Origin of the sequence: Lewinella sp. W8 (genome assembly GCF_004375085.3) — a bacterium.
Classification (GTDB): domain Bacteria; phylum Bacteroidota; class Bacteroidia; order Chitinophagales; family Saprospiraceae; genus Neolewinella.
The window spans coordinates 57672-115342 of the sequence record NZ_SNAQ03000018.1 but is presented as its reverse complement, the minus strand read 5'-3'; the positions used below and the strand labels follow the sequence as shown (position 1 = coordinate 115342).

Annotated in this window: 39 protein-coding genes (1 of these 39 only partly in view); 16 read left to right on the top strand and 23 right to left on the bottom strand. The window is 55.4% G+C overall.

Features of this window, described 5'->3' with window-relative positions:
* Positions 1 to 79: 79 nt before the first annotated feature.
* Together E1J53_RS18480 and E1J53_RS18475 are read right to left on the bottom strand one after the other, a co-directional pair.
* Positions 80 to 967, bottom strand: coding sequence for a hypothetical protein (locus E1J53_RS18480; RefSeq protein ID WP_134270706.1), 888 nt, complete (start codon positions 965 to 967; stop codon positions 80 to 82).
* A gap of 50 nt (positions 968 to 1017) precedes the next feature.
* The gene (locus E1J53_RS18475) at positions 1018 to 2697 is read right to left on the bottom strand and encodes a DUF2207 domain-containing protein (protein ID WP_134270705.1); all 1680 of its coding nucleotides are present in this window, start codon (positions 2695 to 2697) and stop codon (positions 1018 to 1020) included.
* A 389-nt stretch (positions 2698 to 3086) separates the two neighbouring features.
* Here E1J53_RS18475 and E1J53_RS18470 point away from each other — a divergent pair, with 389 nt between their 5' ends.
* From E1J53_RS18470 to E1J53_RS18460, 3 genes are read left to right on the top strand one after another with little or no spacing between them, the layout of a single operon-like run.
* Entirely contained in the window at positions 3087 to 3797 is a 711-nt protein-coding gene (locus E1J53_RS18470) for a GldM family protein (protein ID WP_134270704.1), read from the top strand.
* Positions 3798 to 3821: 24 nt separating this feature from the next.
* The gene (locus E1J53_RS18465) at positions 3822 to 4700 is read left to right on the top strand and encodes an alpha/beta hydrolase (protein WP_134270703.1); all 879 of its coding nucleotides are present in this window, start codon (positions 3822 to 3824) and stop codon (positions 4698 to 4700) included.
* A 47-nt stretch (positions 4701 to 4747) separates the two neighbouring features.
* Positions 4748 to 7282 carry a M14 family zinc carboxypeptidase gene (locus E1J53_RS18460; RefSeq protein ID WP_134270702.1) on the top strand — a complete coding sequence of 845 codons (2535 nt, stop codon included), beginning with the start codon at positions 4748 to 4750 and terminating at the stop codon, positions 7280 to 7282.
* A gap of 239 nt (positions 7283 to 7521) precedes the next feature.
* Here E1J53_RS18460 and E1J53_RS18455 read toward each other — a convergent pair whose 3' ends face one another.
* A complete protein-coding gene (locus E1J53_RS18455; RefSeq protein ID WP_134270701.1) occupies positions 7522 to 9072 on the bottom strand; it encodes an SLC5 family protein in 1551 nt (516 codons plus the stop codon).
* Between the two features lie 289 nt (positions 9073 to 9361).
* Between E1J53_RS18455 and E1J53_RS18450 the strand changes: the two genes are divergently transcribed.
* The gene (locus E1J53_RS18450; RefSeq protein WP_134270700.1) at positions 9362 to 10414 is read left to right on the top strand and encodes a proline iminopeptidase-family hydrolase; all 1053 of its coding nucleotides are present in this window, start codon (positions 9362 to 9364) and stop codon (positions 10412 to 10414) included.
* 88 nt (positions 10415 to 10502) lie between these two features.
* Here E1J53_RS18450 and E1J53_RS18445 read toward each other — a convergent pair whose 3' ends face one another.
* From E1J53_RS18445 to E1J53_RS18435, 3 genes are all read right to left on the bottom strand, one after another.
* Positions 10503 to 11291 (bottom strand): hypothetical protein, encoded by a 789-nt coding sequence (locus E1J53_RS18445; protein WP_134270699.1) that lies wholly within the window; start codon positions 11289 to 11291, stop codon positions 10503 to 10505.
* A 212-nt stretch (positions 11292 to 11503) separates the two neighbouring features.
* The gene (locus E1J53_RS18440; RefSeq protein WP_134270698.1) at positions 11504 to 13294 is read right to left on the bottom strand and encodes a glycosyl hydrolase family 18 protein; all 1791 of its coding nucleotides are present in this window, start codon (positions 13292 to 13294) and stop codon (positions 11504 to 11506) included.
* A 36-nt stretch (positions 13295 to 13330) separates the two neighbouring features.
* The gene (locus E1J53_RS18435; protein WP_134270697.1) at positions 13331 to 15247 is read right to left on the bottom strand and encodes a hypothetical protein; all 1917 of its coding nucleotides are present in this window, start codon (positions 15245 to 15247) and stop codon (positions 13331 to 13333) included.
* A 369-nt stretch (positions 15248 to 15616) separates the two neighbouring features.
* Here E1J53_RS18435 and E1J53_RS18430 point away from each other — a divergent pair, with 369 nt between their 5' ends.
* Genes E1J53_RS18430 through E1J53_RS18420 form a run of 3 tightly spaced genes read left to right on the top strand, consistent with a single transcriptional unit; the run spans position 15617 to position 21822 of the window.
* A complete protein-coding gene (locus tag E1J53_RS18430) occupies positions 15617 to 19420 on the top strand; it encodes a hypothetical protein (RefSeq protein WP_134270696.1) in 3804 nt (1267 codons plus the stop codon).
* A 12-nt stretch (positions 19421 to 19432) separates the two neighbouring features.
* Positions 19433 to 20656 (top strand): hypothetical protein, encoded by a 1224-nt coding sequence (locus E1J53_RS18425; RefSeq protein WP_134270695.1) that lies wholly within the window; start codon positions 19433 to 19435, stop codon positions 20654 to 20656.
* Positions 20653 to 21822: a DUF4407 domain-containing protein gene (locus E1J53_RS18420; RefSeq protein WP_173021557.1), complete on the top strand. Its 1170-nt coding sequence runs from the start codon at positions 20653 to 20655 to the stop codon at positions 21820 to 21822. The genes E1J53_RS18425 and E1J53_RS18420 overlap by 4 nt, the downstream gene beginning before the upstream one ends.
* Positions 21823 to 21833: 11 nt before the next feature.
* Here the strand turns inward: E1J53_RS18420 and E1J53_RS18415 are convergent, their stop codons facing one another.
* From E1J53_RS18415 to E1J53_RS18335, 17 genes are all read right to left on the bottom strand, one after another.
* Positions 21834 to 23279: an ATP-binding protein gene (locus E1J53_RS18415; RefSeq protein ID WP_134270693.1), complete on the bottom strand. Its 1446-nt coding sequence runs from the start codon at positions 23277 to 23279 to the stop codon at positions 21834 to 21836.
* 10 nt (positions 23280 to 23289) lie between these two features.
* Positions 23290 to 28857, bottom strand: coding sequence for a contractile injection system tape measure protein (locus E1J53_RS18410; RefSeq protein ID WP_134270692.1), 5568 nt, complete (start codon positions 28855 to 28857; stop codon positions 23290 to 23292).
* Positions 28854 to 32999, bottom strand: coding sequence for a hypothetical protein (locus E1J53_RS18405; protein ID WP_134270691.1), 4146 nt, complete (start codon positions 32997 to 32999; stop codon positions 28854 to 28856). Before E1J53_RS18405 ends, E1J53_RS18410 begins: the two co-directional genes overlap by 4 nt.
* A gap of 3 nt (positions 33000 to 33002) precedes the next feature.
* Positions 33003 to 33821 (bottom strand): hypothetical protein, encoded by an 819-nt coding sequence (locus E1J53_RS18400; RefSeq protein WP_134270690.1) that lies wholly within the window; start codon positions 33819 to 33821, stop codon positions 33003 to 33005.
* A gap of 9 nt (positions 33822 to 33830) precedes the next feature.
* Entirely contained in the window at positions 33831 to 37628 is a 3798-nt protein-coding gene (locus E1J53_RS24715) for a baseplate J/gp47 family protein (protein ID WP_134270689.1), read from the bottom strand.
* Between the two features lie 97 nt (positions 37629 to 37725).
* Positions 37726 to 38151 carry a GPW/gp25 family protein gene (locus E1J53_RS18390; protein WP_134270688.1) on the bottom strand — a complete coding sequence of 142 codons (426 nt, stop codon included), beginning with the start codon at positions 38149 to 38151 and terminating at the stop codon, positions 37726 to 37728.
* A 10-nt stretch (positions 38152 to 38161) separates the two neighbouring features.
* A complete protein-coding gene (locus tag E1J53_RS18385; RefSeq protein ID WP_134270687.1) occupies positions 38162 to 38461 on the bottom strand; it encodes a PAAR domain-containing protein in 300 nt (99 codons plus the stop codon).
* A gap of 134 nt (positions 38462 to 38595) precedes the next feature.
* On the bottom strand, positions 38596 to 40377 hold the full coding sequence (vgrG, locus tag E1J53_RS18380; RefSeq protein WP_134270686.1) for a type VI secretion system tip protein VgrG: 1782 nt from the start codon (positions 40375 to 40377) through the stop codon (positions 38596 to 38598).
* A gap of 5 nt (positions 40378 to 40382) precedes the next feature.
* On the bottom strand, positions 40383 to 41069 hold the full coding sequence (locus E1J53_RS18375) for a LysM peptidoglycan-binding domain-containing protein (protein WP_134270685.1): 687 nt from the start codon (positions 41067 to 41069) through the stop codon (positions 40383 to 40385).
* A 66-nt stretch (positions 41070 to 41135) separates the two neighbouring features.
* Positions 41136 to 41372 carry a DUF5908 family protein gene (locus E1J53_RS18370; protein ID WP_134270684.1) on the bottom strand — a complete coding sequence of 79 codons (237 nt, stop codon included), beginning with the start codon at positions 41370 to 41372 and terminating at the stop codon, positions 41136 to 41138.
* A 5-nt stretch (positions 41373 to 41377) separates the two neighbouring features.
* Positions 41378 to 41944, bottom strand: coding sequence for a phage tail protein (locus E1J53_RS18365; protein ID WP_134270683.1), 567 nt, complete (start codon positions 41942 to 41944; stop codon positions 41378 to 41380).
* Between the two features lie 11 nt (positions 41945 to 41955).
* On the bottom strand, positions 41956 to 42408 hold the full coding sequence (locus tag E1J53_RS18360; protein WP_134270682.1) for a phage tail protein: 453 nt from the start codon (positions 42406 to 42408) through the stop codon (positions 41956 to 41958).
* Between the two features lie 41 nt (positions 42409 to 42449).
* Positions 42450 to 44123, bottom strand: coding sequence for a phage tail sheath C-terminal domain-containing protein (locus tag E1J53_RS18355; RefSeq protein ID WP_134270681.1), 1674 nt, complete (start codon positions 44121 to 44123; stop codon positions 42450 to 42452).
* Between the two features lie 34 nt (positions 44124 to 44157).
* Positions 44158 to 45303, bottom strand: a complete 1146-nt coding sequence (locus tag E1J53_RS18350) for a hypothetical protein (protein ID WP_134270680.1) — start codon at positions 45301 to 45303, stop codon at positions 44158 to 44160.
* A 6-nt stretch (positions 45304 to 45309) separates the two neighbouring features.
* On the bottom strand, positions 45310 to 45882 hold the full coding sequence (locus E1J53_RS18345) for a DUF4255 domain-containing protein (RefSeq protein ID WP_134270679.1): 573 nt from the start codon (positions 45880 to 45882) through the stop codon (positions 45310 to 45312).
* A 250-nt stretch (positions 45883 to 46132) separates the two neighbouring features.
* The gene (locus tag E1J53_RS18340; protein ID WP_134270678.1) at positions 46133 to 46348 is read right to left on the bottom strand and encodes a hypothetical protein; all 216 of its coding nucleotides are present in this window, start codon (positions 46346 to 46348) and stop codon (positions 46133 to 46135) included.
* A gap of 375 nt (positions 46349 to 46723) precedes the next feature.
* On the bottom strand, positions 46724 to 47413 hold the full coding sequence (locus E1J53_RS18335; protein WP_134270677.1) for a hypothetical protein: 690 nt from the start codon (positions 47411 to 47413) through the stop codon (positions 46724 to 46726).
* A gap of 59 nt (positions 47414 to 47472) precedes the next feature.
* Here E1J53_RS18335 and alr point away from each other — a divergent pair, with 59 nt between their 5' ends.
* From alr to E1J53_RS18290, 9 genes are all read left to right on the top strand, one after another.
* Positions 47473 to 49890, top strand: a complete 2418-nt coding sequence (gene alr, locus E1J53_RS18330) for an alanine racemase (RefSeq protein WP_173021556.1) — start codon at positions 47473 to 47475, stop codon at positions 49888 to 49890.
* Positions 49891 to 49919: 29 nt separating this feature from the next.
* Positions 49920 to 50630 carry a hypothetical protein gene (locus E1J53_RS18325; protein ID WP_134270675.1) on the top strand — a complete coding sequence of 237 codons (711 nt, stop codon included), beginning with the start codon at positions 49920 to 49922 and terminating at the stop codon, positions 50628 to 50630.
* A 99-nt stretch (positions 50631 to 50729) separates the two neighbouring features.
* The gene (locus tag E1J53_RS18320) at positions 50730 to 51713 is read left to right on the top strand and encodes an NYN domain-containing protein (RefSeq protein ID WP_134270674.1); all 984 of its coding nucleotides are present in this window, start codon (positions 50730 to 50732) and stop codon (positions 51711 to 51713) included.
* A 636-nt stretch (positions 51714 to 52349) separates the two neighbouring features.
* Complete coding sequence (locus tag E1J53_RS18315) at positions 52350 to 53000, top strand: uroporphyrinogen-III synthase (protein ID WP_173021555.1); 651 nt, start codon at positions 52350 to 52352, stop codon at positions 52998 to 53000.
* Positions 53001 to 53127: 127 nt separating this feature from the next.
* Complete coding sequence (locus E1J53_RS18310) at positions 53128 to 54339, top strand: ThiF family adenylyltransferase (protein WP_134270672.1); 1212 nt, start codon at positions 53128 to 53130, stop codon at positions 54337 to 54339.
* Between the two features lie 9 nt (positions 54340 to 54348).
* Positions 54349 to 54615, top strand: a complete 267-nt coding sequence (locus tag E1J53_RS18305) for an EsaB/YukD family protein (protein WP_134270671.1) — start codon at positions 54349 to 54351, stop codon at positions 54613 to 54615.
* A 9-nt stretch (positions 54616 to 54624) separates the two neighbouring features.
* Positions 54625 to 55323 carry a hypothetical protein gene (locus tag E1J53_RS18300; RefSeq protein ID WP_134270670.1) on the top strand — a complete coding sequence of 233 codons (699 nt, stop codon included), beginning with the start codon at positions 54625 to 54627 and terminating at the stop codon, positions 55321 to 55323.
* Positions 55324 to 55338: 15 nt separating this feature from the next.
* Positions 55339 to 56781, top strand: coding sequence for a hypothetical protein (locus tag E1J53_RS18295; RefSeq protein ID WP_134270669.1), 1443 nt, complete (start codon positions 55339 to 55341; stop codon positions 56779 to 56781).
* Between the two features lie 100 nt (positions 56782 to 56881).
* A protein-coding gene (locus tag E1J53_RS18290) for a hypothetical protein (RefSeq protein ID WP_134270668.1) crosses the window boundary here: on the top strand, positions 56882 to 57671 show its 5' portion. Its footprint extends 485 nt past the window's final position; the window shows 790 of its 1275 coding nt (coding positions 1-790); it begins with the start codon at positions 56882 to 56884; its stop codon lies off the right edge, out of view.

Sequence of the window (57671 nt, the reverse complement as noted above, 5' to 3'; positions counted from 1 at the left end):
GGCAAAGATAGCACCCCGCGAACGCAAAATATTCATGAACACCCGTTGGGAAAGCGGCCCAGGAGAGTGATACTCCCAACTATTTACTCAACCAGAATAGCAGGTTGCGCAGCAGCTTAATGTTGTTTGCCGCGGCGGGGTTGTTTAATCCCATGGGATAGGCGTTGGGGCCCGCCAGCTGAGCCGAAAACATGGCGGCTTCACCGCTGGCTACGACTCTCCCATGACCGATGCTGCGATATCCCAACTGATGGAGCCCCCGGGCGGAAGTGCGCGGAACGTCCGCAGAAAAAACGGCGGGACGATTCGTGAAGTATACCTGAAAGTCATCATTGAAGGAAAGCAAGGGAGTCCCGTCGGGAGGCAGCGCAAAGGCGCTGCCCGTGAAGCTTACGATGGAATCAAGGCCTTCCGTGATGGGGTCAGAATGAAGGGTTTTCTCGGCCCTGGTGAAGAAATCAAAATTACGGTTGCCGTCGTTGGCGTACACGTTCAGCCAGGCGAAGCCCAGCGCCTGCCCCAGCTCCTGGGCTGCTCCCCCGAAGGGCATATGGTCCGCAATGAGGAAAAGCCCGCCGCCGCCGTCAATCCATTCCCTCGTCGCCGCAATCTCCTCCCGGGAAAAGGCCGAGGGATTGGGAGTGGGCCAGGAGTTGGCGTTGCTTTCGTGGAGGGCGTTGGAAATCACGTAAACGTCGCATCCGGCGAAGGTGGCGGGAGACAGGGCTCCCGTTCGGGAGACGACCCCGTAACCATCGGCTTCGAGGATGTTGGCAAAGGCTCGGTAGCGACCGTTCAGGGTGTGAAAGTTGTTGTGTCCCGCGTCAATGCAAACCGTCGGGCCTTCCCCTTCCGCGAACCGGGGGACTTCAATGGTGAAAAAATCGGTAGTGTCCGGCAACTGTTGGGCGGATGACCGTTCGGTACTGATCGTTAGCAGCACGACCAGTAGAATTAGCGGGCGCATGGCAGTGGTTTCTTTCTAAGATGAGACTTTTGCCGGGAATGGCGTAAAGCCTACCACCCCCCAACGCCGCCACCGCCGCCGCCACTGCCGACCGAACCGCCACCACCGGAGGATGACCCTCCGGAACTGGCCTGGGTAGCGGTGCTGGAATACTGGGCGCGAAACTGTTTGTGGAAGGTCGGGGCGTAATATAGTTGATGTTCCATGGTGGAGAGCAAATCACTGGCCAGGTCCGCTGACCAGTTGTTGGATACTCCGAGTGCCATGGCGTAGGGCAGCATGCTCAGGTAGTGCTCTTCGGTCATTTCCGGAGCGTTCAGCGTACGCCGGTGTTCCTCTTTGGATAGGGAGAAATACTCTTTGAGACCCTTGATCTCCGCCCGGAGCTGCAGTTTCTCCGGGGTAGGCTTGCGGATCAACCAGGCGAAAACCGGCAGTCCCACCACCAACCCGGCGCCCAGGGTGATGATGGCCGGAAACGCGTAGCCCGTAGTATCCCACTTCGCGAGCAGCGCCGTCAGGCCGATGGCGGGCAGGAGAATGCCCACCAGGGGAAGAATCTTTTTGGCGTTATTGCCCTCATTCAGGAATTTACGGTGCTGCCGACGCAGGCTCTGCTGGTGCTCACTGAAGGCCTTGGCCAGCTTTGAATTATAGGAGCCGTTCAATTCGATCACGTCCTGGTCGTCCAACAGATGATCGTATACGGCTTGCTCTTCCGGCGTCAGCTCGTCGGGGGAGGGAATCTTTCCGCAGGGATGCAGGACGAACATCTCGGAATTGGTAAAAATCCCCTTCTTTTCCTCTTCCGTGATTTCCATAAAGCCCTTTTGGGTCAGAGAAACCAGGGTGGCGATCATCTGGTTCTCGCTGGGGAAGCCCGTGGCGATGTAGCCCACGCTGGCCGGAGAGAGACCTTCCGGCGGGGCGAATTGTATCCGCACGGGGGGACTCGGGGGATCCTGGCCGTACCGCTGCCAACTGTTGAAGCCGTAGAATAGTGCGCCCAGAATTCCCAGCAGACCAACCAGCCAGCCGCCGTTGGTTTTTCCCCAGGAGGGAGGCGGTGGCCGATTGACCACCCCGGAGGGCCACCCAACCGCTACGGTCATGCCGTGGCCGGGAATCAGTTGCTGAGTAGCGTTAAAGCGCACCACGTCGCCGGTTTGCTCGGCCGAGCAGTTACTTTCCCGGGCGTTGACTGGCCCGGTGTAGCAGGACCACTGCGTCGGGGTTACTCCGGCGGGCGTCCGGACCTCCACCGAGGCCCGAATCACGGGAATGCTGTTTTCGGTGCCAATGGCCGTCCAGCTGATCTCGTCAACCTCCGGCGTGAAGTACACCTGGTTCGGGCTGCGGTAGGTGATCTCGTAGGTGTAGGTGCCGGGATTCAGGAAAACGTCGGCCCGACCGGCATAAAGCGTCAGGTTGCCGCCGCCCTTACTGGTGTGGTAATCCTCTTCCATGCCGTCCCGTCTGACGGAAATGATGTCGTAGGATTGGTTGCGCGCCCGCTGGTCCTCCACTTTGCTGCGCAGGGGGAAGGCCCGGGTAATGCCCCGCTTGATTTGATCTCCGGTGACGGACACCCGAATGGTTTCGGTGACCTCCAGTGAACCGTCGGTCTGAATGCGGAGGACCACATCGTAGTCCTGAATGGCCTCCCGTTGGGCCTGGACCAGGATCGAGGTAGAGCAAAAAAGCGTAATCGCCAGCAATAAGGTGCGCATAATGAAGGTGGTGTTGGACAAATATAAACGTTGAAATTCTTTGCTGATACCGGGGCGAGGGACCGCAGGTGCAAAGAAGTCCGGTATGGCCGAAAACCTGGCTTCAACCGATATACTTAGAACCTGTACCGGCAAAGCCGAGTATTCCGCTTCGCTCCACACTCCGTTGCATTCGCTTCTCTACCCAACCCGAGGAAGTGCAGGCCACCGAAGAGAATCTCCAGCATCTTTGATGGGGGATAATGCTTTGGATCATCGGCAATCTAGTCGCCGCGGTCAGGCAAGGCAACTCCGTCGGGGGCTGATTCGACTAATTTCGGGGAAAAGACGATTAACGATGACGGATTGCACACGCCCGGATCGTTATCTTGGCAACCACCGTTTGAAATATGACCTACTCCCTTCGCCCCCTTCTCTTACTGGTGCTCGGGCTTTCCCTTTGCGGCTGCCAGGAGCTCACCCTCACAGATGATCGCGCCCGTCCCGAGCCGCCGGCCCTGCCGGCACCCGCCATGGAATGCCCGCCCGTGGTGAGCGTCAAGGCAGATAAAATGAATGTCCTCTGGGTCGGCCTCGAGAACCCCATCACGCTGGAGGCAGAGTACGCCAGTCTAAACTCATTCAAGATTCTCGTCTCTGGGGGTAAGTCTGTTTTTCATGGGGCCGGAGGGGAATACATCATTCGGCCCTACGAAGCCGGAGAAGTTCGCCTCCTCGTACTGAATGAAGTGGGCCTGCAGGTTGCCAAGAAAGTATTCCGGGCTAAACGTGTTCCCGCTCCAATGGTGCGCCTTGGGAATAGCCTGGGGGGTAATATCTCGGCGGGACAATTCAAAGCTCAAGCGGGGATTAATGCCCTGTTAGACAATTTTGATTTTGACCTGATGTGCCAAATCTCGGGTTTCGTATTGACCCGAGTGAAATCTAACGGTGAAGTAGAAAAAGTCAGTAACCGGGGAGGCAAGTTTGATGGACCAACATTGGCCTTGACCACCCGGGGAGAACCCGGCGATCACTTCCTGTTTACGGAAGTTAAGGTGCGATGCCCCGGCGATTCAAGTTTTCAATCCGTGAATTCGCTCGCCTTTAGCCTCCAATGATGCGTACCTTCGCCAGCCGTTATCATGGTCGTTGCCCTTCTCTTATTGCTGACGCTGCTGGCCGGTGCCTTTTTCTTCCTCACCGCCCGACTGCTGCCCTTTGCCGTACTGCAACCGGGGCGACGCATCTCGCATCGTACGCCGGAGGAATTCGGGGTTCCCTACGAACACTTGCGGTTCGAAGGTGCGGATGGGGTTGAACTTGATACATTCTACGTGCCGGCCACGGTTACGCCGAGGGCAAATTTCATCATGCTGCACGGCGTGGGGAGTTGTAAGGAAGTCTACCTTCCCTATGTGGCGGCGCTGGCCAGGCGCGGGTTCAACGTGATGATCTGGGACCAGCGTGCCCACGGCAAAAGTGGGGGCGCTTACCTGACCTACGGCTACCGGGAGTGGCAGGACGTGGCCCGGGCGGTGGACTGGCTGGAAGCGAGAAACCCCGGCCTGCCAACGGGCATTTACGGCAACTCCATGGGCGGGGCCGTTGCCCTCCAGAGCCTGGCCCGGGAGCCGAGACTGAAATTTGGTCTCATCGAGAGCACCTTCACCGACTTGCGGGAGGTCACCAACGCCTACGGGCGTCGGATGAGTGGTTTCCCCCTGCCGTACTGGGTGACGGACCTGGTACTCTTCTTCGCCGGCAGGATCGCAAATTTCCGCCCCGGCCAGGTACGGCCCATTGACGCGGCCCGGTCCATCCGACAACCCGTTCAGCTGATTCACGGGGATGCCGACGCCAACATCAACGTCGCCCACGCCCACCGCTTGCTGGCGGCCATCGGGTCGGCGGATAAAAACCTTTACCTCGTGGCGGGCGGAGACCACGCTGACCTCTGGGAAGTGGGAGGGAAAGCTTACGCAGCGGTTTGGTTTGGTTTTTTGGAGCGGATGGTCCGGTAGTCCCTGCCCCAAAATTCCTATATTTCGCGCCAACCAAATTCAACCCCGTGCATAAACTCCTGCTCAGTGGTCTGCTGTTACTGGCTGGCCTAAGCCTTTCGGCCCAAACCAGTAACTCCGAAGAAGACCGCCCCCTTACGTATTATCTGCCCGATCTCGACTACGATCAAAGCATCACCACGCCCGAAGAATTCCTCGGCTGGCAAATTGGCGACTGGCACATCAGCCACGACCTCCAGCAAGCCTACATGCGGCTACTGGCCAGCCAGAGTGACCGCATTAAGCTGGAGGAGATTGGCCGGACCTACGAGGACCGCCCGCTGCTGAACCTCATCTTCACCAGTCCGGATAACCAAGCCCGGTTGGAAGATCTCCGGGTGAAACACGAATTCTGGAACGTGCGCAACAGCAACGTCCGGGAGGGCGACCTCGCCGACGTACCGGCGGTACTGTACCAGGGATTCAGCATCCACGGTAACGAGCCGAGCGGTGGCAACGCAGCTCCGTTGGTGGCCTATTACCTGGCGGCAGCACCCTATGACGTGGTGGCCGAGGTACTGGACAACAACATCATCCTCTTCGATCCCTGCTACAATCCGGATGGCTTCAACCGTTTTGCCAGCTGGGCCAACGTGCACAAGAATAAAGTGATGACCGCCGACGGGCAGGACCGCGAATACAACGAGGCCTACCCCCGCGGCCGGACGAACCACTACTGGTTCGACCTGAACCGCGACTGGCTTCCCGTCCAGCACCCCGAAAGCCGGGCCCGCATCAAGCAGTTTCACGAATGGAAGCCCAACGTACTGACCGACCACCACGAGATGGGCACGAACGCTACGTTCTTTTTCATGCCGGGCGAGCCCACGCGGATTCACCCCATGACACCCCAGGTGAACCAGGACCTGACGGCCAGGATCGGGGAGTACCACGCCGAAGCACTGGATGAAATCGGGTCCCTTTACTACAGTGGCGAGGGCTACGATGATTTCTACTACGGAAAGGGCTCCACTTATCCCGACATCAACGGTTGCGTGGGGATTCTCTTCGAGCAGGCAAGTTCCCGCGGTCATCTTCAGGAGTCCGAGAATGGCTTGCTGTCTTTTCCCTTCACCATCCGCAATCAGGTGGCCACGGCCATGAGCACCATCAAGGCCTTCGGGGAGTTGCGGGATGACCTGTTGCGCTACCAGCGAAACTTCAACCTCAACAACGTGGCGGAAGACGGCTACGTAGTGGACACCGATAATGACCCGGGCCGTGCCCGGGAGCTGGCGGAAATCATGCGTCGCCACGACGTGCCCGTCAAGCAGGACGGTGACGGAAACCCCGACCGCTACTGGTTTGGGGCGACGCCCTTCACCAAGGCCGTTTTTGAGCCGATCACGGAATTCGAGGATAGTCTGTTTTACGATGTATCCACCTTCGTCATGCCCTACGCCTTCAACCTTCCCTACGAGAAGGTGACGGGTGGATTACCCGCCGGAGGTGACTGGATGCCGCTGGGCGGCACCGGAATGGAAGAGCCTACGGCGGATCGGGCGGACTACGCCTACCTGCTCCCCTGGAACGATTACTACAGCGCCAAGGCCGCCTACATGTTCCTGGATGCCGGGGTCATTGCCAAGGTCTCCAGCAAGCCCTTTACCACCAGGGATGGTGTGGAAATGGGCCGGGGCACCATAATGATTCCCGTGGGTAACAATCAGACGATGGACGAGGATGAGCTCTTCGAACTGGTGCGTGAGGTGGAGTCTGCCACCGGCATTGACGTGCTGGCCGTGAATACGGGTACCGTCGATCAGGGACTCATGTTGGGGAGCCGTTCGGCCTACGAATCCCTGCGGAAGCCGGAAATTGCCGTGCTCGTGGAGGGGGGAACCCGGAGCTACGACGTAGGTGAAGTCTGGCACCTGCTGGATCAGCGGTTCAACATTCCAATCACCAAACTGTCCGTTGACCGGGTGGCCCGGGCCGACCTGGATCGCTACAACACCATCATCATGGTGGACGGTTACTACGGCGGACTGGGGGACGCCGGTACGGAGGCCATTAAAGAATGGATGGGGCCCGGTCGGGTGCTCATCACCCAGAAGGGAGCAGCCTCCTGGGCTGCCCGCAATGACCTGGCGAATATTACGATGCGGTCCCGGAAAGACCCCGATGCCGGAGACACGGACCGCCGGCCCTACGGGATGGCGGGCCGCGACGGTGGCGGTAAGGTGCTTGGTGGCGCGATCTATGAAGCTACCGGCGACCTGACCCATCCGCTCCTCTTTGGTTTAGAACGCGAATCGTTGCCCATGTTTAAGCGGGGGACGATGATGTTTGAACCTTCACGCAATGTTTACGCCAGCCCGTTGATGTACGGTGAAAATGCACTGATGAGTGGCTATTCCCCCCGCGGATTTGAGGACCAACTGGCGAACTCCGCGGCGGTGATTGTTTCCGGTCGGAATGGCGGCCGGTCCATCAATTTTGCCGACAACCCCAATTTCCGCGCCTTCTGGTACGGCTCAAACCGCCCCTTCCTCAACGCCATTTTCTTTGGCAGTACGATCAGCGGTTCGACGATTGAATAGCCGGTTGCGTTTGGAAACCGATGAGGCGTGACCGCAGGTAGAGCACGAGGGCGCTAACGCGCAGGTGCCGTGCGGTGGACCTGAAGCAATGAATGGATGAGGGATTGAATGACGGAAGCAAAATAATCTGCATCTTCCGCTATTCAATCCCTCTTTTTTTTGCCATAAACACGGCACCCCGGTTGAGCACGGGGGTTCCGTTATCACTGCACCTGCGGTGACGCCAAATTATTGGCTTGCTAGTGGAACACGAGGTGCAGCGCCAGCAGCGAAAGCGCCAGGCCAAGGCCCAGCCAGGCGGTATCTCTACCGTCGGCTTCCAGTAGTTTCCGGAGTGGTCGGATTCGGTTTTTGCCCGGTAACAACTGGAAAATCACGAACAGACCCACAATTACGATGCCCGCCCGGACGAAGTAATTCATGTCCGGAAATTGCCATTTGATGAGTAGGTTGAGGGGAGCGGAGGCCACGAAGGCCCACAGCGTGATGCGGGGCACCGGAGCGATGAGTAGGACCGCCGAGAGAATCACGACCACGATGCCACAATTGACGAAATAGCGGAGTTCGTTGAGGGTGTGGGTGAAGGCCGCTTCGGGGTTGTTGAATTTTACGAGCATCAGGGTCAGGCCCATACCGATGCCCGTTAACAGCGTAACCAATATGGTTTTTCTTCCGGCCGCCACCATTTCGGCGTCCGTAGCCTGGGGGCGTAGGTAGCGCTTATACACGTCCACGCTCCACAGCGTAGCCAGACTGTTGAAGGTGGAATCAACGGTAGACATCAGGCTGGCGAAGAGGGCACAAAGGATGATGCCCTTAAGTCCGACGGGCAGGTAAGTATCCACGAGGTAGGGGAAGGTGCTGTCGGGGTCGGCCAGGCCATTTTCGCCGAGAATACCGAACAGGGCAATGCCCGGAACGATGATGATGACGGCCATCAGGTATTTGGTGAGTCCGCCAACCATCAGGCCTACCTGGGCTTCCCGGAGACTGCGGGCCGCCAGGCTCCGCTGCACTACGGCCTGGTTGGCACACCAGTAATTGATGTTCAGGAAGAACAGTCCGAAGAGCATGGTCCAGGGCAGGGTAGGGTGATCTGCCGGTAGGTGCAGGTGCATCAACTGCGGAGTCTTTTCGTAGAGTTGCGACCAGCCCCCCAGATGGTGAACGGCAATGAGCGTGACGGCAATTCCGCCGAAGAGCAGGATGCTGAATTGGATGATGTCCGTTTTGACGACTGCGGCCAATCCACCCAGGTAAGTATAAACGGCCGAAAAGACGCCGAGTACCAGGATCAGGGCGCCTACCCTCAGCGCACGGTGGTCGCTGATGAAGGTGAAGTAGTCGCCAAAGACCAGTTCTGCCGCGTAGGCTCCCCAGAACAGGGCCCCGCCGAGCGTGACGGTGGCGAACAGGGCCAGATTCGCCAGGCTGTAGGCCAGCGCCACCCTGGGGCCTACTTTCCGTTCAATGAATTGCGTAATGGTGATGATGCGCTCCCGTAGGTACATGGGGACGAACAGGAAGGCCGCCAGCAGGATGCCCTGAACGGCATTAATCTCGAGGTTGGCCTGGGCCAGGCCATACAGGTAGGCGGAGCCCATCATGCCCAGGAACTGATAGCCCTGAATGTTCGTAGCGATGGTGGACATGGCCACCGAAGGCCACCGGAGATTACGATTGGAGAGGAAATAGGCTTCCGCACTGGTGTCCTCGTCCCGGTTACGGCCGCCGAGGGCGGCCAGCATGATGACGGTAAAGTAGACGAGGACGATCAGCAAATCAATCATGCACGCAAGTTATCATTCTTCGGGAAGCTTGTCCAAGTCGGTGCATTTCTTGGGGCGTGGGGGAAAAGGAGACTACTCAATATTGGGGCATGGGGGGCAAATTTCGTCGACAGAGTCTACTAGTAGACGCTGTCGACCGAGGCAAAAAAAATCCGAAAAACCTTCCTCGGCATTGCTTGTCTCCGGGAGCTCTTCGCGATTGTGTAATCAATCCCTCCACGCTAAGGCGGAGCATCGCTGGGAAAATAGTGGGATTTGCCCCTAAATTGTCCTGACCAAATTGACCGCTATGAAATACCTCCCGTTTATTGCCCTGTTGGCTATCCTTTCGTCCTGTGAATCTCCCACATCCCCGCCAGCCGAACCGGCGGCGGATAGCAACCTGGCGACCTATCACGATCTGGGTGATGCGCCACAAGCCCAGCTTTCGGGCGGAGCCCGGATGATTCCCATCACTACTCCCGCCGGAGACTTCAACGTCTGGACCAAAAGAGTGGGAAATAATCCAGACGTCAAGGTCCTGCTACTGCATGGTGGTCCCGGCGCCAATCACGCCTACTTCGAGTGTTTCGACAGTTACTTTCCTGGAGCAGGAATCGAATATTATTACTACGATCAACTGGGGTCCAGGTTAAGCGACGTACCCACCGACGCCAGCCTTTGGACCATCGATCGATTTGTGGACGAAGTGGAGCAGGTCCGCCAGGCCCTGGGCCTGGATAAAGACAATTTCTACATCCTCGGGCACAGTTGGGGGGGGATTCTCGGCATCGAGTACGCCCTGAAGCATCAGGACAAAATGAATGGGTTGGTGGTTAGCAACATGATGGCCTCCATTTCCGATTACAATGCCTACGCCCAGGATGTCCTCGGTCCCGCCCTGGACCCCGATACCCTGGCAAGGATTCTGGCTTACGAGGAGGCGGAGGACTTTGGAAATCCGAATTACCTCAATACCATCTACAACAATTATTATCCTCGACATGTCCTGCGTATGCCACTGGAAGATTGGCCGGAACCCGTCAATCGGGGATTTGATGGGCTAAACGAGCAGATTTACGTTGGCATGCAGGGGCCCAGCGAATTTGGCATTAAGGGAGACGCCTCGCTAAAGGATTGGGACCGAATGGAGGACCTGAAAAATATCACCATTCCGGTGCTCACCATCGGCGGGCAGTATGACACGATGGATCCGGAGCACATGCGGGCAATGGCCGACGAATTCCCCAACGGTAGTCACGTGCACTGTCCGGAGGGAAGTCACTTCAGCTTTTATGACGATCAGAACACTTACTTCACGGGATTGATTGAATGGATCCGGAAGACTGAAGCCGGGGAGTAGGGGGGTGGTCTGTTGGTTTGTTAGTCTTTTAGTCTGTTGGTCTTTTAGTCTGTTAGACCGTTAGACTGTGGGGGCTGACTCTAAAGTTTTAGGCGGCTACCCGTTGCATTTGCCGGAGTACGTCGGCGTCGGCTGCGGGGGCAAAGAGCAGATCTCCGTTGCGGTCGTCGACGACCTCAAGATGCATTTCCTGAGCCAGTTTACGGGCCAGTTTGCCAAGTTCCTGAGCGTAGGGTAGGGGATTCCCCTGGGCAGCATAGTGATCCGTGATCCCGATGCGAATGAGTTCGTAAGGGTCCTGGCGTAGTAGTAAGTCCCGAAGGTTGTGCTTGCCACTTACCTTGACTTTTCGATGGGTAAGGGCACTCCGCAGTTCTTCCATCGTGGTGAAGACAACTTGCTCGTGGCGAAAGTGGTTCCAGTATTCCCCGTTCCCGCGTCGTTGTACGTAGTGCTTGTAGTGACGACTTTCGGCGGCGCGCTGGCAACTGATGCGCGTCATGGCCTTGGTTTGCTCGAGAAGATTCAGCAGGGCCGCACCGTCCAGTTGAACGTGTTCCGGGAAGACCTCGGCCTCCTTACTCAACTTAATGGCCACGGCCTGCTTGACCTTAGAGCGGCTCGATAGCGCAATGAGCTTGGCCAGCTCAACGGAGAGATAGTATTCCTGAACCAGTGCGTTCCCGGCTTTTCGGGCTCTGGCGTAGTCCTTCATCCCCTCTGCGCGACGGATGCCATCGGGAAATTGATAGACATCCTTGAGCCAATGACGGACGTTGGTCTGGTAATGGTGATCGGTAAGCCCAAGTGCACGATGAAGCTCACTGGCCTTAACAACTCGGGTACCTTTCTTACTGGTTAATATTTGCAATTCCATGTTGGAAACCTGCTGTTTATGAAACAAATCTAGGGCTTGTTTTAAAACAAATCAAGTTTTAAACAAAAAATTTGCACTAATTGGCTAAGATTTGTACGCTTTAATGGGCGTTTAATCCGTTTTTGTATCTTTTTTGATGATACTTTTTTGTTTTAAGGATATTTTGAGCGTGAGAATTAGCCTTCCTGTGAATTTTTGTTGGACCCTCAACGCTATGGCATGCCCTCTCGTAGGTTGGCAAACCAGCGGTTGATTAACCTGACGATGAACGTTCCACTTACCAATCCAACCACCAAAGCAAGTAAAATCAACCATCCGGTATGGATATTTTCCAGGATTCCGGGATTGAGAAAAAGAAAAAATGCACAGGTAGCGGTCACCAGGGCGAAGGTGGCAACGATGTAAAGGATGCGAAGGGTTTTGTTGGTGAAGAATACGTCCCGGACCCGCCAGTCGAACAAGGCCCAGATAAAGCCGATCGCCAGGAAAAGGAAAACAAAAAGCCCGGAAATCGCAATAACGTCACGGTAGCGCAGCAGGGCACTAGGCAGGTAAAAGTAGGACGCTGCGGGATTATAGTACACCAGGGTATCGTTGACGGGAACGAACTTTTCGTCCAGTAACCCCCATAAGGTAGTATCGGGAGCATCGTAGCCCAGGGCCCAGATGCCCACCCCGCCCAGTTCCTGTTCCAGTACCCAATCGTACTTTCTGCTGAGGGTCTGACGATCGTCAAACCACGTGATTTCCGTTGCCTCATCGTAACCCGGAAGGGGAGGAATGACTGATTCGCGGTAGTACGACGCCCAGGCATCGTAGTCCCGCTTTGGGGCTCCCCGCTGCTGCTGCATCCGGGATACTTCCCGAAAGGTCAGGTGCTCAAACAGGGTCGTGTCTTTTCCGTCACTGCGGTTGTACAACCTCGTCCATTTGCCTCCGTAGTACGGAAGTCCTACTAACAATTTCTCCCGGGGCATTCCCGCTTCGAGATAATTGTACACCACGTCTTCAATACTACCGTAAGGAAGTCGTACCCGGTCCGGATTGAACAGTGGAGCAATGGCTCCCGGGGCGTAGTCCCCGGTGGTGAAATCATAGGCGGTCAGCGTGAAAAAATCAACGTATTTCTGCAGGGTGTCAATGTTGTAGGTGTTCTGATTGTTGTTAAGGCCCGGTCCACGGTTGACCTTGGGCAGCACTACGCTCAATTCGAACTGACCCGCTCCTTTAGCCAGGCGCGCACTCAGCCGCCTGATGAAGTCGGCGAGCTGCTTGTCGTAATTCGGGGGAATCAACTCGAAGTCCAGATCAATACCGTCCGCCTCCAGCCGGACCAGACGGCTGACCACGTCATCGATCAGTCGGTTTTGCCGGAGAGTATCCCGTAGGAAAATCCGGTTCTCTCGCTCGCCAAAGTTGGTGATGGTGAGCATAACCTTGCACCCCGCTTCGTGGGCTAGGTCAATCAGTTTGAAGTCGGGGTCCGTCTCCCAGGCCTCTACCACTTCCGGGTTGTCGTAAGGCTTCCCGGACTCAACGTTTACGTTATAGGAAAATAAGCCCACGTGGCTGAGTAGGTGAAAGTTGTAGCTTTCGTAGCTACCGCCCATCCAGTGGGGGTGCCAACCAAATACCTTGACGTTCGTAGCCCGAAGTATGGTGTCTCCCTTTGGACTCACGTATTTCGCCTGATCGAGGCCGGCACTTTCGGCCAGAACGGCCTTGGTGGAATCATTAATGTCCCGATAGTAGGCCTGTTGCTCCCGGTGAATGAGGTTGTAAATCAAATCGTAGCGCTCCGAGACGCTCTGCTCCCGGTAGGCATTTCTGGCCTGAAGGCTGTCGAGTAGCTCGGACTTGACGGTGTCCGGTCGCTGGAATATCGCCAGAAACCGATCCAGCAAACCCGGAGCTTCCTCCTGACCACTTTGATCCTGTGCCGCAAGTGGAGCACCTATCCCTAACAGCAAACAGCAGAGTACAATGCGAATATTTGGGTACATGGGTTAATCAGGTTTTTCTCGGGTTCACGATGGCCATCAGGGGCGCTGGACTTCCCATTTTGTTACGGGGGTCTCCACCCGATACCAGGCGATGAGGTAGAGTTTTATCCGATAGGTATTGATTTGGTGCTGATTGATGAAGCTCAGGTTGAGCGATAATTGATCCTGCTTGCCTCCGGGGTTCAGCCTCCCGATCAGCTGGTCGAGCTCCGGACCAGTCACTACCCCGAAATTGGGGCGGTTCGGATTAATTGCCACCAGTACGGGAATGCCCTGATCTTTCGAAAAATTCCTTCGTCCCCTCTCATCGGTGAAGGCATAGCGGACAAACTGCTCCCGAAACAATTTGTATTCCGGGCTAAGCTTCGGTAGCACCACCGGAAATCCCTGCGCGAAAGCCGCCAGGGGAGCCGTCACCCCCGGTTGGGCCCATTCGGGAGGGACTTCCTCCCCCAAAGCGGCATAGGCCGTGATCGACGGGGTACCTACCCCGATCCAGTACGCAATTCCCATCAGACGGTCCCTTGCCGGTGGGTCCGCCGTGTTGAGTCGCATGGGAATGCTGAGGTCAATGGAACCCATTCGCTTCCCGAGAGGATTCCGTAGTCCCACGACGGTTCCACTGGTGTCCGATACCTGAAAGAACAGGGTGTCAATGGGATCCCATCCGGTGGTCGCAACTGCCTGAGCGGTAGACGTAACGGAAAATTGGCCCAGGCAGGTATCTCGTCCCAGGGAATCTATGGGGCCATGGCTTATCCAGTTACTATCCAGGCTTAATTGATGCGCGTCTAAGGTGTCAAACCTTGGTCGTTCGCTGATGGCAATCCGATGAAAAATTGATGCTTCTGGCCCCGTAGTGACCACGGTACTTTTCCATATTCTGAGCGTATCGGTGACGAGCCCAAGTGACCGGAACAGCGTCACGGTATCCGGAGCCACGGCTACCGGAGCATTACCACGAAAGACTTCCATTTTGGTCGATTTCCGTAAGACCTCAAGGAAGGCATATTTCTTCTCCGGAAAGAAGATATACTTTCGTTTGGCCTGCAGGTACAGATGCAGAGAAAAGGTGTCGGATTCCAGAACGGTTTCAAAAATCAGGGCGCCGGACTCGTAGCTGGCCTCGAGGATTTCTCCGGCCCCGTCGGTCAGGACAATCCTTCGGAGGGGCGCCTGATCAATCGTCCTGATGGTCACCTGAATGGTATCTCCTTTTTTACTGCCACTGATGAGTTCCCGGCACCCCTTGAGCGGTTTTTTTCCGGGGTCATACCGCGCGGGAAGATTATTCGCCTCCGGCCCGGCAAAGGTGAACTTCAGACAACTACACTTATCCTTTTTCTTGCCCTTGAGCCCATCCAGCGGGGAGGCGTTTAATTTGAAAACCGAGCAGTTTTTTGCGCTGATCCTGACCGGACCGGTGGGGGAAAGGTCAATCGGGGCCGGCAGCTCCGCCAGTATTCTCTTTCGGGTCGAGACCAACGTTTGGGCAAAATTGAGGCTGGTGTCCGCTAGGGTTAAACAGGTGTCCTGGGTTTCGGACAACTTACGTGCCGTAAGCAGGTAAAGATGAGCGGTATGCCCATTACCGGTCACCGTGGCACTGGCGCTGAAGGGGAGTTGGGGCGAAGTAACCGTGGCGTCAATTTGGAGGGGAATGCTGATGGTAAAGGCGGTCGCATCGCTCAGGATGGCTACCGTAGTCAGGCTATCTCCCTCCGGCGTCCAGTCATTGCCCCCGTACGTAACTCCCGGAGGTAATTTCAGACCGAACTTCACCGTGCTGGGGAGGGGGCCGGTAGGTTGGTACCCCAAATTCAGTAGGATCTCCTCTCCGGGGAAAGTAAGGTTCCCCCGTAGGGCGTCGGCACTAAGCTGTAAGCCCGGAATGCTGTCGGAAATTTGCGCCGCCAGGAAAGACCCGCTACCGTGAATGACCAGGCAAAGCACCCAGAAAACTCGGGGGAATTCCCGGAGGAAAGGATATGTGGTTTTGGTATAGATAGCAACAGGAATTTTCGAATGACCGGGGCGCGAGCGCAGGTGCAAACTTTAATACCGAAAGCAGAGAAAAACCCAAGAATTTCACTTCGGAGGGCCAGCGGGGAAACCTAGTTGCATGATAGGGGAAACTTACTAAAAAATAGTAGGTGTATTTACCTGTTTATAAACGCAGAAGTGCGGTATTTCGCTTTTTTTTGTTTTTTCCCGTACCTTAAAATTGCTGCTTTGAAGGGCCTCGCTGGCGTTGTCGTTCGTTGTGAGAAATCTCCTCCCCGACACCACCCCAGACGGTGGCCATACCACTAATTTTTCTCCATGTCCTCCGTCGAAACCCAAGTTCGTTCTCTATTCTTCGACGACCTGAAGTCTGAAGTAACCATTGACCGGGAAGAGGCCCTACTCGATGTATACAATCAGCTCACCGCCGGCACGCGATTCGTCGCTCTCCGGGGAGATAGTGGAAGCGGGAAAAGTTTTTTTCTGAAGCGACAACTCATTCCCCACTTTGAACGTAAAACAGCAACGGAAAAAGAGGGCTCCGGAGAATGGAAAGTGGTGCACTTTACCCCCCAGATCAATCCCATCGGCCGCCTGGCCTCCGCCCTGGCCAAACCAGGAATACTTCAGGCGGAAAAAATCGTCCAACCTTTTTTCCACGAACGCATTAGCGCCGCGCTGCGGGCAGACAATGAAGGTCTGATCAGGGTCATTCGCGAAGCCCGTGAGGCCGCCACCAAACCCTTCAGATTATTGATCATCGTCGATCAGGTGGAGGAAATGTTCCGCATCGGTGACGCAAGACGGGAGCAACTCCAGCCCGGACAGGAAATTGATCCCCTGGCCTACCAGCCCGGAGACCGGGTCTTGTTCTTCAACCTTTTTCTCGAAGCCCTGCAGGAGGATGTGCCGGTAAATCTGGTCTTCTCCATCAGCACCGAATACCTTGATCGCCTGAATACCTACCAGGGTTGGCCGGAATTGGTGAGCATGCACCGATATTCATTACCAACAATTTCCACCAGAGGAATGGCCAATTCCCTGTATCATTCCCCCGACCCGGGGAGGATTCACCCCGGGTGTGAGCGGATTTATCAGGGCCTGATCACCGAATACCGGGACCTCATTGGCAAGAAGCGGGAACTTGCCACGAGGGTCAATATGATGCTCTGTTTGTTGGCGGGGAAGTCCGATGAGTTACTGGTGACATTCTTCCAGAACCTGGAGCATCATTTTGATTTCATCACCCAACATCTGCGGACCCTCGAGGAAATGGGTGTGCGCCAAACCGTGCAATCCATCCGGGAGGAATTTAGGGACCGGAAAAACCTGATGGAGTGGCAACAGTGGCTGACGGAACTGGAAGGGCCATCCAGAGAAAGATATGAGGAGCAGGTTAATGTCTACTTCAATCAATTGCTCAAGGCACAGCGTGCCTACGGAGGACTTGCTGAAGTCCCGAACCATTTCTGTAACCACCTACTGGATACCTTCAGAAAATCCCTCGATGCCAAAGGGGGCAAAATTGGTACTACGCTGATAGACCGATTGTTTCGAGCCGTTACGCTGAAGGACGCTTCACCAGACAGGGTGGCGCAGAATTACTCCATTGATTTTGCTACCCTTCGGGAAGTCTGTTTCCGGGGAGATTTACTGGTAGACCAATCCGGGGACACTCCCCAAAAAGAAGAGGCGGGCACCGAAAAGCAATCTAAGGAAGCGGCTAAGCGGCAAAAGGATGATTTGCTAAGGGCAGCCATCGCTACCTTCTCCTCTGACGATCACCATTTACCTAACCTGATCAACTGGGCAACGCCGTTCGGCAAAGACGTTACCTCCGCGAGTGAAATAAGTGATGACATCGTAATAAATCTCGGCGCCACTGGCCTCATCCAGGAATGGAAGTTTTTTGTCAAGGCGGTGGACAGAGAATGGGGATCCTCCAATTTTTATAAGGACCTCGTCTTTTCCGCCAAGCGATACTTTATTGACGAAGGAGCTAAGCCTCCGACGGAAAACCTTGCCGATGCCGATCGTCCCGATATTCCCAACATTAGTCTGTTCCAGCAACTTTGGTCCTGGATCAGAGGGCTGTTTAAAAAGGAAAAAACCAAAAGTTACCGGGTCGAAATTCCGGAAACCGCCCTCTCGCTGGCGGAAGTAGATTTTTATCGCGATTGGAAGAAAAGGGATCACCCCAACGAAGCGTGGGCCAATAAGTATCATCCGCCAGAGATATTTCAGCCCGGAGAGTTTGATGAAAATCCCGCCATCCCCGAATTTATCAAGGAAGAAAAGCACACCGCCTTCACCCTGGTGGAGAAGTATTTCGAGAAAAGTGCTGCGCTCCATCAAAAGAACCTTGATGCCGAGAAACGGGAACGGAAAGAAGAACTGGAAGAGCAGCAAAAGCGGGCCAGCCGGGCCATCATGGTGACCATCGGGATGATTGGCCTGAGTATTCTTGCCATATTGTTCGCCGTAGATGCCGATCGCACGAAGAAGAATTTGGTCTTACTGGATTTTGTGGATTCCATGGCAAAGGCCAATCTGCTGTCCAGCAACATCTATCGCACCAGGGAATTCAGGGAGCTGAAGCATACCGTTGAAACCAGCAGCGATATCGAAGATCCCGCAGCCTTGATTCACTTCCTCGCCCGGAAAAACATCATTGACCTTCATCCAAATCCCGATAACTTCCACTACCAGATTACCCACGAGACCCTGCTCGACCTCGATCACCTCATTGACAATTACCACCAACAGGAAGAGCAAAAAAGTCTTGCGTCAAGAATCCTGGCCTGGTCTAAATCCTGGTTTAAGGGCAACATTGCCAACCAGCCCACCAACCTGGAGGAAACGACCCATTCCGTATTGGGCAACGTCCGAAAGGCCCTCTACGAAAACACGGCGAATACTTCGGAAATAAATTTTCAGTATCCCTATATGTATCACGTACTGTGGGAAAACGCCGGAGCACTGAACAACCACCTGGACCAGGAGGCTAACCGGAACGGTCGTGGATTTCTCGGAAATCGCCATTCCCGAATCACTGCCGTAGCCAGCAATTCCACAAAGTTTGAACAGATCGCGATTGGTGACGCCACCGGAGAAATTACCGTATTCTTTCTGGAAGACGAGTCAGTCGTGAGCATGACGCTACCCTCCATTAATAAAAGTATTTCTTCGATGGCCTATTCCCGGGACGGGAAGTCACTTTACGTCACCAGCTATTCGGGTACCATCCATTACTTTACGGGCCTGGATTGTCCGGAGGCCCACCCCAAAGAAAATTGTGTGGTGGCCCCCGGAGAATTGAACCTGACCAACAACTATGGGAAGGCCCTGCTGTCCATTCGCATGACGAGCGACGATGATGTCTTTGTGGTCCTGCGGGATAATGACGTGGCCCTGCTGGTCCCGAAGCGGAACGGCTACGCGTTAGAGCAGATTACCCCCCTGGTCAATTCCCTGAAGGCCGTCACCTTACTGGAAGGAAACGTTTCCGGCACCCACTTCTTAGCCGGCGGCTCAGCCGGATCGGCCCTTTACGAATACGTCCCAAGGATTGGAAATACTGGGCCACGGTTAGTGGGTAGCCAGGTGAGCCATCCAGGATTTTCCATCTCGGCCATTGCTTTTCAGGAAGACCCGGACAACAACTGGATTGCCATGGGTGGAGAAGACGGAAGAGTCTGGATTGGAGATATTGCGGGATATCCGAATGGGCTGAAAGCGCAGACGGATACTTCGGGGATAAGTCGGCGCTTCCATCGCTCGGGCGTCAGCGGACTCATCTTCAACGACCGCAGGGGAAGTGAAGGAACGGGCAACCGCCAGCTGATTTCCTCGAGCCTGGATGGGACCATTTGGCTCTACAACCTGGATCAGCCGCAGGCACGTCCCGTTCCGGGTGCCTTCTACAGAAGGGAGCATACCTGGGACCACCTTAAACTCCCCGCCAACACCCGCAGTAAGGACGCCATCTGCCTGGCTAATGAAGATTTTCTGATATCTGTGGAAAACAATACGCTGAGACGTTGGCCAACCAATCTTGAGGTGCTCGAAAAACGGGTATGTCGCATGCTGGAGCGGGTGGATACGGAACATGAATGCGAATAAGGCGTGAAGGTCTTGGCACCATATTCTGATGCCGGAGGGGCATCCTTACCCACGGATATTCTGAATGCCTCGGTTTCCGTAGAGGTCTGGCTGGGCACCACCTCCCCGCGCAGTTTTCTGCAGTCGCTGCTGACCGCCATCCGGTCCGGGCGATCCGGAACCCTGTGGCTTCCGCTTCCGGCCCTGGGTAAAGTGGCCATTACCCAACGCTACCTGGAAAATTATGTCGAGGCGGGGGGGCAACTGTATTTACTGCCGGGTCCTTTATACACTCACCCATTACCCGCCAGAACGCTAACGATCCTGGACGGGAAACGGGGCTGGCTGACGGATCGGGATGCGCCCGCAGGACGACACCTAACCCACCAGCGTGCCTTGCAACAACTCCTGAACCAACGCAGCAGCTGGCGGCAGGATGCGCAAGCGGTGTCCCCTGAACTATTGGGAGAAGGACTCCGGCGCTTGTCGGCGATGGCGTCCTGGCAGCGCCTCCGCTTACCGCTGGAGATGCATTTTCACGCCCCTTCACAACGTATTCCCCTCGGGGAAACGGTAAGACTCAACTGGTCGGTAACGGGGGCCGATAGCGTTACCTTATCGCCCGGTCCGGAAACGGTAGCGTCGGTAGCCAGTAAGTTGGTGCGCCCGGTCCGTGATCAGGAGTATTGTCTGGTGGCCCGAAAGGGAGACTGGCGACTCACAAAAAAAATCATCATCTCCGTCACCCACTCCCCCCAGCTGCGCTACTGGTTGACGGCAACGGTGGGGGAGGGCGAAGAACGCCCCCTACGATCCGGGGTTGATCTGCCCCACCATTACGCACTGGTTGCCGGTGAGACCCTAATCCTGCATTGGCACGCAAGGGATGTGGAGGGCGTTAGCCTGAACGGGGAACCACTTCCCGGACTGGTGGGCAGCAAAGCGATTGCGGTTGAAAATATCGCGGTCCTGAACCTCCGGGCGGCTTCGGGAGTGGACGTTCAGTCGGAGCGCATCACCGTAAAGGTGTTCTCTCCCCCCGCCACGCCCACGGTACCCGAAAACGGATGGGAACCGACGCCGGGAGCGTTACCCGAAGCCCTCCCGGTAGCTCCCGTACTGCCAAAGGTCGGGGAGTTACTGGAAACCCTCGACGCGGAAACCCGGAATAGGCTGCGGGAGGAATGGCGGGCCAGTACCCGGAGAAAATCCTGGTGGAAAAACCTGATTACCTTGCTCCAAAAGCGGGAACCATGAACCTGCGCTCGCGCCCATCCGTCCCTAAACCGCCCGCCATCATGCGGTTCCTGTGGTTTTGCTCCGGCGCCCATCCGGAAGTTCTGGCCGCCTGCCCGCGGTCTGAGCACGCCAAGTTTACCGGAATTGGGGGAACGGTCTTTTTCACGGGCCTTTTGGCGACGCTGTCGGGCGGGTACGCTTTCTTCACCGTTTTTGAACACCTGGGAGCAGCGGTGGCTTTTGGCGCACTGTGGGGGCTGATCATCTTTAACCTGGATCGTTACATCGTCTCGACCCTGAAGAAGGAAGGTCCCTTTTCCCGGCAGCTTACGCTGGCTATTCCCCGCTTTCTGCTGGCCATTTCCCTGGCCATCGTCATCGCCAAGCCGCTGGAATTACGCATCTTTCAGGAGGAGATCAACGAAGTATTGACGGAACGGCAAAGGACGAAGGGCGAGGCCGCAGGTGCCGCGATCCTGGACCGGCGCCAGGTACTGGAAGAACGAATCGGCCAGCTTGAGCGTCAAACCGAAGCGGCCCTCCAGCGCCGGGAGCAGGACTACCAGGATTACAAGTGTGAATGTGACGGAACCTGTGGTACCGGAAAGCGGGGCCGGGGTAGTGAGTGCGCCCGCAAGGAGCAGAAATACCTGGCGACGGACCGGGAATACCGGGAAATGAAGCTGCAGAACGATGGGGCCAGGGAGGCCATTCGGGCACAAATCGAGGAGTTGGAAGCTACGGCCCGACTGGCTACCGAGGAGGCCGAAGCCGCCGTGTCCCGGGGTTTACTGGCCAGATTGTCGGCTTCCGGAGAATTACCCGCCGGGCCGGGACTGTTCATCATCCTGCTGTTTATCCTCATTGAGGTTTCCCCACTCCTGACCAAGCTCCTGGCCCCACGGGGCCCCTACGACGAACTGCTGGCGCGGATCGAGCACGAATTTTATCTGGAACAACTGCGGCGCATTGAGGTCGAAAAGCTGGCGATGAACAAGGAAATCGCCAAGCACCACGAACTCCATAACGTAGAGATTGCCGAGGAGGTCCGGCAGAAACAGGAAGCGATGCGGGCCATGGCGGATGCCCGCATGGAAATTGTCCAGGATCAAATCGACGCCTGGCTGGCCGAGGAGCGGATGCGTAAGCTCCGGGAAGGTTCGGCCAGCGAGCATCCGTCCTGAAAGCAACCGTACTACACCGTCTTGCCCTGCTTGCGGAGTTCACGGCGAATGCCCTCGAGGATATCCCGTTTCCGGATTTTGCGTATGGCTTCGATCACCTTCGGGGGCGGTTCTTCCGCCCGCTTTTCGTGTTCTTCCCGCACCCGTTGGGCGGCCTTCAGGGCGCAGTAACGCACCACGTTTACGATGTCGCCTCCCGAAATTTCGTACTCTCGGGCCAGTTGCTTCAGGTCCACTTCCGCTTCGAGGGGCAAGTTTTCTCCGAAGGCATTTTCCCATAACTCCAGCCGCTGGAGTGGACCGGGAACGGGAAAGTACAGGATGGACTGAAAGCGGCGGGCGAAGGCGTCGTCGATGTTGGCCTTCAGGTTGGTGGCCAGGATAACCAGGCTGGGGAAATCCTCGATGCGTTGCAGTAGATAGGATACTTCCTGATTGGCGTAGCGGTCGTGGGCGTCCTTGGTGGCCGTACGCTTGCCAAAGAGTGCGTCCGCTTCGTCGAAGAAAAGTATCCAGTTTTTGTGCTCCGCGATGTTGAACAGGTTGGCGAGGTTTTTCTCCGTTTCGCCGATGTATTTCGATACGACCTGAGAAAGATCAATTCGGTACACGGGTAGCCCCAGTTTCTTGCCGATCAGGGTAGCACAAAGTGTTTTTCCCGTTCCCGGAGGGCCGTGGAAAAGCGCCCGGTAGCCGGGCTTAAACAGGCGCGTCATTTGCCATTTCCCCAGGATGATCGCCTCGCTGCTCATCCAGGAAGCTAGCTCCAGCACCTGGGCTTCCAGCGGTGCCTCGAGCACCAGGTCGTCCCACTCCAGCGGCGTTTGTAAGTGTTTGGCGGGGAAGTTGGAGGAATAGCGGGGGCGGAATTCATCGCCGGTGGTGAACCTGGTCAGGTATTCATTACTGATGGTCAACTGTCCGCTCAGGAAGGGTTCGTCGGCCTTTTGTCCGGAGAGTTGAAGGACGTTCTCGGTGTAGAGAAAATGGGATTCCTCAAAGAGGCCGGTAAAAAACATTCGTCGGCGGAGGTCGCCTCCAGCCAGTAAAAAGAGCGCCGTTTCTCCCGTGGGGAGGAAGCCACCGTGTTGTTTTCCGGTTAGTCCGCCAAACTCGGTAAATCCCCGGTCGAAATTGGTGTTTTTGGTGAAAAAAACGTCCAGGGTAGCGGGCTGTAGGTGAGGAGCCAGGGCCAGCAGCAGGAGCAGACGGTGGGCGGTAACCTGCTCGGTGTGGGAAACCGGACCTTCGTCAGATTGGGGAATTTTATCCGCTAACCCCTTTAGGTAATCTACGTAGGGGCCGGCCCCTTCCGCGTGATCGGGAGGAACCAAATCCTGTACGTCCGGAGCGTCCGCTGCGGGTTGGAAATATCGCGTGAAACGAGCCTCAATGACTTCATTGAACCACTGGTATTCCTTTCCCAGGGCGACGGCATTAGCTTCCAGATTGCTCATCTCAATTTGTTTAGGTTTTCCAATCTACCGTAATAAATTTCTCCATCCAGGGCAATCGCACGACGGAGATGGTCCAGGGAAGAAATTTAAGGAGTACGTCGTATCCCGCAGATTCTACCGCCAGGGACCATTGATCCTCGCGTTCCATGAGCATCCCCGGGCGTAGTACAAAAGATCCCCGAAAATTTTCGACGGTGGAGTTCTTCATCTTGTCCCAGTTTTGCATGACGGCCTGGAGTAGCTGACTGGATACCTGTTCTTCTTTTTCCGTAAGGTCGATGGACCCCGGAACGGGAACCGAAGGATGGAGGCCGCATAGAATCTTATTGAATACCAGCAAATGCTCCGGAGATTCCGTCAGCCCCGTGGCCACGTACTGTAGCAGTTGGGCTCCCCGTATGGCCTGCTCTTCGCTGGCGAAGACTTTTCCGTCCAGCATGTTCAGGGTCGAAAAATACCGGGCGAGGAAGGGGCCGAGAATAACCAGTCCTGCGTTTTCAATAAAAATAGCTTCCTCAATCAGGTGTCCGTCACCTTCCATATTTTCAGTTTGTTGTTCAATTCTTCGCTTCTGGATAGCGCCCAGTACTTCATCCCATTCCTTGCCGTCAATACTTTCCGGAGCAGACGAAAGTCCTTCGCGCAGGGTATTGAGCAAGGTTTCCACAGGACTGGATACTTTGATCGCCAGATCTTTCAGCAACTGCTCCGTAAAATCAGGAACATTAACCTTCTGGTCTTGCTCTCCAAGGTATCGCAAAAGATGGTGCCAGACCTGGTGGCGGAAGGCATCTTCGGATAGACTGAGAGGAGTCTTGGCGAGTAAGGTCCTAATGTCTCGCCAGCGGCGTTGCACGCTGCTTAGTTCCCGGCCCATCATGCGCTGGGCAATCTGGAGCCACAAGCTTTCCGGAAAAAAGTGCAGCAATCGGTTTCTTCCACCGACCTCCCGAAATGCCGACCGGTATACGGGGAGCACCAACTCGGGATGCAAATTGAGCAAGCGCTCCTGAAGCAATAGCAACCGTTCCCGGGGCACCGAAATGTTTTCTGGGGGAGGTGCGCCGTACCGCAGAAAATGACCGACCAGATACAGTTCCTCACCGAGCGTTTCTGCGTAGCTCTTGGGCGGAACCCCCGAACCGGAAGGAGCTGAATCGCCAGTGGCCCCCTCTTCTAGTCTTTCTCCCAAGGGGGCAGCGGTATCTCCCGGAAGGAGAGACTCCCCGTCCGTCGCGACGTTCTGATCCTCCTGCCCGGCACCCGTGAGAGTAGCCGATCCTTCCTCCCCGGCTCCTTTGGTGTCGGATTGCGTCGACTTAGGAGACGAGCCTTCCCGGTCGGTGGGCGCCGCGGAAGTGGGAACTTCCCCTTCGCCCGACGGGAGGTCTTTAGGGCCATCTTGCGGGGAGCTGCCGGCCGCCTTTTGCACAACGTCTTCCTCCCTTGCTCCTTTGGTGTCGGATTGCGTCGACTCGGGTGGCGAGCCCTCCCCGTCGGCGGCCGCTGCGGAAGTGGGGGCTTCCCCTACGCCCGAGGGGAGGTCTTCAGGGCCATCTTGTGGGGAGCTTCCTACCGCCTTTTGCACAGCGACTTCCTCCCCGGCTCCTTTGGTGTCGGATGGCGTCGACTCGGGTGGCGAGCCCTCCCCGTCGGCGGCCGCTGCGGAAGTAGGGGCTTCCCCTACGCCCGCCGGGAGGTCTTCAGGGCCATCTTGCGGGGAGCTGCCGGCCTCCCGCCGAGCATCCACCTTCTCTCGGGCATCGGGGGCTTCGGGCAGGGGTGAAGCCAGTGCTCCGCGTTCGATGAGGTCCTCCAACACTCTGGAGAGTGCGTAAAATGATAGCTGACCGAGAACTACGGAGGCGTTTACTTCCGCACGGAAAATATCCAGGTATTGGTCGACCGGAAGTCCGAAGGCCGCAGCGGACTCCGGAATTGCCCGGAGCAAAAAGCCCTCACTACTGAATTCCTCGGCCTCCACGGCAAAATTCCATCCCGAAAGCCACTCCTTCTGCAAGCCCGAAAGTTCCCCGTACCCGCCGGAATTAATGAGGACTTCGTTTGCGGCAGCAAAGGCTTCCAAAAAGTCGACGTAGGCAGGAAACCTTGCTTTCAGAAAACTGCGCCAATTTTTCCGCGTCAGGAAGGGGAGTAACGCTCCGGCGTGATTTGGTCTATCCCTCAGGAATACCCTCAAACCATCCATGTCGGCCTGAATGGCCCTTTCCCAGAGCATGTTCAGGTCAGAGATTTCCGGAGCTGCCCACCAGGGAATACCGCCATGGTCAAGAAAATACTGCAGGGCGGCCACGAAGAAAGTACCCTCTCGGGCCCCGGCCTCGATCTGGCGGAATTGTTCCCGATGACGGGCTTCCTCTCTTTCAATTTGCGCCTTCTCCTTTTCGGATATCTGAGCGATGATCCTTGCCAGTATTTCCAGTAATCCGGGGTGTCCTTCGTCCGGATCAAGGTGCCGTTGAAGCTGCTGGGCCACCCCGGTAGTCGTCAATCGCTTTTCCCGGGCAATCAGGGACACGAGCTTTAAGGTAAACGAATACCCCGTGAAGGGCAGTGGCCCTTTGCCCCAGAGAACCTCCAGGGTATACCGCTTATATTGCTGGTTGGTCGTTTTCTCATTCGGGTAAAGCTTACTACCGTGAATGGCCTCACGCAGCGCCTCCAGGACTCCTCGGTGCCCGGGCAGGTAATGGTTAATGAGCCGCCGGTGAAGGGCCTGCCACAACTCGTCGGAAAGCAGTTGCAGGAACCGATCCAGCCGAAGTTGTTTTCCCTGGATGCTCCCGAGGAAGTGTCTCCACGCCTGATCCGGAAGTTTGATGATTGTTCGCAGGTCGCTGAGCGAGGGGCGTTTCCCATCAGAAGTCCTCCCTCCCCGAATCCAGGTAACCCATTCTTCCACCATTTCGTCACGTTGGGTGCTTTTATCGGGGGGGAGTTGATCGGCCGTTTCCGGTGCTCGGCTGACCACTTCCGCCGTGGTTTTTTCCTCCATATCCTGCATTACCCTGACCGCATTCCGCAGGGGCGTTGGAAGGGAATCCTGCCCGACCAGGAAATGGAGGTAGGCAGAAAATTCTGGAGCTGTGGGCCGGTAATTATCCTTCAAGACTCTGGCCCACCGTAACAGAATACTACCCATGGAAGGCTGCTTCATGCCGGGGTCTGCCAGCGCCCCGAGCATCATTAATTTCATGTCCCTCAGATAGCTCTCCCGGGTGGGTTTCCAGCGGGTTCCTTCCGGGTACAAATTGGGTAGGCTACGGTAAAAAATTCCCCAGGTGGAATTTGGGGGCGGAGTAGCCGGGGCATTCCGGGGGGCGGAGACCGGGACGTCACCAGTGCTACCTCCTTCTGAGGAACCGGCCAATGGAGAATCTTTTGAAGGTTGGAGAGGATCACGACCGGCCGTTGCCGTTAGGTCAGCAGTGGTTTGGCGGGTGGGCGAGGTAGGGGAGTCGCTATTTTTATCGGCAATCGGCAAGGCCCGGTCGGGTGGGGAAGTTGGGGCGTTTCTCGCTTCCTGCCGCTGCTCTGCGGATGGCGAGGTGCCGGAATCGTCCCTGTTCGCATGGGAAGATCCTTTTCCTTCAAGGTCAGAATTTGGCGGAAGGTCGCTTTCGGAAACTTTTGCGGGCGGAGTACTCGCGTCCCGCGCTATTTTGGACGCCCCCGTTGATGCTGAAGAAGTTCTGGTTTCCTGATCGGTCTCTTCTTTCTCCGGAGAAGGCCCCGGCTCCTGGTCAGTGGAGATGGGCCCGGAGGGCAGGTGCCGTGAATCTTCCGGAGGAGCAGCGTCATGGTCACGGGCTGCGGGGCCAACCGATCCTGATTGCCCGAGCACCTCCCCCGCGGAGCTTTCTCCGGAGGCCAGTTGCATCAAGCCTACCAGGACGGTTTCGAGGAAATCCGCCGAAAAGCCGTTAGCCAATCGGGATCGTGCTTTCCTTTCGACCAGTCGATCAAGGAGTAATAAAAAAAGTTCTGGGTTGAGCTGATGAAGCAGGGGAAGTATTTGCTCCTCCAACCGAAGGAGGCCATGCTGCGCGTCGGTGGCGGGCAAAAAGCCATTGTCGAGATAATGCCGCAACAGAAACAGTACCCGGTTTGGAAGGCTGTCGGTAAAGGTTGTGGACGCTGCTGCGTTCTCCAGCGTATCCACGAGGGTAGGGAGCGAGCTCTCCCAGGCCCTGGCCTCCTGAATGGCGGCCCTTGCTCGCATCATCACTTCCGGTACCGGGATGCCACAGTCCTGGCCCCAATCCGTCAGCAAGTTGCCGATCGCCCGTTGATCGGGCAGTACCGGGCGTTGCCAGTTTCCCGCTCCCGATAACTTAGCCTGTACCCAGTTACGGAGATCCGTTTTCGTTTTGGTAGCGGAATCAATGGTGAAGAGCAGATAGGTCACGTCTTCCCGATATTTTTGGAAAATTTCCCAATTGTCCCTCCACCACCACCGGTAAAGAAAAGTGACCATTGATCCGGAAAACCGCCGCGGTAATTGCTGCCTGAAGGAAAGGTCACGAAAAATTTTCTCCAGGGCCTTCACCACCACTTCGTCACCCTTCTCCATCCGTTTTTTCAGCAGGCCTTCCATGCCGGATGCCGACAAGTTGAATGGTGCTGGTACCCTTCCGGAGCGGAGAAATTGAAGGACGGCCCTCGTCTCTTCCCGTCCCGTATGCGCAGGTGGGGTAACGGGGGCAGGCGAAGAAGAAATGCTGCGAATTGCCCGAGCGGTAGTTTTGGAAATTAAAATGTCATCCTCCCGGGCACCATCCAACAGGAGCTGACTTAGCAGCCTGGGGGGAATACCCAGAATGTCTCCCACCTCATTAATCAGTCTGGCTGCCCACCTGATGGACGATGCTTGTGCGGATTCCCGGGGTGTGGAACCGGCGGCAGCTACCAGAAAGCCCGCCTCCATGTTTCGGGGGGGCACCGCCCCCAGGCCTCCCGCTCTACCGGCCAGGATTAATTCGTGCAAGATGAGCTGTTCCCTGGTTTTTCCCGCTCCCCAGCTTATTTCTTTAAGCTTACGCAGGCTTTCCAGCGAGAAGTGCTGGGCCAGCCGTTTCCTTATGCTGGACACGCCCAACATCTTTTTCAGCTTCCTCCTCAGGGAGTTTGGTGCTTTTTCCAGCACGTCGATCAGCATGTCCGATACCCCACGAGCATCGGCACTGGTGTATCTCCACGGGAAATAGCCGTGACGTAAATAATGAATTACCAGGTCCTCTTCGCTCTGTCGGATGGGTTGAATCCTTGATGGTTGGGGCGCACCATTGTTTTGAAGTGCTTCGTCGAGGGCCGTCGATAAACGCTTCAAGAGTTCTTGCTCAAACCCCTGTTTGGGGAGTTCGCCCAGGTTGAGATTAAGCCGGTCAATTTTAATTACCTGATTCCGGACGTCATGCCTGGATAAAGTCCGTTCCAATGCCTCCGGAAGTTTTCGTTTCGACAGGTCGCTGATGGTTTCAAAGATGAAATCTGCTTCCCGCGGGGAAGTTACCGTGATGCGAAACCGGTGCCGCCCAATGATGTTTGTGCGGCTCATTTTCTGGTTGATCTGGCGGAGTGTGAGCTGGCGTTTGCGTCCAGCCAGGCTTGAATGCGCCTCCTTAGGGGTGTCTCAATCCGGGCCGATTGCAGCAGGTCCGTTTCACCGTGTTTCTGCAGGTCGATCAGCGACTGCCACTGGTGGTCCGTAGCGAGCTGGGCCTGGTCGATCCAGAAGGTAAGCTGTGGAACGTTAACGCTCAGGTTTTTGTCCCGCAGCTGATTGTAGAGTGAAGCGGGCCGCTGGGCCCCGAGGGATTCAAGGTCTTCGATCCCTGACGAACACAATACGTCGGCATATTTTTCACCGATTCCCTCAACTACGGTCAGGTCATCGACGGGGAACACAATGGTGTCGGTACCCTCCGATAGCAGTATCTCAAGCAGCTTCGGGGTAATGTGCCAGGAGCTTTCCGTCGCCCGCCAATCCCTGAGTCGGGTGAGGATCGTTTTCTCCAGGGTTACTTCCGACGTGCCCTTTCGCAGACGCTCAAGGTGATAGGATAGTCTGTCCTGCAGGGGTGAGTGAGTCCGGTCCGGATGATTTTCCCGCTGGACCCGGAGAAGTTGTTCCCAGTCTTCCCGGCGCCCGTTGGCCGCCAGGGTGCTGTATGCGTGAATTTCTTCGAAGGAGGGAGCGCCTTCCGTAATTTGAAACTGATTGAGAATGCTCTGCCATCTGGATTCGTCCATCTCACTTAGCAGTAGGCGGGTAGTAATGCCCTGGCCCTGAAGGCCCGCCCGGAGTTGTTCCGTTAGGCCGGGGAGAATCTGGAGGTCATTTTCGGGGATGATGAATCCGTATCCCGCCGCTCCACAAAGGAAATCAAGCAGGTTGATGGGTAAACTTCTGGAAGAGGGATACCGGGCGATCCACGATTCGATTCGGTCCAGCAATACGTCGGGGGATTTAGCCAATTCCCTTAGCTTTCGCTCCACCTTAGCCGTCGGGCGACGAGGGGAAGGACCGTACTCGGCGGAGGCCATAAACTGCTCCTGATACTCCTGCAGGTCTGACCATTGTCCATCCAGGGCCAGGGCCGCCTGCCGTCTCCACCCCGCAATTTCTTTCGGATCAATTTTCTCACCTTTTCGGATCAGCAATTTCTCCAGCTCCGACGTGGACGTTCTGCGGAGTTTTTGCCAGGTATCAATACCTTCTTCCTTGAGCAGGTAGACGACCTGCGGGCGGTTGCAGATGAACAGGCCGAGGTCATCCTCCGAGAGCAGAAATCCGTACCCAAACCGCTGCGTCAGGCGCTCCAGAAGCGACCGTGGAAAACCCTGATATTTTTCTCCCTCGGATTGGTCGGACTGCTGGCCACGAAGGATTCGGATAAGTTGCAGGGAGGCAGCTTGGTGTTGCCGGTCGTCTTCGTTTTTCAACGCCTCCAACCAGGTCTTGAAGTGACCCTCGAATTCCCGCATGTCCGTTACGGATAACCAGTAGTAGTCGACGCTGAGGTGGGCGGGAATATTCCGGGCAACCACCTGCTGGAAGAGCTGTTGAAAGTCGCGCTCATGAAATTTCACGGGCCAGTTCGGGGCCACCATACTCAGACGGAGGGAATAGAAATCGGAGTTAACGGAGTGTCCGGGAAGGCGCTCCCCCTCAAACCTCAGGTATTCCTGCAGGGCCGGTGGATTGTGGTCCCGCAAATTCGTTACGGTTTGGTGAAGAAAGTCCAGGATTTTTTGTGCCTGCTCCGGACTTTCGGACCCTTCCCGCTGAGTACTGCCAACGCGAATCGGAGCACTGAGTAGGCGTGGAGACTGATGTTTTGACAGGACGATGGACCATCCTTCATCCGTTTCCAGCAAGGACCAGTTCTTTACCTGAGCGCCCAGTAACAACAGTTCATTGCTAAGGTCCTGGAGTTCTTTCTCCGTGGTAAAGTGCGGAGTACGCAACTCAATGCTTTCCAGGCCCAACTCAATGGGTAGGGGCATTTCGAAGACCAACATGCTTCCGGGCCGGGCCCGGGGGCGGAGGAGGATGTTTTCCAGCAGGAAGAAGCCTTCTCCCTGGAGGTTAATGTCATTGAATCGCCGCAGAAGCTTATCCCGGACCTTCTCCAGGTTGTCTTTGCTGCCCCGGGTGATCGTGGCACCTGCGTCCGCGCCCGAAGATTGGGATTTGCCCGCTTTGTCGGCGTTCGCACCATCCGTACCGAAAGGGGACTTGCCCCCACCGGGAAGCTTTTGTTCCTTCAGGGTGAGTCGCATATTTTTTCCCCTGCCGGAAATGTCGTAATTGCTGGCCTGGCACCCCTTGCGGATGATTTTACCGAAGGACAGCCTGGAGCGGCTTTGCTTACCATCGGCCTTTTCCTCCCGGAAACCCAGGAGATCGTCAATGTATCGGTTCTTGCCCAGAAAACGGTTTTGGTATTTCGGGGTCTGACTACCGGGCAGGGAGTCGTGCAGGTTTAGCTGAAGGGCAAGTCGCTTCTTGAGTCCGGATACGTTTTCGTTTTCCCAGGCCTCCTTCAGATAATTGAATCCCCGGCTTCGGTACCGGCTGATTTCGCAATAGTGGCGGAGATATGCGGCTTTCCCCCTGAGCAACTGGTGGGTGATCTCTTCGCGGGATTCGTGGTTGAGCAATTTCAGGTAGTCTCCGGCGTAGGTTTCCCCAAAGCGGGCCAACAGGTGGTCCAGAAAACGTCCTCGTCGCTCGTCGGCGGGGTCAAAGGCTCCGAAAACTTCCTGGATCAACTCCTCAATTACTTCCGGCGACGGATTCTCTTCGGTCGTATTGACCAGGTTAATCCCTTCGGGAATATCATGCGGAAATTGATAGAAATAGCTGGGTTCATGCGTTTTTCCGGCGGGGTCCTTCTCTTCCGCGATGGAGAACAGGTGACGAACGTTGGCCAGTTGGGCCAGGTAGTTGGCCATTAGTTGTTCAAAAAAAATCAGGTACCCCTTAAGCTGGGAAATGTACGCCCGATGACTGCGGTTGGCGGTGGCGGGTGGTCCGTAAGCTCCCAGTCCGTAGACGGCGGGCAGGAGGCGTTGCAGCGAGTAGTATGACCGCAGATCCCGGACTTTTTTGTGGGATACTGCCGGGGGCTCACCGAGCTTCAGTTTCAGTTGAAATCCCTTTTTCCCTTTGGCCGAAAGGTTATTGTAAAATTGCCGGGTTTGGCGGGGATTGATGGATACGGAAACCCCGTTGCGCAGCAACTTAAGCTCGCCAAGCTGCCCAGTACCTTCAATCATCGACGGGTCCAGACTAAGGGCTGCGTCCTGGCCGGGGACAATCTCATCCCCCGTAATCCTTTGCCCTTCCTTCCATACCTTCAGATCGTTGATCAATTTGACGCCCTCTACGGCGGAAATTTCTTCGCGGAGTTCAGAAATGTTGGTGTTGTCCGGGAATTTCTTCAGGCTCTCGGGCTTTATGAAACCGTGCACGGGTTCGGGACCATCAAAGATTTCGCTGATGGACAGACCTTCCGCCAGCAACTCTTCCTTGGTGTAGTAGCGGATACCTGGATTCAGTTTTTGTTCCACCGTATGAAGAATCCGGGCAATGACCATTTCCCCAAAAGCATCGGGTTGGATCTCGATTACGGCAGAAAAATGGATGTGCTCGGTTTTAAGAATGACAATGTCGTCCAGGTCCTCGCACAGATTGCGGTGGGCCATGAGCAGTTCCCTGACGGAAGCCAGTACTTTCTCCCTGGGAAGGGTGCGGTCAATGTCTTCGGCTAACTGAATCCGGACTTTAAACAGTCCCCGGTATTCTCGTTGGTGGTTTAAAATGGGGTCGAACCAGGCGTTGCGAATATCCTTGACCTGATCGATGAGCAAACGCCGGTAATCGTGGGGCGTCAGGGGAGTAGTGGGTAGAATCTCGTGGGCCGGAAAGAAGGCGTTATTGATGTCGGGTTTACCCTGGTCATCGTTCGCGTACAGGATGTCCCGAATGTCAAAATTCGCCCGGTAGCTGAGGTCCGTTAACGCAAAGCAGAGATATTCCAGCAGGGTGACGCCGGGATCATGGACGTTGTAGTCCGTCCACGTGGCCCCGGACAGTTGCTGGGCGTGAGCAATGCCCCGTAGCCGCAGGTCATCATAATTGAGCCCACGGGAAAGTTCCTCCTTGCGAATTACCGACTGGTGCTCTTCCATGGTTTAGGCATTTTCTTTTTCCCCGGTTGGTGCCGTGGGGGTGAAATGCTGGGAAGAAAACAAACGGTCGTCCCAGAGGGAAGAAAGATGGAAGCGAATCTTGCTGTAGCTGCCGTCTTCTCCTTTGCCGTAATTTTGTCTGGTTCTCACCTTGAGGGCGTACGCAAAGGTGTCGCCGTCCCATTTGAAATCAATTCGGTTCCAAAACCAACCGTAGTAGGCCCTGGTCTGCTTGATTTTCCACCGTGATCGTCTTCCGCCATAAGTGCTAAGGGCAATCGCGTGCGTAAAGGCATATTTGGCCTTTCCCGTCGGGCCGTCAATGCGGGCCACCGCTTCAAACGCCTGGGGCCCGGAAAGGCCGCCAATGACGGTGTGCCACTTTCCGTCACCTTCCACCTCCCCCATTACCAGCGTGCCAATCCGCGCATTATGGCCCAGGGTACCGTTTACGTGAAGGTCACTAAGGGGCTGGGTGGTATTTACGCCAATATTCCCTTCGTTACTGAGAAACAAACGGCTCGCAGAGGTTTCCTGATTAAACTCATCCTTCCCCAGTTTTTCAAAGCTCAGTCCCCGGGCATCGTTGTCCCGGAGTAATTTGAGTTGCCAGGAAGGCCGCTCGACGTCCATGCGCTCGTAAATGCTCAGCACCGGGTCCGCTTCTCCTTGCGGCGACAATTGTAGGCCTTCCTCCGCTGACTTTCCGATGCCATCCTCCATTTTATTGACGGTTGAGTCAATTAGGTGGGCAAAGTGATTTTCGGAAGGAAATTTTCCTTTGCTGAATAGACTTTTCAGGGAGGCTCGGTTCATTAACATGGGTAAAGATTATGGGGTTAACCAGGAGGGGGGAAGGTCAAAGTCGGCGGCTCCGTCTTGGCCGCTACCGGAGGGAGATGGAAGGTCCATATCCTCGCCGCCTTCTTCCAGGATGATGAAGTCGGCCTCTAGCCGCATCCGGTCGATGGCCGTGATGGACTCAAACTGGTGGTCATCGGTTTCGAGAATTTCGATCTGATGCTCTTCGAGTGGAATCAAGACACTCCACGGCCGGCTGGCCGTAAGGATTTCTGCATTGGTATCCTCCACCGCCGTGTCTTCCAGGGAGTAGAAGTCATCTTGTTTTTCGTAGATGAGCACCATGGAAAAGCCAGTAGTATACTGGATGTGTCGGCATTCATTGATGATGGCAAGGATCTCGGTCTTACTTACCGACCCGCCAAGGTTGACGGAACCTCCGCCTAACCACGGGCAGACGTAGTTTTTTATCGCATCCTCCACCTCCTTCAGCGCCCGTCCTCGGTGAAGGGTACTCTCTTTGGTCAGTTTTACGTGGCAACTCACCTTGAGCCGTTCGTAAACCGGATTGATGACGCGGATGTCGGCAAAAACCGAGGACAGCGACTTCAGGTACTCCTGAATTTCCTGAAGAATATGGTATCCCACCCTTGGCGTGGGGTTGGGGCCGGATATCCGGGGAATGACCACCACCAGCACCTCTCCGACCCCGAGGATATCCTCGTGCATGTGCTTGCCGATGCATTTTACCTGCTGGATGTCGGGAAAGGATTCCAGCACGAGGCGTTCGATATCCCAGACGTTCACCCCCCGGTTTTTGTGCCTCAGCCGCTCGCTGTTACGGACGTAGTAGGCAGATTTTTGCTCGGCCGGCATGCCTTTTGAGAAGGCCGCTGGCTGGGTTACCTTACTGATGCCCGCAAGGGTCACGACCGGCTCGGTGATGGGCGGCCGGTCTGCGGGTGGAGTTTTCAAATGGTGGTCATCTCCGTTGTCAATCCACGAGGCGTCCACGGCGTTGGAGAGAATGGCCCGGCACCGCCCCGCAGTAGAAAGATTGCCCGCTGACGACGCTCGGATCCAGTGGACGTCCGGGCCCAGCAGGTGGGTGCCCCTGGTCATTTCTTCGGAACAATAGAGGTGAAGAATGCCACTCGTGGACAGCTTGACCGTGGTGTCAGAAAGTATATGTTGTACGGGGAAGGGCCGCCATTCTTCCCCGTGGAGGTAATGCCACTTCACGTCCGGTGCTCCCCGACTGAATTTTTTCTCACTTTCCTCCAGATCAAAGAAAAGCGACAGCTGCTGCGGGGGGTGTAGATCCCGGATGCCGATATATAAATAGCCATCTTCATCAAACCGCGGACACAGATGGGGAGTAGTCAGTAGCCCCTTCTGGTAGACCGTCTCCTGCCCGAAAGGATGAAGACGAAACAGTGCGTTGTCCTCCGTGGGGTTATTTTCTCGTTGGTCAAGGCGACCCAGTTTCAGGGTGGTGGAAGCGGTATAATCCAGGCTTATCTGGTTAATGACCGGCGTGTAGGGTTCGTTAGGAATCACCAGCGGTTCTTCCTCCGCTTCACCGAAGAGTCGAAAGGGGCGCGGACGGGCATTTTCGGCCATTACCCGGGCAAACAGCCGGGGGTACAGCGCGTGCCCGAAGGCCATGGAGGGCGCCGCCAGGTTGAACTTGAAATAACCCGTACGGCAGCCGTTATCGTAGGGTGGAAGCTCCGTCAGGTGGAATAAGGGCCGAAACTGCATTCGCCTCAGGCTGGCTTCATCGATCTCAATCGTCGTATGTGGAGAAAGTGCTGGCTGTTGGACGTAATGGCTGGAGAAGAGTGGGAATTCCTCCTGTTGTTCACGGCTTCCGGGCTGGAAGGCATAATCCGTCAAACCGCTTACCCTTACGGTAAAGCTCTCGTTGGTGATGTCCTGATCGTAGGCAGCATAATGGTCCGCAAAGCCATTATCCGTTTCGGGCGTTTCTCCCCATTCAATGTGTACATTCAGGGAGTCGAGTGGTTTGTTGAACAATTCCTGGTGACCGAAGAGGAAGTAGCTGTTTTTCCGGGGAAAGGGGCCAAAAGGAAGAAAAGGACCAGAGGCATCGAGCAGCCCCTGGTCATTATTGGCGGTAATATTTTTTAGGCCCTTTACGGAGACATCCAGGGATATTTCTTCAAGTTCCAGGTCCCGGAGGAAAGAGTATCCATAAATCGCCTCCTGGTCACTCAGCAGTACCTTAAGTACGGGCCAGGAAGTCGTGAAGGCTTCCTGATGGAGGGAAGGGTCGTAAGGCGTGATGGCGGGGGCCGACTGATCCAATTGGAATTCCAGCGTGAGTACCGGAGTGTTCCAACTTTCTTCGGGCGGGGGAAGAATGCGGTATTTTTCGATTTCCACCCAACCTTCAGGGCCCGTATGAGAAAGTAGGAAGGGGTGCGTAAATACGGAAGAGAAAATATCTCCTCTACTGGATTTCCCCTCCGAGTTATTGGCAATGTCGTCGAGCAGATCCCGCAGCGTCAGGAAGGAAGCGGGGGTGAAGCGTAAGGTCATTTTTACTTCCCGGCTACCTTCCCCGACGAGCAGGGTGCTGGAGCAAAACGCGAAGCCCAGCGTTGAGGTGACCATCTGGCGATCCTTCTTACCAAAATCAAACTGATCCTCCCCCAGTACGGGCCAGCTGGTGTCCGTACCCGTAAAGGCTCCTCCCCGCCCATCGGCGGAGTTGGCTACCGGGGCGGCGTAGATCGCCGAAACCAGTCGGTAAGAACTTCCGGTTTGCACGATGGGGTTCTTGCTGACAAAAACGGTCTTCAGCACCGCCACGCTCGCCGGGGTGGCGATCAGCTCCCGGAGGATTTTATAGTGAGAGGGAACACCCTCTGCGTTGACGCCCGCCAGAAACAGCGTGCCCGACGGGATGACGACCTCCCGAACCCCGGGAACCGTCTCCAGGCAAATCGTAGTGGAATCCGGTACGCCCCCCCGAGGACGTAGCCCGAGTACTTCCTCGTAGTAGTAGTCAAGATGACGCCCGGTAATTGAATTCAGCTCCCGCTGGGCTTCTCCAAATAGCTTCAGGAAACTGATGAAAAGCCCAATTTGGGGGTTATGGTCATTACGGTTGGTAATGGATTCCGTAAACAGGGACTCACTCAATTCCATCAGGTAAGCCATCGTGAAGTACAACCGACGGTAGTATTCCTGAAGCCGCGCACCGGCAAACTTGAGCTTATCCCCCAGATCCCGCGAAGAACTCTCTTCTCCCTGGATGAAGGAGCGCTGTTCCTCCCGGTCCCAGGTGTCGGGGAAGGAAGCCAATTGCTGGTTCCAGCTACTTTGTACCTTTTTGTCCAGCCCGAAGGTCTGGGGGGCTGCACGGACAATGATTTTAAACGCGCGGAACTGTATTCCCAGGTCCCCCAGCATGGCCCGGTCTATTTCCTGCTCGATTCGGTGCTCTTCGTTCCAGGAGCGTAAGTCCCTGGCTTGCTGGTGCCAACTGAAGAGGAGGCCGGTCAGATCCAGCAGGCTATCGATGAGCTGTTCCAGGGTTGACCGTTGCTTCTCCGGGCTCTGGTCGTGGTGAATGTTGAGAAAGGACTCCTGAATCAGGTCGTCAAACGGGGAGAGATCGGCACTCAGGAGTGTGGCCAGGAAAACACTTTCGTCCTTGAGGAAAAAGGGAGACCAGTTGTACTTTTCGTCCGTGTTGGGGGCCTGGTCCTGGCCCTCACGATTGTAGTATTTTATGTGCTTGGCGTAGGAGGCGGCGGCGGCCAGCAGATCGTGAAGCTGGTGTTCGTCTATCCCCACAAATGAGGGGTCTAGTGCCGCGAGTTGACGTTGGTGCCTTGCGGTGCCCTGATAGTTAGTAAACGAACTTGTGCCCTTTTCTTTCAACCAGTCGGCTTTACATATTGAATACGTTTGTCCCTTCCTTGAAATAGAAGGGATAGACGATGTTATCTCTTGAATTAGTAATCCGGACGGTGTACCGTACCCCGATGTCAATGCGCCCCTGATAGGCGTCAACCATGTCCACCACGACGTCCTCCAGAATGATCCGGGGTTCAAAGCGAATGATCGACGTGCGGATCATGTCCACCATCTGATTCTCGGTGGAGGGCGTGAGCCGTTCAAAAACCAGACTGTGCAGATCGCAGCCGTATTCCGGTTTCATGACACGTTCTCCGGGAGTAGTAGAAAACAGGAGGAATAGGCTTTGGCGAATATCTTCTTCTTCGCTCACCATGGAAATACTTCCCGTGTCCAGCAGAAATTGAGGGGGGAAGCTCCAGCCTGTACCAAGAAAAGATTTGATTTTACGGTTTTCCATGATGCATTAGTTATCCACCGATCATTACGGTAGGTGCGCCAATGACAATGCTTCCTCCGTGGGCCGTGGTATCTCCCATCCGGGCAGCGGGTTTGCCGCCAATCATTACGGTGGCGGACCCCTTGACGATGCTGTCGGGAGGCCCCACGCAGGTACACATGTCACCCATCACTGCCGCCGGCATTTTGGCAATCAAAACGTTGGGTACTCCCGGACCGACGATGGGCCCGCCGACGTGGGGAATCGGCGGGGTGCCCGGCGTTTGCATCGGACAGGTATGCATATCGGTTAATCTGGCGGCTGGTGGCATATTGTTCTTTGATTTTTCTTGGCAATGTGGTTGGAAATTGTAACCTGAGCGGAGGCCGGGGGGCGACGGAGCGCAGGTGCCGTGTATTGCAGTCTGGCTTCTATAGTGCTGGGCTGACCGGTGGGAAGTCTGGCTTAATTGATCATCACCATGGCACCCTTAACGGTGGTGTTGCCTCCCGCGCTGAGTTCGGCGGTGGCACCGCCCTTCAGCGTGACGCCCACGTTACCGTTGGCCGTCACGTTGAGCCCCTTCAGGGCTACGTCCCCGCCGCTGGCCTGGGCGGATATCGCCTGATTGGCCTTGACGTTCACGTTTCCGGTGGCCTGGAGGGTGATGTCTTTACCACTCTTCAGGGTGATGCCATTGCTGTCCATCGTGATGGTGTTACTGTTCTGATCGGCGATCACGATCGAGGAATCCTTATCCGAGTAGGTGCATTTGTTACCCGCCGGAGTTTCAATGGTCAGGATTTTGTCTTTGTCATTCAGTTCAATTTTAAGTTGGGCCTTGGTGGTGAAGGCCTTGATGGAATTGTCCGCATCGGCCGTGTAGGCCGGAGCGTTTTTGCTGCTGTACAGGCTCCCCAGGATGACGGCAAAACGAGGGTCATCGTTGATGAAGCCCACAATTACCTCATCACCCACTTCGGGCATGAAAAAGGTCCCCTGCCCGTTGGTGGCGTAGAAGGTGCCCAGGCGGGCCCAGATACTGCAATCCAGTACGGGCACCTTAACCTTGATCCGGTGCTCACTTCCCTCGTCGGCATCGATCTTCTCCACCGTGGCGTTCTGAAGTCCCTGGATGGCGGGGAGCAGAGTCTTGGCGGTGTGTGGCGTGCTGCGTTGAAAGTACCATTCGGGATCAATTCCGAAGCCAACTTCCGTACGCCAAAGCCCCTCGCGGACCACGTGGCGTACCCGGGAAACAATCACCTTGCCGTTGAAGCGGGCACCGAATCCCTTCAGGGTGATGAGTTTATTGAGCTCCGGCGTGGCGTTGCCGAAAAACACCACTCTTCCCCGCACGCTGGCGAGGCGGGAGCGGAGCAACACCCCGTCGGCCAGCCCCTTCAGTTCGCCGGATTCCAGTGGCGTGCTCATTTGGTAGACCACGTCCGCCGAACCCATCGTCTCCGATAACTTCTTGCCGGTAATGTTTCCAATGGTGCTGACCGTTGGCTCGGCGGATTTTCCCTCTACGAAATCCCCACTGGCAAAGTCCCAGCCCTTGGCGGAGGTGGCGGGAAGCTGCTGACTGGCGTCCAGCTCTCCGTCAAATTCAAGCACGGAAGTGTCGTAATCCACCTCAAAGGAAAGGTCATCGCTACTGGTGGGCTTTTTGACCATGAGTTTTCCGTCGTTGGTGTACACGATCATCCCGTTGGCTTCGGCGCGGGTGAGGATGAAGTCCCAGTCGTTGAGCTGGGGCTGGACGAACAGCTTGTGTTGGTAGGTGGTGGCCTCTACCTCTTTCTCCAGGCCGGTTTCCCCGATGACCGCACTCAGGATGTCGCTGTCCTTCTTGTCGGCAAAATTTCGGATTTTTTGTCCGAGGGTAAGTTTCACGGCCTTGTCCTGACAAACCACCTCCAGCACGGTTCTCCGGCCACCCCGCGCCTTCAGCCGCTGGCGGAGAATGAGTCCCTTAAAGACCGTTTTATTCTTTGATTCGTAACCCAGTTTGATTTCCAGCTCTCCACCGGGGGCCAGGTTGTCCTGTTCGGAGATGGCAAAGTCCTTGTCGTTGCTGTCACCCCTCGGTAGTAGAATGGCGATTACTGCCCGGGAAACCTTATTGATCTCCCGCTCGACCTCCACGGAGAGTACGTCCACGGCGTCGCTGATGTCCTTGCCGTCGATCAGGAGGTCGAAGGAGACGTAATCCATTTCCGGATTGATGGGAGTAGTGGGCATGAAGGTTATTTTTTAATGGGCGGAAAAACAATTTTCTGGCCGGGTTCCAGCACCATGACGTTGTCGAGGTGATTGGCCTCGGCTACCTGTACGTAGTAAGCCGAATCGCCGTAAATCCGGTAACACATCAACGGAAGGTTGTCGCCGGCTTTGGCGGTGCGTACGTGCGTGAGGTCGGGAGAGTTTTTCTGCTTCAGGCTTTCGCGCATCTCGGAATTGATGTACTGTGAAAAGGCAACCTTCACCTTGGCCCGCAGGGGTTTGCCGTTGGGGTCAAACAGCGTGTAGTCAACGGACATACTCTTCAGCTGCCCCTTAAAGATCAAATCAGAAGACCCTCCCCATTCAATTTTGACGTAATTCGTTGAGTGGATTTTACCGTTGTAGAGCAGGACATACTTTTTCAGCAGCTCAATTTCATCGGTGACGTCCCCCGTTCCGGGGATCGCGCCCGTACCGTCAAAAATCAGCTCAAGATCGAGGGTTTCGGGTGGTGGGTCGATAATTTTTACGTCCACGATTTCTCCGCGGGCCAGCTTCTCCACGTCGTTTTTATCCGCCTTCAGGGGAATGAAGGAGCGCTTGTACCCCTCGGGGTTTATTTTCACCTCCAGGGGCTGGGACATTCCCGAGGCGGCCTGGGTAAAGTTGTCGTCCTCGTAGGCGTAGATTTTTAGTTTGTTCTCTGGCATCTCCCCTTGGCTAAAATTATTCGACGGTTTTTTGGCGGGTGTTACCCCTGGTGCTCACGCCCGAGACTACCTCCTTCGCTCTTCCTCCAGCATCTTTTTTACTTCCCGTAAAATCTCCTCCACCAACTTTTGCCGGTAGGAGGTTGTAAGCGAATTACTGGCCCCCTGTCCACCCCCGGAGCCGAGTGTTTCCCGAAGTTCCTCCAGGTCTTTTTCGGTAAGCAACCGGGCAGACTCTTCCCCCCGGTCTTCGGAGCGGGCCAAACTGGCCTCAATAATCAGCTCACGAATTTCAATTGGCATGGTGATTATCGTTTAGGTTTGGGTTGGGCTTTTTTCTTCGGCGCCGGTTTGGGGCGCGGAGTCTTCGGGTAAGCTGCCGCCGCCCGCTCGGTTTCCCGGTCAAAGTAGCTGTAGGTGAAGGTGATGCTTTCGATGACGAACTCACTCTTCTGCGCATCCAATGAGCTGAGTTCCCACTTGATGGGATAAGCATTGACGAATTTCCAACTCATCAAGCCGCCGGGGTTTTCGTCCATGGCTTCCAGCAGAATTACCTTGATGGTCTTCGGTTCGATTTTCTGCGACAGATCGCCCTCCAAGGTTTTTTTGCACCAGTCGGCCAGGCCGGAAGACTTGACCATCAGGCCCCGTTTCAGGACTAGGTCCCCGTAGCTGGTCCTGCCCGGAACCTTGTGGGCAAAGCGATTCTGGCCGCCTTCCTTGATGGATTCCGTCTCCATATTGACGCTGATCCCGGAAACTTCCTGAAAGGCACCGTCCATGGGAGGGGAGGGCGGTGCGCCCTCCCCCAAAATCTGTACCGAGTAGAAGAAACCAACGGGCGGTACGTACTGCGGTAAATTGATTTTCATGGATATCCTACTTAAGCGGCTTCAAAGGTCAGTCCCTCGTGCGCCAGGACGATCTCCTCGACGGCAACTTCACTGTTCTGGGCGTTCATGTCCGTACCCGACACCTTCATGGGGAAGGCATTCTTCAGGGTCCAGGTGAACATCGGACTGTGCTCCTCGTCCAGCAGCTGAATGGTGACGGTCTCCCGGGCAATGGTGTTCATCTTCACTTCACTGAAGTAGGTGAACAGCGCCGAATCACTCTTGAACATTCCCTTCTTCAGGGTGACGTCAGAGCCCTTCCGGAGTCCGGGCATTTTGACCGTCGAAAAGTCAATGCTGTTGCCGGCACGGTATTCGATCACGTCGTATTCCGTGTCTAAGCCGGAAATTTCCTGAAAGGCGATTTCCCCCTTCGATCCGATGGTTGCTTTGAAATGAAATTTGGGCACCGGCCACGGTGCTTCCTGTGCTTCTCCAGCCATAATTATGGTGATTTAGGTATGGTTATTGATTGATTAGCAGATTATGACTGCTGCATTTTTTGCTCGAAGGTGATGACGATGAATTCAGCAGGACGCGTGACGGCAATCTTCACGCTGATGCGCATGTAGCCATCGAGGATGTCTACCGGGGTCATCGTACTTCCCAGGCCGACGTCTACGCTGAAGGCGTCTTCGGCCGTTGCGCCCGCCAGGGCTCCCGACTGCCAAACGTTGGTCAGGAAGTTGACGATCAGCGCCTTCATGTTGGACCAAGTCGCTGCCGTATTGGGTTCGAATACGTAGGGCTCGGCCGCAAACTTGATCGATTGCTCGATAAAGATTACCGTACGACGTACACTGATGTAGCGCCAGTCCTGACTGTTTCCGTCCAGGGTTCTGGCTCCCCACACGAGCACTCCCTTGCCGGGGAAGGACCGAATGGCGTTTACCGCCTTGCCGTTGATGGGGACGTTCAGGCTTTCCTGCTGGTCGGCACTGATGTTTACGGCCGGGTTCATCACCGAGCCTACGCTAACGTTGGCCGGAGATTGAAACACCCCGACGGTATTGTCGATCATCGAGTAGATGCCCGCCATGGTTGCGCTGGGGGGCAGCAGGTTCAACTCCTTGCGAACATCCCGCAGCACGGCCTTGAACATACTGCTGACGGACGTCAGCCCCTGGTTCACTCGCTTGACGTCATCCGCGTTGTTACGATCCAGCTTCAGCAGTCCGGGCTCGTCGTCCGTACCGATGAGCAGCGAATTTTTAATGTCCGTGGCGGCCGAATGCTTGAGGACGCCATCGTAGACGTCCTGATTTAAGGCCGTGTCCAGTAGCCCCGCCAGGGTGGTGGCCGCTCCGTCAATTAAACTCGACTTAAAGGCGGCCTTGTCGATGATTTCGTTCTTGTCGTTGAAGGTTCCATCGGGGAAGGGCCGCACATCCCCCTCGGCGCCAAACTCCGCAATGTTCAGCAGCGTAATCTCGTCGGGAGCGATGGCACTGGTGTGCAGCCAGGGGAAATAGGTCGCGCCCCACTGAAGGTTATTGGTGCCGATGCCGTTCCGGAAGAGCTTGACGTCGGCCTGCATGTCGTAGTCGTCCGTGTCGTACTTGGCCCGGTCCATCCATACGTCGGTGATGGCAAAACGGCTTTGCATGTCAACGCCACAGTGCTTGAGCATGTCCTGATACAGGGTGTAAATTGCCTTTACGGCGTTCTCCTGGTCGGCCGGATCGACGGGCGCGATCGCCGCGTCGGGAATGACCAACATGGTGGGTTCCTGTTCCTTCAGCAGTGGAGCGATACCCTTTTTCAGTTCCTCCAGGTTCACGGTTACCGGCGCACCGTCATCGTCTACGTATTTCCCGACGGATACGATGTAACAATCCGTTCCTCCGTTGGAGAAGAACATCTTCATCTGGTTGTGGAGCGTGAAGTAGCTTTCGGTGATGGCGATGTCGTAGGGGAGGGTAGGGTCACCGGTGCCGGTTACGGTTACCTTGGTCTTCGGGGCGCCTCCGAAAAATTGGAGGTACTCTCCGTATGAGCTGATCTTCGTCGGTTTGAGTATCAGCGATTTCTTATCGCGAATGGCATTTTCGGTGTAGCCGATGAAGGCTGGTACGGCCGTCGGGACGGGTACCGCCGAATTGGGAAAGGCACTCCTTTCCTCAATGTAAACCCCTGGGGTCTTATAAATTCTGGCCATGGTACAGGTTTATGAAGTTGATGTCTTTGGTTGATTACAGGTAGACGAATATGTCCGAGAAATAGGGAGGTACCGTCGGTTGATGATCGGACGTTAATCCCTGGTTGCTTATGCGATTGCCGTCCGCGACGGGTAACGGAATGGTGATTTGGTGCTCCTGCCCGCCCTGCTCCTGCGTCACGCTCAGTTGCAGCTTACGGTCGGGTACCCGTTGTAAGGGGAGGGCCTTCGTAGACGCGATCACCTGAGCGGTATCACCGCCCGGGAGTTGCTTTTGCTCGGGGGGCTCACTTCCATCCGGAAAATCGTCGGCAGGACTCGTTTCGTTGAGAATCCTCCATCCGGAATAACCGGAGTCATTACGGTCAATAAAGTGGTACCGCCAGATGGTCTTGCGGGCAGCAAAAGACATCAGGTAAGTTTCGGGAAGGATGTTATCCCCCTGGAGTACGTACTGGCCGTGGTCGCCCAGATTCCCGAGGTGGACCGTAACGATGCCAACGTCGCCCCGTTGCAGCCCGTCGTGGGAAGGAATAAAGGGGTCTTCCTCCTGACCGTCGACCGACAGTGCGTACCTGGCCGTCGGTAATACCGTGAGGTTGATCTCCAGCCGGAGAAAAAACGGCCCGTCTTCTTCTTTCTGAAAGCGTGTCTTCAAAGAGAAAATATCCGGAGAAAGGTCGTTCTCGCTGAGCGGGTCGGGCAGCGGGTAATTCGCGATTGTCTCACCGAATTCGTCCAGTAACGTGATCGTAGAGCCTTCCTCAATTTCGCGGGTAATGATTGCCGGAGCCAGCGGCAATCGGGTTCCGCCATCCAGTAACTTACCTTCCCCCACTTGCCCGGAATTCTGGGCCAGGTTGGTGAAGTAGGCCAGATGTTGGGTGGACTCCTCCAGGGGGAGTTCGGTGTAATTCTGAAAGAAAGCATCCTCTACCCGGAGGATAAAGGACAGGGAAAGCGGATCCTCCAGGTCCAGTAACGGGCTGGTACGCGGGGGATAGGTACCATAAAACAGCTCCTGGGTGCCGGACCCGCGATCTACCATCCGCAGGGAAAATTGCTTCATGGCCGCGGCCGTACTTCGGGTTGGAATTATCCGGACCACCGATCCGTCCTCCTCCGGAAAGTACGCGTGCCGGATGCCCAGCTTCAACAAGGGATGATAGGAAATATTCATGGGCGCTTATTGTCCGGAAGCTGATGGTGGCTGGGAAGTGGTTTCGATGGAAGTGATTTCACTGACTTCCTCCAGAATGACGTCGCGGGTGATGGAAACCATCCGCAGCTTCATGACGGCTGACGGCATCATCTTGGCGCCCACCGCACCCCACAGTTGGCTCTGGGAGTGGAGATCCATATTGAAGATCTCCATCACCGCCCGCTCGATAGTATTAGGCAGCCCGGGCGTATTCTGGGGGGTGAATACCTGTTTGCCCTGAAAGTATCCGATGGTGTGCGACAAGAACTTCAGCGCCTCGTCGTAGTTGCCGGGAAAATGAGCGGAGAATAACAGGATGAGGTTGAGGTGAATGGGGGCATTTTTCTTGACGGCCCTCCCGGGCAGCGAATTCAGGGCCACTCTTTCCTGCTCTAGACTGACCAACGTGCAGATCATCTTGTTTTCTCCATCAAAGGCAGGGTTGCCCTGCATATCCACCAGCGCCGACAGAACCGCACGGTCTTCGTTTCCCCTTACGGATCTTTTCAGAAAGTTGTTGAGTTCCTTTACGATAATATCCAGTACCTGGTGGATCATGTGCTTTTTGGTTCCCGTTCCCTACGGTGAAGACAAAAGCCTGCCTGGCCTTCCCGGGGGAAAGCTTGACGATTCTGAGCAGGAAAGCGGCCCGTTACGGTCCTTTCTTACTCAATTATGGTCCGGCATGTAGAAAAACTGAGGCGGTAGACAGCTTTTCTGGCTATGGGTAAGACGTAGGTGAGTTAGTTGTGGTGATTGTATTTAATGATGGTATGTAAAATCAAAGGCCATCGGTGCTCGGCCTTCTTCATTCTTCCGCTGGGGTCAACGCCAGGGTTTTTACCGCCGCCACGACCATGCGAATCAGGTAGATTCCCAGGAAACTGACGGCATAAGCAACCAGAAAAAGCTCCATGACAAAGATTTTTTCCTCTTCCCCAAAGGAAGGATCGTCGGTCACAATGTCAAGCCCCGTTAGCCAGAAAAAAGCAATGGGTACGGCGAGGACGATTGTGATGAGCAACCAGAGAAATTCTCTTGCAAAGAAGACTTTCACTATTTCTGGAGTCGTAATGAATGGCTTTTAAATTAAGGAGGATCAGGCCATTTTTTCAAGGCTGATCGCCAAAACAAGGGTATATCCTGTCATAACAGGTATTTCTACCTACGATATTGTAGTAGGATTGTTAGGTACACTAATTTGCCCGCAGGCGTCAGGCCATCAACGGATTAATTTCAATAGTTCGCCATTTATAATGCCCTTGCGGGTAATTGATTAAACATGCAGTCTTTTGGGCGCCGTTACGAGGACTCCATTCCCGCCTGGCGCCCCCGGGCACTACCCGGCACCTGCACTCCGTGCCCGCTAAAACCCTTAATCCGGTAATAAACCAGGCGTTTACCCGGCCTGCTTTTCGATCATCTTGAACCACCACCAGACCAGTAAAGCACTCTTCTCCTGATAATCGACCGGACGGAGCACCTGCCGGTAATTGTCGAGAATTTCCGGCTCCTCCTCCAGAAACGGTCGCAGGGTAGTCAGCAACTTGGTGTAGCGGGGAAAGTCCGCCGCTTCGGGCACCTCCTTGGCCCCGAGTTCCGCGCAAATGGTCTGGAGCAGTTTGGTGGAGTAGGGTGCGTAGGTTTCCGGAAATTGCCCCATCAGGTAAATGGACACCATGTTGTAGTCGTCGTCGTGGCTGTGGCTGGGCGTCTTGTCCTTTGGTTTTTCGTCCCGGAAGCGGTTGAACAGCTCGTTGACGTAAAAGACGAACCGCTGAATCCGTCCCTCCAGTTGCCGGTCTTCGCTGAAGAGGTCGCGAAAAGCTTCCCGGACAAAGTCGGGTTCCCAGTTCATCAGGGCCAACATCGCTCGTTTGGGGTCATAGCCTCCCCGCCGATAGTGCCGTCGGTTGGTTTTGGAGTCCAACGCCAGATCGTAGGCCGTGGCAAGTTCTTTGGCTTCCACATCGAAGTGGGTCTGCCAATTTTGCTGGGTTTCCCAATGGGGGAGGTACTCAAGGGCTTCTTCGGTGGTCATCCAGGTTTTGAAGTCGGCCACGGAAGCACGAATTTTTGGAACTTGCATGGAACAAAAGTACTCTCCATTCCTGGCTATTTGCCGCTTCGCCTTCGCATCTTTACGGCGTGGAAAGAATTTACGACGGAAGTAGGTCGGTCATTGAGGAGCTATACGCTCGCTACCACAGTTTTGACCTGGTGGTCGATTCCCGTCGGCTGGACCGCCCGGCCCGGAGCCTGTTTTTTGCGCTGCCGGGAAAGCGGACGCACGGTCTTGATTTCATCCCGGAACTGATTGCCCGGGGCGGTCGCCATTTTGTGGTCAGCCGGGAGGCAGTGAGGCCGATCAAGGAAGGGGGCGACGGTGCGTGGAGTGAAACGGAATACTCGGCTCAGCCGGTACGGGTGCCGGCAACCCTTCTGGAGCGCCAGGACCTGCAGTTCATCGTCGCGGAGGATCCCCTGATCCTGTTGCAGGACCTGGCCGCCTGGCACCGTCGACAGTTTGATCTTCCGGTGCTGGCCATTACGGGAAGCAACGGCAAGACGATCGTCAAGGACTGGCTGAAGGAAGTGATCGGGGAGGACCTCCGGGTCTGCGCCAGTCCGCGTTCCTACAACAGTCAGATTGGCGTACCGCTGTCGGTCTGGCAACTCCGGCCGGATCACCAGCTGGCCATCTTTGAGGCGGGCGTCAGCGAAGCGGGTGAGATGGAACGGTTGGCGGCCATCATCCGGCCCACCGCCGGCGTATTCACCAACCTGGGGGAAGCGCACGCCGAAGGGTTCCGGAGTCGTGAGCATAAACTCCGGGAAAAATGTACGCTATTTCACGGGACGGAATGGGTCATGACCGGCAGCCGGGACCCGCTGGTGCACCGGGTCATCCGGGATGTTTCTTCCTCCCTGAAAGTACTCGGGGAAGGAGCGACAGAGACCCTGGATTTTCCGGCAGACTGGCCCCCGGTCTACCGACAGAATGCCGCATTAGTGGCGATGGTGGCCCGCTTTTTCCTGGGAAACTCCGCATCCCTTACCGAGCGCTTATCGCGGCTCCGGCCCCTGGCCAACCGCCTGGAACTCCGGCGGGGACGCGACGGTGGCCCCGTGATCAATGACACCTACAGCAATGACCTGAGTGCCCTGGCGGCCGCCCTGGAATTTGCGGGGCAGCAGGATCCCTTCGGTCGGCTAACGCTCATTCTCGGAGCCCTCCAGGCAACCGGCAACGACGATCGGAGCGCCCTGGAAACCCTGCTGCGGGGCAAAGTTCATCGTCTGCTGGCCGTAGGGAAGGAGACCCGGGAAATCACCGAAGGCTTCCCCGAAGTGGAGTATTTTGCATCGGTTGCGGAATTGCTCGGGGAACTCCCCCGACTGTCCTTCGCGGGGCAGACCACCCTGGTCAAGGGGGCTAGTCGGCAGATGATGGACCGGGTCGCGGATGCCCTCAGTCTCAGCCGCCACCGCACCCTGCTGCGGCTGGATTTGCGGGCCCTGCAGGACAATTTGCACGCCTACCGGCGCGGATTACCGCCCGAAACGAAGATCATGGCGATGGTCAAGGCTTCGGCCTACGGCGGTGGTGCCCTCCCGGTAGCGCGGGCGGTGGAAGGACACGGCGCGGATTACCTGGCCGTTGCCTACCCCGAGGAGGGGCGACAGTTGCGGGAGGGCGGTGTCGGCCTGCCGATCATGGTGCTCAACGCCGAACCCCACACCTTTGGGTTACTCAAGGCCTACGGGCTGGAACCGGTCGTCCATGACCTGAACGGTATCCGGCGCTGTCGGGAGTACCAGCTCCCGGGGCACCTGGAAATCGATACCGGGATGGGGCGACTGGGGTTTCCGGTCGGGGAGGTGCCCCGGCTCGCCGGGGCCCTGCGGAGCATGAGTGCTCCGCCCGAGATACTTTCCGTATTTACGCACCTGGCCGTTAGTGAAAGTCCGGAGGAAGATGATTTCACCCGGCAGCAAATCGCACGTTTTGGGGCGGCCTTTGCGGCCATCAGCGACACCCTTCCCGTCGTGCCGATGCGGCACGTCCTCAACACCAACGGCATCAGCCGTTTCCCCGAAGCGGCCTTTGAGATGGTCCGTCTGGGGATTGGCCTTTACGGTTTGGGGGATGCGCAGCGGAGGGGGAGCCTGCGGCCCGCCTTCCGGTTTTCCACCCGCATCACGGCGGTCTACGAGCGGGCGGCCGGGGAGACGGTCGGCTACGGCCGCCGGGGGAAATTGCTGCGGGATTCCCGGATTGCCGTCCTGAGCGTGGGCTACGCCGATGGCCTTCCCCGCCTGGCGGGGGAGGGGAGGTTTTCCGTCCGCATCGGTGCGGGACTCGCTCCTACCGTTGGCTCAGTTTGTATGGATATGACCACCGTGGACGTAACGGATCTGCCCGGCGTGGAAGTAGGGGAGGAGGTCGTCATTTTCGGCCCCGAGCACGATATTGAGGTGCTGGCTACTGCCGCTCAGACGATTCCGTACGAAATCCTGACGGGGATCGGGGAGCGGGTGCACCGCCTATATGTTACTGAATGACTATTTTTCGGCAAATTTCCACCTGACCTATGTTCGAATTCTTCCACCGTGCAAAACACTGGCTGCTGTTCATTCCCATCAGCGCGGTCACCATTTACCAGTATGGCCTCCAGATTGCTTATCAGGATAATCTCACCACCTGGCAAGTTGAAATGCAGGATCCCGACGCCGACTTTGACGCCATGATGCCGAATATGGCGGATTTTGATTCCTATTTCTACTTCTTCGTCCTGCTCTTCCTGATTTCTTACGGGACGCATTTCTTGTGGTACTGGTCCGTGGGTAAGGGCCTGCACCACTACGTGCCGGAAGGTACGGCGCTGAAACCCCAGCGGTTCAAAATCGCCATGATCGTCAACGCGGTGATGTTATTCGTGGGGGCGTACTTCTTCGTGGAAGCCTGGGGTTTTTTCGGTGACTTTTTCTCTTCTCTTTCCGGGGATGCCTCCGATGATGGAAGTATGGCCGAGGAGGAGTACCTCCAGCAAATATTGACGGGAGTCGGGGTGATGTTCCTCCTGTTTTTCTTTTGGTTGATCGCCATGGTCTACAGCTGTTATTATGTGGGGAAAACGCTTAAGTCCATCGAGTTGGGTCGCCCCGCCCGGGGCGGGGAAGTTGCGGGCTACGCCTTGCTCTCGTATCTGCTGCTCATCGGCATCTGGATGCTCCAGCCCAAAGTCAATCGCCTGGTCAGCACCGGCTCCATGACGAACGCCGAGGAGAGCAGTACCTGGTAGTTCTTTCCCGCGATTTGTTTAGGTGTATCTACAGCATTTTGTACCTTTGCGCCCCCCTCAGGGAATAGCAAGTACTTAGCTCATACAGATAACATAGATATGCCCGATCGCCTCACGAAAATTGGCGTCTTTTACGACGGAAATTACTTTCTCCACGTTTCAAACTACTACAACTACGACCACCCCCGGCGGCGGCGGTTGAGTATTGCCGGTCTGCACCAGTTCATCGAGAGCCGCGTGGCGGAATCGGAGGAGGTGGCTCCCGGAATGGCCAAAATCGTCGACAGCCACTACTTCCGTGGCCGCCTCAACGCCCAGGAAGCACAGCAGCGCGGAGCCGTGCTTTACTACGACCGCGTCTTTGACGATATCCTGATGAGCAGCGGGGTGACGACCCATTACAGTCCGTTGCGCTCCGCCAATGGCCGTCGTCAGGAAAAGGGGATCGACGTTTGGTTGGCGCTGGAGGCCTTCGAGCAGGCCCTGCTGCGCAAGCTGGACGTAGTGGTCCTCATCGCCAGCGACAGCGACTACGTGCCGCTGGTGCGCAAGCTCAACAGCCTCGGGTGCCGGGTGATGGTAATGGGCTGGGACTTCGAGTTCACCACCGACAACGGTTCCCAGATGGTCACCCGCACCAGCCAAGACCTCCTGGAGGAGTGCAGCTACCCAACCCTGATGAACCTCATCATCGACGAGCCCCGGGTAAGTGAGGAAGATCTGGTGGATAACCTGTTCGTGGCCGGCAACCCGGACAAGAACCGCCGCAACCGCACCTTCAAGGCCAACAATAACGGTACCCACGATACCGCGGAGGAAGAAGAACAGGAAATTGAGTTCGAAGAGCCAAGCGAAGGGGAAGTAGGTGACCGGATGGAGAGCGAAATCTTCAGCCTGAAGAACGGCTACGGATTCATCAAGTACCCCCCCAATAACCTATTCTTCCACCACACCACGGTAAACAACGCCGACTTCAACGAACTCTACGAAGACGATCAGGTAGCCTTCACCCTGACCCACAACGACAAGGGACAGCTGATTGCCACCAACGTGGAGTTGCTGGAAATTCTGGAGGAAGAATAAGGCCCGGAAGAGGCTTGCTCCCCGCCCCATCGATGAATGGTCGGGCAAGCGCAAGCCGGTCGACCGAGGCTGAGGAGAAGGCTAAGGCTGGTGGAGACGTTTCACGTCGAGCCTTCAAAGGGATAGCTCGTCCGCCCAGGCGCGAGGCACGAGCTGACTGGTCTGCCGAGAGGGGAAGAGGGAAGAAAGAAGAAAAAAGAAGGAAGAAAGAAGAAGGAAGCATAGATCCGGAAGGAACCCTGGAAAAGGCTTGTTCCCGTAAGCCGGTCGCGCAAGGCTGAGGCTGGTGGAGACGTTTCACGTCGAGCCATCAAAGGGGTAGCTCGTCCGCCCAGGCGCGAGGCACGAGCTGACTGGTCGGCCGAGCGGAGTTGGAGGAGAATGCAGAGGCTAAGGCAAAGGAGAAGTGCCCGGAATAGGCTTGCTCCGCAAGCCGGTCGACCGAGGCTGAGGATGATGTGACGCAAAATCCACTGTCATGACCAGACATTCCTTGCCGATGGCAGCGTCATGTACCGTTTAGACCAGGGTTAATTCGGTGGTCGGCGCTGTTTCGCGAAGGCGTAGCCGAGAGAAACGGCGTCCGGACACTATTTGAATTATGAAGAAGAATCATTCAGCACTTACCTTACCCCCGTGAAAAAACTCTTCATCAGTCGGGACCTGGCCGCGGACAGCCCCCTGCGGCCTTGGGCCGCAGCGAAGGGAGTGGAGCTCCACGCCCGGTCGCTCCTGTCCTTTACGGGGAAACCCTTTGCTGCCCCGGAGGCCGACTGGTGGTTCTTTTACAGCTCCCGCGCCGTACAGTTCTCGATCCACGCGTTGGCGGGACTGGCGGGACGTCCCCGACTGGCGGCGCTGGGCGCCGGCACCGCCCGGGCCCTGGAGGAGGCCGGCCTGCGGCCGGATTTCGTGGGCCGCGGGCAACCCGCGGCCGTCGCCGCCCAGTTCCGGCGGGTAGCGGGCGGACTGACGGTGTTCTTTCCCCGCGCGGAGCAGTCCCGCAAGACCGTACAAACTTTGCTGCAAGACGACGTCCGGGTACTGGACGCCGTCTGCTACGCCAACGCGGCGGTGCCCCCGCCGGCGCCCATCGAGGCGGATATTTACGTGTTTACCAGTCCGCTGAACGTGGCGGCCTACTGCGATCATTTTACCCTGCCGGAGGGCGCTTTAGTGGTGGCCATCGGGCCCAGTACGGGGAGTGCGCTGCGGGATCGGAAGATTGGGTATTCTGTTGCGGAAGATCCTACGGAGGAGGCGTTGGTGGGGTTGTTGGAGGGGTGAGTTTTGTGGGGGGGTAGGGTTTATGATTGCGCTGACTGCGTATTCCAGCTAAATTCTAATGTAATAATAAAGTTAAATTCGTATATTAGTCGGAGAATATTCATTTGAACTACCCTTACAAACCCACATGAGTTCCACCGTAAAACCTAGATCTTCCGTCACGGTTGAGAGTAAATCGTCTACCTGGGATAGTCGCTTTAATTTGATGAAGTGGTGGAATGCCGACCGAATAAAGGAAGCTACGGTAATGGTAGTTGGGGCCGGAGCCCTTGGTAATGAAATTATAAAAAACCTAACGCTACTTGGAGTTGGGAACCTACTAATTATTGACTTGGATACGGTAGATTATACCAACCTGAGTCGTTCCATTTTATTTCGGGCCGAAGACTGCGACCGTAAGAAAAACGAAGTAGCCGCCGAGCGGGTAAGGAGTATTCACCCCGGAGTGAGAGTAGCTACCCTAGACGGAGATATCGGAGTAGATATTGGTTTGGGCGTGTTCCGTCGTATGGATGTCATCATTGGGGGACTAGATAATCGCCTGGCGCGCTTAGCCATCAACCGGGCCTGCTATAAAGTTGGAAAAACTTGGGTGGATGGAGCCATTCAAGATATGGGAGGCCAAGTTGCCGTATATAAGCCTGGCAAAACGTGTTATGAATGTAATCTGACGCCGCAGGATCGCAAACAATTGTCGGCAAGATTAAGCTGTATCAGCGTAGCTCGTCAACACGCCGAATTGGGGACAATGGCCACGACTCCCATCGCAGCATCAATTATCGGTGCCATTCAGGCACAGGAGGCACTGAAAGTCATTTTTGGCGATGGGGATCGACGTGGTATGATCGAAGAAGACTTCTACTACGAAGGGAGAAGTAACTACGTTGCTCAACGTAAATATCCAATCCTTAAGCAAAACTGCCCGAGTCACCACACTTATTCGAAGATTATCGAAGCGCCGCTATCCGCCAGTGACTCCGTTGCCAAAGTTTTAGACTGGATTACCAATCATCTGGAGGATGACGATCCTGCTATCATTCTGGAACGGCCATTAGTATTTCGTTTTGCTACGGAGAAAACCCAAATCGTAACTGACCTGATGGTGCCCCATGCAAAAATGGACAATAAGTTCGTCCGGAAATATGAAAAACAAGTGGGCGAAGGACTCGCCATCATTGACAGTATCGATCAACTGGAAAGATGTGAAGAACGGATTTTAGATCAAACCCTTTTGGCCTGCGGGATTCCTTTTTTTCACATCCTACCCGTACTCACAACAGAAGGAAAATACCACTACATAGAACTCAGCGCCGACGCTGATAAACTGACCTTTAAATAGCTACCCATTATGGTAAACGTAATTGTTCGTGTCCTCCCAGATAACGAGGATATTGACGTCTCACTGCCACTTACTGCAACTGCAACGGACGTGATCGAGAAGCTCCTGGAAAACGGTATTGGCTCCAAGACCGACGCTTCCGGTAACCCGATTTCCTATCAGTTGGCCCCAAAAGGAAAAGGGCGTAACATCAATCCTGAGGAAACCCTGGAGGCCGCCCAGGTCCAGGAAGGAGATGTAATTATGATGACACCCATTTTTGTTGCGGGCAATTAAATAATCGAAATGGCAACCCTCCCTAAATACCCAAAGTACGACAACCCCAGAGAAAATCGACTGGCCAAGGAGCACAGGTTGATCCATGAGTTTTGCGAGCAGAGCGATGTGATTGAATACGAGGCCAAAAAGCGTCGTGGACATCTACCACCGGAGCGATATTTGATACACTACAATATCCGCTCCATCGTCGGGGTAGACAAATCACAAATGCCCATCTTTGGTGAGCGACATACTGCGGAGATTATCATACCGAAGCGTTACCCACTCGGCGGGCAGCCCGGCTGCTGGATGAGGACACCCGTTTGGCATCCAAATATTAAGTTTGGTGGCCCGATAGATGGGAAAATTTGTGTTAACGAGGACGCACTAGGGTCTTGGCATACCTTGGATATGATGATTGAGCGAATTGGAGAAATTCTCCAGTATCGGAACTACCACGCCCTAAATACACCGCCGCATCCCGAAGATGCTAACGTTGCTACCTGGGTGAGAGAGTTCGCCGAGCCTGCCGGGATTGTCGATAAGGCACGCGGAAAATTCGTAGATAATACCCCTTTGCTCCGACCTGACCCAAAGTACTTGGAAAGTCGAAAAGAACAAATCCGCATTATTATTAATCGACCTAGGGAAAAGCCTACTCAGCCACCCGCTCCAGATAAGCTTGTTGCCCCTAAGCGAAAGAAAGTTGTGATTGATCTGAAATAGAATAACTCTTAGGAGATGCATTCCCATTACCTTCTTATTTTGTTGGTATTCTTCGCCGTTCCCGCTCTCGGGTTCGGAGAAAAGGTGGTGGCGGAATCTCACGACGTTGTTTTCTACTACGAGCTGGACGGGCAAATATTTGCTGGAGAAATGAGGGCTAAATTAAGGCTGTACGCCGACGGTACGGAGCTGAAGGATCTGAGCATACTCAATTTTGCTGACTATCCCACCCAGGATATCACGGCTGATATTGAATATTATAATCTGCGATGGGAGAAGCGTTCTCACAATAGGAAATTAAAGCTCGTCATTGGCTCGGATTTGCAGCAAGTTGGAGATAACGTATCGGTGAAAGATCACTCATTGCAAGGCGTGGAAGGCAGAGAATTAAGGGCTGGAAGAAAAATCAGTCTTCCTTATCAAATCAAAGATGATGTGGAGATCATGCCAGCCATGATGGTGAACGTATTCGTAGTAGCCGAAATCGACCGTTCTTATCAAGAAGTTGAAAACGCCGAAATTGAGAGCGGGCTCATCAAAGGGATGGCCATGGATCTACATGGAATAGTCTCTATCCCTTCTCAACCCGCAGAAAACGCTACCGTAGCGGAATTGCAGGCGATGAAGTTTGCGTGGAACCTTTTGTCCGTTGGCTTTTCGGCGAAGTTCACCGAAATGTCCGCCGACGTTGCCGATGCTTTGGCAAAGAAAGATTACGATCAAGTGGAAAAGCGACTACTGGATGCTTTCAATGAGCTGGACGAAACCTCCCTTGGGTTGGAAGAAAATCAGGGAAGTAGTGGTCCTAGTAATTACGAAGAGACCGCTCGAGGCACCGAAAATAGGAGCCTGTCGAAAGCCCCTCCTCCAGTACTGATCGATTATGACGCTGCCGCCATCCGGACCGCGCGAAGCAAGGGCACTAAACTTAGTTATCAGACTTACCTCGATGAATTTCCTAATGGTCGGTTCTCCGCAGAAGCATGGCGATGGATCGTGGACCGTACCCCCTTTAAACTTAACGTGAATCATCGCGATGGTGACGTATACCGGGAGTACGACATTCAGTTCCTTGCCGGAGTCGGGCGCACCCGCCCCCAGGGGTACTTGAGAGGCAACGACGACATGAGCGTCACCCTGGACTGGGAAAATAAAACCCGAGCCACGGCCAGTGTGCCGCTCGGCAGAGAGGTTGATTTGGAAATAAAACTTGGTGCAAAAGATACCGTCCTGCACCTGGAATACCCTGAACTAGGAAATGACTCAGTAGTAAGTGATGATCCTATAACACCACCCTCCGAGACGAGTGAAATGCCAACGAACCAAGAGGATTATACCACGCCGGCAGAGCCCACCGCAGGCTTCTTTACCCGCAATCGCTGGGTCGTTGGCCTATTACTGGCCTTACCTTTTCTGACTGGCATTTATTACATCGCCAAAAAAGGTGAGTTGATCTGACCTGATAAACTGCACCCAAAAATAGAAATCTATCTACAACAATAATTTCATACCGCCCAATTTCCTCAGCTTTGTCCTGCGTTGGCATAGATGGATCGGCATGGCTAAACTGTTTTGTGGGAAAAGGAGCAGGTTGGGGATAATTGGCTGCTGCGTGTTTTCGGCTGCCGCTTTTGGCCAGGAGCAAAATGCTAATAAAACTTATGAGATCGAAGGAAATACTATCAGGATTCGACATATTTTAATCCCCGGCGATGGAGGAGTAGCGACGAGTCTTGATAGAATCAACAACGAGGTTGATTTAAGTCGTTATCCGGATGCCGAAATTCACATTAGAGTTGATGCAGTTGAACTTCAGCGTGGTCACAGTATCAGGATATGCAAAAGTTGCTATGGGAGTGAGCCAGAAATTGGGCCAAATTACTCAGTAAACTTGATTAATAGGGTAAAGGGAGAGCATGGCTCAATAATGTTTGGCCCCTTGAAAAACATATCCGGTCAAATCACTTTGAAAGTGGATGTGCAACTCTACAAAGGGTCCACTAGAGTAGGCAGGGAGATTCATTCCAGTTATCGCTTTACGATGAAAGGAACCGATGACGGTCGTTCTAAAAAAGTTAGAGCTCGGGGAAATACTGATGAAATTGCCCCACCTGCGACCAATGAGGCGATTGGATTTTCAAACGATCTTGAAGAAAAGATAAAGGAGGCCAACGACTATTGGGCAGCAAGGTATCTCGAAGGGGAAGGAACTTACAACAGAGTAAGCAATCAAGGGGACATTGCTGCCCTCAGAAGACACCGAGACCGTTACAAAAGCTATCTGCAAAACTTTAAGGGCCTCAATCCGGAGCGCGATGCTCATGCTGAACGCATGCTCACCCAAATCA

Coding starts and splice junctions, on each gene's coding strand:
- E1J53_RS18295 (WP_134270669.1), top strand. CDS start 55,339: ATGCATTCCCATTACCTTCTTATTTTGTTGGTATTCTTCGCCGTTCCC.
- E1J53_RS18445 (WP_134270699.1), bottom strand. CDS start 11,291: ATGGAATTGCAAATATTAACCAGTAAGAAAGGTACCCGAGTTGTTAAG.
- E1J53_RS18365 (WP_134270683.1), bottom strand. CDS start 41,944: ATGAAAATCAATTTACCGCAGTACGTACCGCCCGTTGGTTTCTTCTAC.
- E1J53_RS18410 (WP_134270692.1), bottom strand. CDS start 28,857: ATGAGCCGCACAAACATCATTGGGCGGCACCGGTTTCGCATCACGGTA.
- E1J53_RS18320 (WP_134270674.1), top strand. CDS start 50,730: ATGCCCGATCGCCTCACGAAAATTGGCGTCTTTTACGACGGAAATTAC.
- E1J53_RS18415 (WP_134270693.1), bottom strand. CDS start 23,279: ATGAGCAATCTGGAAGCTAATGCCGTCGCCCTGGGAAAGGAATACCAG.
- E1J53_RS18475 (WP_134270705.1), bottom strand. CDS start 2,697: ATGCGCACCTTATTGCTGGCGATTACGCTTTTTTGCTCTACCTCGATC.
- vgrG (WP_134270686.1), bottom strand. CDS start 40,377: ATGCCCACTACTCCCATCAATCCGGAAATGGATTACGTCTCCTTCGAC.
- E1J53_RS18440 (WP_134270698.1), bottom strand. CDS start 13,294: ATGTACCCAAATATTCGCATTGTACTCTGCTGTTTGCTGTTAGGGATA.
- E1J53_RS18370 (WP_134270684.1), bottom strand. CDS start 41,372: ATGCCAATTGAAATTCGTGAGCTGATTATTGAGGCCAGTTTGGCCCGC.
- E1J53_RS18480 (WP_134270706.1), bottom strand. CDS start 967: ATGCGCCCGCTAATTCTACTGGTCGTGCTGCTAACGATCAGTACCGAA.
- E1J53_RS18470 (WP_134270704.1), top strand. CDS start 3,087: ATGACCTACTCCCTTCGCCCCCTTCTCTTACTGGTGCTCGGGCTTTCC.
- E1J53_RS18360 (WP_134270682.1), bottom strand. CDS start 42,408: ATGGCTGGAGAAGCACAGGAAGCACCGTGGCCGGTGCCCAAATTTCAT.
- E1J53_RS18405 (WP_134270691.1), bottom strand. CDS start 32,999: ATGGAAGAGCACCAGTCGGTAATTCGCAAGGAGGAACTTTCCCGTGGG.
- E1J53_RS18465 (WP_134270703.1), top strand. CDS start 3,822: ATGGTCGTTGCCCTTCTCTTATTGCTGACGCTGCTGGCCGGTGCCTTT.
- E1J53_RS18420 (WP_173021557.1), top strand. CDS start 20,653: ATGAACCTGCGCTCGCGCCCATCCGTCCCTAAACCGCCCGCCATCATG.
- E1J53_RS18430 (WP_134270696.1), top strand. CDS start 15,617: ATGTCCTCCGTCGAAACCCAAGTTCGTTCTCTATTCTTCGACGACCTG.
- E1J53_RS18400 (WP_134270690.1), bottom strand. CDS start 33,821: ATGTTAATGAACCGAGCCTCCCTGAAAAGTCTATTCAGCAAAGGAAAA.
- E1J53_RS18450 (WP_134270700.1), top strand. CDS start 9,362: ATGAAATACCTCCCGTTTATTGCCCTGTTGGCTATCCTTTCGTCCTGT.
- E1J53_RS18305 (WP_134270671.1), top strand. CDS start 54,349: ATGGTAAACGTAATTGTTCGTGTCCTCCCAGATAACGAGGATATTGAC.
- E1J53_RS18345 (WP_134270679.1), bottom strand. CDS start 45,882: ATGATCCACCAGGTACTGGATATTATCGTAAAGGAACTCAACAACTTT.
- E1J53_RS18350 (WP_134270680.1), bottom strand. CDS start 45,303: ATGAATATTTCCTATCATCCCTTGTTGAAGCTGGGCATCCGGCACGCG.
- E1J53_RS18325 (WP_134270675.1), top strand. CDS start 49,920: ATGTTCGAATTCTTCCACCGTGCAAAACACTGGCTGCTGTTCATTCCC.
- E1J53_RS18375 (WP_134270685.1), bottom strand. CDS start 41,069: ATGCCAGAGAACAAACTAAAAATCTACGCCTACGAGGACGACAACTTT.
- E1J53_RS18390 (WP_134270688.1), bottom strand. CDS start 38,151: ATGGAAAACCGTAAAATCAAATCTTTTCTTGGTACAGGCTGGAGCTTC.
- E1J53_RS18335 (WP_134270677.1), bottom strand. CDS start 47,413: ATGCAAGTTCCAAAAATTCGTGCTTCCGTGGCCGACTTCAAAACCTGG.
- E1J53_RS18455 (WP_134270701.1), bottom strand. CDS start 9,072: ATGATTGATTTGCTGATCGTCCTCGTCTACTTTACCGTCATCATGCTG.
- E1J53_RS18355 (WP_134270681.1), bottom strand. CDS start 44,123: ATGGCCAGAATTTATAAGACCCCAGGGGTTTACATTGAGGAAAGGAGT.
- E1J53_RS18300 (WP_134270670.1), top strand. CDS start 54,625: ATGGCAACCCTCCCTAAATACCCAAAGTACGACAACCCCAGAGAAAAT.
- E1J53_RS18310 (WP_134270672.1), top strand. CDS start 53,128: ATGAGTTCCACCGTAAAACCTAGATCTTCCGTCACGGTTGAGAGTAAA.
- E1J53_RS18385 (WP_134270687.1), bottom strand. CDS start 38,461: ATGCCACCAGCCGCCAGATTAACCGATATGCATACCTGTCCGATGCAA.